This is a genomic window from Bacteroidota bacterium (genome assembly GCA_013360915.1).
Taxonomy (GTDB): domain Bacteria; phylum Bacteroidota; class JABWAT01; order JABWAT01; family JABWAT01; genus JABWAT01.
In genome coordinates this window covers 1-40,788 of sequence record JABWAT010000021.1, presented here as the reverse complement: position 1 = coordinate 40,788, position 40,788 = coordinate 1, and the positions used below count along the sequence as shown (strand labels likewise).

The 40,788-nt window shown below is 48.6% G+C and carries 35 protein-coding genes and 1 pseudogene; 18 read left to right on the top strand and 18 right to left on the bottom strand.

What is annotated here, in order from left to right; translation table 11 throughout:
- Positions 1 to 70: 70 nt before the first annotated feature.
- The 11 genes and pseudogenes from HUU10_14195 to HUU10_14145 form a co-directional block, all read right to left on the bottom strand.
- A pseudogene (locus tag HUU10_14195) lies at positions 71 to 850 on the bottom strand (hypothetical protein).
- A 104-nt stretch (positions 851 to 954) separates the two neighbouring features.
- Positions 955 to 1,314, bottom strand: coding sequence for a hypothetical protein (locus tag HUU10_14190; protein NUQ82757.1), 360 nt, complete (start codon positions 1,312 to 1,314; stop codon positions 955 to 957).
- Positions 1,315 to 1,344: 30 nt separating this feature from the next.
- Positions 1,345 to 2,310: a hypothetical protein gene (locus HUU10_14185; protein ID NUQ82756.1), complete on the bottom strand. Its 966-nt coding sequence runs from the start codon at positions 2,308 to 2,310 to the stop codon at positions 1,345 to 1,347.
- Positions 2,311 to 2,463: 153 nt separating this feature from the next.
- A complete protein-coding gene (locus HUU10_14180) occupies positions 2,464 to 2,679 on the bottom strand; it encodes a hypothetical protein (protein ID NUQ82755.1) in 216 nt (71 codons plus the stop codon).
- A 486-nt stretch (positions 2,680 to 3,165) separates the two neighbouring features.
- Positions 3,166 to 3,717 carry a hypothetical protein gene (locus HUU10_14175; protein NUQ82754.1) on the bottom strand — a complete coding sequence of 184 codons (552 nt, stop codon included), beginning with the start codon at positions 3,715 to 3,717 and terminating at the stop codon, positions 3,166 to 3,168.
- A 294-nt stretch (positions 3,718 to 4,011) separates the two neighbouring features.
- On the bottom strand, positions 4,012 to 4,863 hold the full coding sequence (locus HUU10_14170; GenBank protein NUQ82753.1) for a hypothetical protein: 852 nt from the start codon (positions 4,861 to 4,863) through the stop codon (positions 4,012 to 4,014).
- Between the two features lies 1 nt (position 4,864).
- Entirely contained in the window at positions 4,865 to 5,665 is an 801-nt protein-coding gene (locus HUU10_14165; GenBank protein ID NUQ82752.1) for a hypothetical protein, read from the bottom strand.
- A 475-nt stretch (positions 5,666 to 6,140) separates the two neighbouring features.
- Positions 6,141 to 7,460, bottom strand: coding sequence for a hypothetical protein (locus tag HUU10_14160; protein NUQ82751.1), 1,320 nt, complete (start codon positions 7,458 to 7,460; stop codon positions 6,141 to 6,143).
- Positions 7,376 to 7,735: a hypothetical protein gene (locus HUU10_14155; protein ID NUQ82750.1), complete on the bottom strand. Its 360-nt coding sequence runs from the start codon at positions 7,733 to 7,735 to the stop codon at positions 7,376 to 7,378. The genes HUU10_14160 and HUU10_14155 overlap by 85 nt, the downstream gene beginning before the upstream one ends.
- 156 nt (positions 7,736 to 7,891) lie before the next feature.
- Positions 7,892 to 8,149: a hypothetical protein gene (locus HUU10_14150; GenBank protein NUQ82749.1), complete on the bottom strand. Its 258-nt coding sequence runs from the start codon at positions 8,147 to 8,149 to the stop codon at positions 7,892 to 7,894.
- A 189-nt stretch (positions 8,150 to 8,338) separates the two neighbouring features.
- Positions 8,339 to 8,965: a hypothetical protein gene (locus HUU10_14145; protein ID NUQ82748.1), complete on the bottom strand. Its 627-nt coding sequence runs from the start codon at positions 8,963 to 8,965 to the stop codon at positions 8,339 to 8,341.
- 515 nt (positions 8,966 to 9,480) lie between these two features.
- On the opposite strand from HUU10_14145, the gene HUU10_14140 reads away from it, so the two are divergent.
- Positions 9,481 to 9,972, top strand: coding sequence for an IS5 family transposase (locus tag HUU10_14140; protein ID NUQ82747.1), 492 nt, complete (start codon positions 9,481 to 9,483; stop codon positions 9,970 to 9,972).
- A gap of 462 nt (positions 9,973 to 10,434) precedes the next feature.
- On the opposite strand, the gene HUU10_14135 is transcribed toward HUU10_14140, so the two are convergent.
- Positions 10,435 to 11,124, bottom strand: a complete 690-nt coding sequence (locus HUU10_14135) for a hypothetical protein (protein ID NUQ82746.1) — start codon at positions 11,122 to 11,124, stop codon at positions 10,435 to 10,437.
- A complete protein-coding gene (locus HUU10_14130) occupies positions 11,121 to 18,632 on the bottom strand; it encodes an RHS repeat-associated core domain-containing protein (GenBank protein NUQ82745.1) in 7,512 nt (2,503 codons plus the stop codon). Before HUU10_14130 ends, HUU10_14135 begins: the two co-directional genes overlap by 4 nt.
- A 624-nt stretch (positions 18,633 to 19,256) precedes the next feature.
- On the opposite strand from HUU10_14130, the gene HUU10_14125 reads away from it, so the two are divergent.
- From HUU10_14125 to HUU10_14055, 15 genes are all read left to right on the top strand, one after another.
- Positions 19,257 to 20,681 (top strand): L-serine ammonia-lyase, encoded by a 1,425-nt coding sequence (locus HUU10_14125; protein ID NUQ82744.1) that lies wholly within the window; start codon positions 19,257 to 19,259, stop codon positions 20,679 to 20,681.
- Between the two features lie 78 nt (positions 20,682 to 20,759).
- Positions 20,760 to 21,473, top strand: a complete 714-nt coding sequence (locus HUU10_14120) for an oxidoreductase (protein ID NUQ82743.1) — start codon at positions 20,760 to 20,762, stop codon at positions 21,471 to 21,473.
- Between the two features lie 4 nt (positions 21,474 to 21,477).
- A complete protein-coding gene (locus HUU10_14115; GenBank protein ID NUQ82742.1) occupies positions 21,478 to 22,455 on the top strand; it encodes a polyprenyl synthetase family protein in 978 nt (325 codons plus the stop codon).
- Positions 22,456 to 22,459: 4 nt separating this feature from the next.
- Positions 22,460 to 22,726, top strand: a complete 267-nt coding sequence (locus tag HUU10_14110) for an HPr family phosphocarrier protein (GenBank protein NUQ82741.1) — start codon at positions 22,460 to 22,462, stop codon at positions 22,724 to 22,726.
- Entirely contained in the window at positions 22,726 to 24,516 is a 1,791-nt protein-coding gene (gene ptsP / locus HUU10_14105; GenBank protein NUQ82740.1) for a phosphoenolpyruvate--protein phosphotransferase, read from the top strand. The genes HUU10_14110 and ptsP overlap by 1 nt, the downstream gene beginning before the upstream one ends.
- Positions 24,517 to 24,551: 35 nt before the next feature.
- Complete coding sequence (gene manA / locus HUU10_14100) at positions 24,552 to 25,751, top strand: mannose-6-phosphate isomerase, class I (protein NUQ82739.1); 1,200 nt, start codon at positions 24,552 to 24,554, stop codon at positions 25,749 to 25,751.
- Entirely contained in the window at positions 25,751 to 26,092 is a 342-nt protein-coding gene (locus HUU10_14095) for a hypothetical protein (protein NUQ82738.1), read from the top strand. The genes manA and HUU10_14095 overlap by 1 nt, the downstream gene beginning before the upstream one ends.
- A 17-nt stretch (positions 26,093 to 26,109) precedes the next feature.
- On the top strand, positions 26,110 to 28,974 hold the full coding sequence (locus HUU10_14090; protein ID NUQ82737.1) for a PD40 domain-containing protein: 2,865 nt from the start codon (positions 26,110 to 26,112) through the stop codon (positions 28,972 to 28,974).
- Positions 28,971 to 30,065 (top strand): PQQ-binding-like beta-propeller repeat protein, encoded by a 1,095-nt coding sequence (locus HUU10_14085; GenBank protein NUQ82736.1) that lies wholly within the window; start codon positions 28,971 to 28,973, stop codon positions 30,063 to 30,065. The genes HUU10_14090 and HUU10_14085 overlap by 4 nt, the downstream gene beginning before the upstream one ends.
- Positions 30,062 to 30,421: a hypothetical protein gene (locus HUU10_14080; GenBank protein ID NUQ82735.1), complete on the top strand. Its 360-nt coding sequence runs from the start codon at positions 30,062 to 30,064 to the stop codon at positions 30,419 to 30,421. Before HUU10_14085 ends, HUU10_14080 begins: the two co-directional genes overlap by 4 nt.
- 66 nt (positions 30,422 to 30,487) lie before the next feature.
- Positions 30,488 to 31,168 carry a Crp/Fnr family transcriptional regulator gene (locus HUU10_14075; protein ID NUQ82734.1) on the top strand — a complete coding sequence of 227 codons (681 nt, stop codon included), beginning with the start codon at positions 30,488 to 30,490 and terminating at the stop codon, positions 31,166 to 31,168.
- Positions 31,165 to 31,989 (top strand): PHP domain-containing protein, encoded by an 825-nt coding sequence (locus HUU10_14070; protein ID NUQ82733.1) that lies wholly within the window; start codon positions 31,165 to 31,167, stop codon positions 31,987 to 31,989. Before HUU10_14075 ends, HUU10_14070 begins: the two co-directional genes overlap by 4 nt.
- Entirely contained in the window at positions 31,989 to 32,468 is a 480-nt protein-coding gene (locus tag HUU10_14065) for a 6,7-dimethyl-8-ribityllumazine synthase (GenBank protein ID NUQ82732.1), read from the top strand. The genes HUU10_14070 and HUU10_14065 overlap by 1 nt, the downstream gene beginning before the upstream one ends.
- Positions 32,465 to 34,723, top strand: coding sequence for a hypothetical protein (locus HUU10_14060; protein NUQ82731.1), 2,259 nt, complete (start codon positions 32,465 to 32,467; stop codon positions 34,721 to 34,723). Before HUU10_14065 ends, HUU10_14060 begins: the two co-directional genes overlap by 4 nt.
- A gap of 3 nt (positions 34,724 to 34,726) precedes the next feature.
- The gene (locus HUU10_14055) at positions 34,727 to 35,605 is read left to right on the top strand and encodes an aldo/keto reductase (GenBank protein NUQ82730.1); all 879 of its coding nucleotides are present in this window, start codon (positions 34,727 to 34,729) and stop codon (positions 35,603 to 35,605) included.
- Here the strand turns inward: HUU10_14055 and HUU10_14050 are convergent, their stop codons facing one another.
- Both HUU10_14050 and HUU10_14045 read right to left on the bottom strand, forming a co-directional pair.
- On the bottom strand, positions 35,606 to 35,947 hold the full coding sequence (locus tag HUU10_14050) for a hydrogenase maturation nickel metallochaperone HypA (GenBank protein ID NUQ82729.1): 342 nt from the start codon (positions 35,945 to 35,947) through the stop codon (positions 35,606 to 35,608).
- A 21-nt stretch (positions 35,948 to 35,968) separates the two neighbouring features.
- Positions 35,969 to 36,766 carry a PhzF family phenazine biosynthesis protein gene (locus HUU10_14045; GenBank protein ID NUQ82728.1) on the bottom strand — a complete coding sequence of 266 codons (798 nt, stop codon included), beginning with the start codon at positions 36,764 to 36,766 and terminating at the stop codon, positions 35,969 to 35,971.
- Between the two features lie 105 nt (positions 36,767 to 36,871).
- Between HUU10_14045 and HUU10_14040 the strand changes: the two genes are divergently transcribed.
- Together HUU10_14040 and HUU10_14035 are read left to right on the top strand one after the other, a co-directional pair.
- A complete protein-coding gene (locus HUU10_14040; protein ID NUQ82727.1) occupies positions 36,872 to 37,774 on the top strand; it encodes an EamA family transporter in 903 nt (300 codons plus the stop codon).
- Positions 37,771 to 38,175 carry a hypothetical protein gene (locus HUU10_14035; protein NUQ82726.1) on the top strand — a complete coding sequence of 135 codons (405 nt, stop codon included), beginning with the start codon at positions 37,771 to 37,773 and terminating at the stop codon, positions 38,173 to 38,175. Before HUU10_14040 ends, HUU10_14035 begins: the two co-directional genes overlap by 4 nt.
- Here HUU10_14035 and HUU10_14030 read toward each other — a convergent pair whose 3' ends face one another.
- The 3 genes from HUU10_14030 to HUU10_14020 all read right to left on the bottom strand — a co-directional run bounded on the left by HUU10_14030 (position 38,176) and on the right by HUU10_14020 (position 40,704).
- The gene (locus tag HUU10_14030) at positions 38,176 to 39,492 is read right to left on the bottom strand and encodes a HAMP domain-containing histidine kinase (protein NUQ82725.1); all 1,317 of its coding nucleotides are present in this window, start codon (positions 39,490 to 39,492) and stop codon (positions 38,176 to 38,178) included.
- A complete protein-coding gene (locus tag HUU10_14025) occupies positions 39,489 to 40,178 on the bottom strand; it encodes a response regulator transcription factor (protein NUQ82724.1) in 690 nt (229 codons plus the stop codon). The genes HUU10_14030 and HUU10_14025 overlap by 4 nt, the downstream gene beginning before the upstream one ends.
- Positions 40,179 to 40,263: 85 nt before the next feature.
- Entirely contained in the window at positions 40,264 to 40,704 is a 441-nt protein-coding gene (locus HUU10_14020; GenBank protein NUQ82723.1) for a Spy/CpxP family protein refolding chaperone, read from the bottom strand.
- Between the last annotated feature and the right edge of the window lie 84 nt (positions 40,705 to 40,788).

Below are 40,788 nucleotides of genomic sequence, written 5' to 3'. Positions count from 1 at the left end.
GCAGCTTTTTTCCCGATCGGGAGGCTGCAGGCGCAAAACAGAAGGATCATTAATAGAAATAAAAACGATCTCATTTCTTCTTTCCCTCTAATGTTTTCAGATTGGAATAAACAGGATTTCCATTCTGATCTTTGATGAAAAATAAATTCATTTCATTAATTCCGTTTAGTTTGACCACACCAAAAACCGGATACGCCCTGCTATAAGCAAAACCTGTTTTGTAGGCTTCCATTTCATTTAAAACAGATTGCTTATAATCCGGGTATCCCGCATTCTGAAGCGTCTGAACACCATTTTCTGAGGCCCATTTCATTCCACCTGCGGCGAAACTTTGCCCGATATGCCGGATTTCGTGTAATTGGGTGTCAACTCCATTTCCCCCAATCTGAACAACGCCTTCCTCTAAGGTTACCGTAGCTGATCCACTTGCCGACACTTCATTTGTAAGCGTAAATACTTCTTCAGCCTGATCAATATCTTGAATATCCTGAAGTGATTGATTTAGTAGTTTTACCATTTGTTCGTTTTCCTTCAATTGCGCCTGGTCACTTTCCTTTTCTTTTTCTGAGGCGTTTGAATTGTCTCTGGAAAGAATCTCAGCTGTATTCTTTAGGATTTTCGATTTTCTGTCGTTCACTGCCTGTATGAGTGTGTTCCGCTGGGTAGTATCCTGCCAGACCATCCCCGTGGGGTCTACAATGGAAATCGGATTATTGGCAAAGGCCGTAAATGCAGAATGGCTTAACTGCTTGGGTATTTCATACATCGGATCCACCTGCAGAAACCGGGCGGTTTGAGGGTCATACGTCCGGGCTTCGAAGTAGTCGTAGCCTGTTTCCTGATCACGTTTCCGTCTAAAGCCGGATTTCGGATTACCTCAACTTTCTGCTGGTATTTAAACTTTCGCAAATTCTCGGTTGAGGTTGTCTCCGTCTGGTGCCGGATTTCGCAAGCTTAACACTCGCGGGAAACGGAACCGTAGGGGTAGTAGTCTGTTTTTCCGGTTACGAGCGGGGTGCCTCCGTTGTTTTTCACCGATACACGGTTGTTTCCCAAATGATCGGTGATGTAAAAATACTCGGCCATGAAAGTCGTTCCATTCATCTCCCACTGTCCTTCCGTGGTACCACCCGCACCGGGCAGCATGAGGTACTTCAGCGAGGAAACCGCCCCTGCGTACTCACCGAGAATGCTTCCATGCGATGTACGAAAGTAAAAGGTAGTGGATGCCGGGGTCTTTTTCCATGGCCGTGCACCCGACCAGAAGTAGCTTGACTTAGTCAGACAAGAGGGGGTTTTTGTACTGAAAAGCATTCCATGAATTTTGCAGAACCAACTTCCACCTCACCAGGGCACCCTCCTTTTTAATTTCAGGTAACAGCCTCTGAATGACAGAAAGCCCATGTTATCCCCGATCCATAGCGTGAACCCTTCTAAATCCGATTCAATCCACTGTACTGATTTCATGAGCTTCAGTTCCGGAACCAGTAATGGATTCAATCGGTTGACATAAACATAATGATCAACATCAGGAATCTTTTCTTCATCCAATCGTCTGATCCGGAAATGCAGGTCAAGCAGTTGCAGGGTGCTATCTGTGAAAGTTACTATCACATTCCCTGTCTCCAAATTCTGGAACAGTGCTGAATCGAGAGCATGGACAGGACTTTCAAAGACCCTTGTGACCAGGAAATTTCCAGTGAAAAGATTCCTCTCACAGGGGAAGATGTCATCTGTTCCGTGAAATCCGTTAAAGCGTCCCCATTTCTTCTTGTTACCTGAAATGGTCAGAACCGAATCTAATTCGAGTCCGGTTTCAGTGATTTCATAATACAGCGTCGGATTGTAATAGCAGGAATCTCCGGTTCCATACCCCTCTGCCACAGTCATGATTCCAGAGAATTCCATCTTCCCATCACCATCACAATCTGCAGGCAAACCGGATTGCATGGGAATCAGCATCTCCTGTTCCAATTTTCCGACAGAGATTGTCAGAACGAGTAAATTATTCATGTCCGGGGCATCGAAAACAGGAATGATCGCAAGATCCCTCGAGTTGGTTACCGGTATAACCCCAGGCCACGCCGGGCCATCAAAAAAATATTCCCTGTTCGTGGAATCGGCATAAACAACCTGATCATCGTAACGAACCTTGATGAATGAAAACGTTTTCAGGGAATCAATCAGATCGCCGTCCTGTATGAAAGACAGCTGTATGCGATCGTTTAACCAGATGATCTTTTCTCTTCGATTTTCACCGTTCAGAAAAATACCGGTCAGAACAAAAAGCAGGATGGAGGGAAGGTTCATTTTTCGACTATTTCAGAAACCATTCGGTTTGTTGTTAAATATTTACCTGTCGGGTCACAATTACCTTCCAGTTGGTTTCCACTTAACGGCCAGACAAATAGGTGCTACCTGCATTCTTTAAGCCCATCTTCAATTCCACACCCCTATCGTGTTTCATGGTGAGGAAGCAACAACCGCTGTGGCCTCCAACTCCGATTGAAAGTCGATAGTAATCACCCGGCCTGATAAGGTAATGATCAACAGGTTCTTCTCCCATCGGACGGAATCAAATTCATACACCTCCAGGAAATTTTCATCGATGATTTCATTGAGATCAAAATATCGGTCAAAGGCGACGACAACTTCCTCTTCCAGGTCTCTGACAAACACATCCACACTGAAAAATAGCCGGCCCTCCCTCCTCCCAATGACACATCTTAGTGTAGTAAATCCCGTATCGGATACAAATAACGGTCCGGATTCGTAACTCCTGGCAAAAGTAATATAACGGGAATGAATCTTTCCACAGTTAACTGGTTCACTCCGGATCTGAATAATAGTTTGAGGGCCATTGTAAAAACCCAATAACCACCAGACGATGAGCGATAAAAACAAGGAAATCACAATTGGCTCTTTAAAAATCAGTTCGTGTTCCAGTGATTTGTTTAATGGATTTGCTTTGATTGCCAGATGAGATTAGTTTCCAAATTTACCTTATCCGATCCTATCCCAATCTGTATTGCAGAATAATCTTAAAACCAACATCTGGTTGATCAAATCCCAGCCAATCGCATTACAAAACCGTTACATTGAATAAAGCAAGCCTCCTGAATTAATTAATAATCCACTTGCAATTTTAATATAAGTTTTAAGTCTTTACTCTGGAAGGGGCTCAATAATTACCGGGTATACCATAATGACTGAATCATTTGATGTGTCCTTAATGGTTAGCGAACCATGAAAAACATTTTCTGATATATGTCCCACTATTTTGATTTTATCGGACTGATAGTCCACCAAGGAATTGGAATACCTGGTGTTTCCACTTGTTCTCCTACTCTGCAGAAAGTCTATCTTCGAACTGTCAGCACTAAGATCAATCAACTTGCGCGTCTTTTTAACATTCCTTATCGGGACTACCAGTGTGTCGCCAAAATTCACATCCTCCAACAGGTCAGAATAAATAGAATCCGTATACTTATCATTATAGATATTCTTGAAGTCAAAGTAACTTGTGTAGTATTGGTAATTGGCGATTCTTACACTATCCCTTACCATCACAAAATAAAACAATTCTACAGATCCTTCCCCTGTGTATAATGAAAATCCATAAAATTTTGCATCCAACTTTTCATCTACTATCCTATTCCTATTCTCACATGAACTGAATACTAGAAATAAGGTAAGGAAGAACAGAGGCTTGTGCATTATTTTCATTCTCTCCATTTTTGCTCTCTTAAAAAAACACGAGGATCAATAGGATCAGAAGCGAAGAAAAACGTTGAATTTTTCTTGGAAAACGGATTTTATATCAGTGATCTGTTAAGCTGAACTCTTGCTATTACCATATGAAATCTGGGCTTGATCTTATCTCTCGTACCTATCTCAACCCAAATGCATTAATTAATAATTAAGACAACTTAAATAATTTTGTAAAAACAGTCGTCTACTACTGTAATATTTTTGGCCGTAACGCAGCTATACAAGGTTGTTTTCCGAGTGTTATAGTACGTCTATTATATAGCCTAAATTATTCTTACTGGATATTACTAGGCTATCAGATATGGCATCATACACTTGATTACCATAGAAGCCTCTTTCTGCCGAAGAATAAAGAAAATGATCACCACTTCTAAATATTCCAGTAATAAATCTTGGCTTCAAAGCAACATTCTCTAATTTCAAATTTGTTAAATCATAACTGCACCACTGACTTTTATTTTCAGCTCTATGGATATAATCTAATATATTATTAAATACAGAAACAGAAAAGTGTTCATTAACAGAAAATCCAAAATTTGTCTTGTTCGTAATTTTTATTGAATCAATTACATGTTCTGTCTTTTCCTCAAGGTTTATCGCTGACAAATATTCAATGTACTCTGTTTTATTTATTGCATTATTCCAATTAAAAATCAAATATCCTGAACCTATATATGTATTTACTATCTTTCTGTTCACATTCATAGCAGAAATCCAACCCCCACTCTCATCATTATTAACAACACAAATTCCATTGTTATTTCTGAAAACACGATATATCGTATCATTTGAAATATTTGCATAAATAATTTGAGGAGAAAATTGTGTATTATCAAAATTGTTCTCCAAAAATAACGTATCATTTGACTGAAAATAAATCACTGTCTGGTTGTCTATTAAAACCATCATATCCTTTAGTTTCGACAAATACTGACCCTCTTTAACATCCACCGTTTCAATGGTGTTTTTGTTTATAATATGATATTTCACTCCAGTCCAATCTTTTATTATTATAAGTAACGCATTGTCTTTTGTTAGGACAGTTCCATCAAAAAACAGAAATAAAAAAACCAGTATGAAGTGTCTAAGCATATTAATTCCTCCTGATTGATATCAACATTTCCAAAGTACTAAGCGAATTTTGATCTCTGTTTTTTGTTACTGAATTGTAAAAGGAGGCCCATTGCCGACCTGCAATTAAAATACATCCTTTTGAAATGGCAGATTTTCCTTCATTCAATTCACCACCATAGTTTTCAAATGGTGTGTTCGAATTTGATTTATGTATATAAACACCAAATAAAAAGCCATTTTGCTTTGGCTTATATGGATTGTAGCCCCAATAATCTTTTATACCTGCTCCTCCATTTAAAACAAATGAAGGACCATATGTGCTATGATTCTGAGGTTTACCTATATAATCACCATCTTCTATAACACCGTATTTTTCCATATTCGAAGACATAGTATAGCCATCAAAATTTGACTTCTCGCCATCTTCCTGTAGAACAGTTATTTCCGCTGGCCTTGCTCCATCTCCTGTTATTGATCCATTGGGAGTAAGTTTTTCTGATGTAAAACCATTTATTAATACAACAACTGAGTATCCGGAGATAATTGCCTTAATATCATTTCCATCTGCATCTACACCCACTTTATTTTCCATAGCCTTTTTTTCATCCTTGTGGAAGTGCCAATCAGCTTCTTCTTCTCCTTCTTTTTTATAATAAAACCAATCCGTACCTGTTGGATCAATTATCAGATTGGGATTATTATTCATACCAACAAAGGGATTCATTTCAAAATACTTTTCCCACAACGGGTCCACCTGCAAAAACCGACCAAGTTGACTATCATAGGTTCTTGCTTCAAAGTAGTCGTAGCCTGTTTCGATGTCACGTTTCCGTCTAAAGCCGGATTTTGGATTACCTCAACTTTCTGCTGGTATTTAACCTTTCGCAGATTTTCGGTTGAGGTTGTCCACTCGCGGGAAACGGAACCGTAAGGGTAGTAGTCTGTTTTCCCGGTTACGAGCGGAGTGCCTCCGTTGTTTTTCACCGATACACGGTTGTTCCCCAAATGATCAGTGATGTAATAATACTCGGCCATGAAAGTTGTTCCATTCATCTCCTACTGACCTTCTGTTCCGATTGTACTAGACAAGGAGAGGTATTTCAAAGAACTTAAAGAATTATTGTTCTCCCCTAAGATACAGCCATCGGAGGAACGAATGTTTGTTAGACATTTCTCAAGAACAGAACATGCTTTAAGAATTTGAGGTCTGAGAAGAATTCTCAGACCAGATCAATAAATCTAACAAACCACGACGAGACGGGGAGATGGGTCAAAACCAGCCAGTTAAAATCAAGCTAATTTCTCTCGATATAAGGTAGTCCGTAATATTCAGAATGTTTAATTAAATAGCCGTTTTGAAGTAGTTTGTAGATAATCGACCGCCCGAACTCCAGATGATTAAGACTATCAACTAACTTAATTTTTTCGTCATCCATAATATTCTCCTTAAAAAATGCTTTTTCTATCTCTAAAGCACTTTTCTGAAAAATCACTGAACTCATTTTGTTCGGATCATAAGATAAATCTTTGATTTTATTAAAAGTGCGTTGGCTAACTTCTACCGTATCACGAACCCAAATATTTCTGAATTCTTCCCGTGATATTATTGTTCCAGACTCAATAAATAATTCATAAAAATAATCATTGGTGCTAAGCACCAAAATCATATTATTTGAATTAAATTTGATTGTTTTAGTAACATATTTTGACATGAAATTATTCCAATAAAACACACTGTCTTTATCACTTGTAATCACTTGGGAAAAACAACCTTGTGTGCAAAAACAACAAAGTAGAAGTGTGATAATAAATTTTGCATTCATAATATTATTTCGAAAAGGTGGTAACTTCTGTTTACCGGGTCCTGGTCTTCTTGATTTTAAATACTTATCTGGAATCGAGACGCCGCCATATTCTGATCTTGGTTGCATACCATTTTTAACACGTACACCATTTTCAAAACCAACCGCATTTATTTCATCCATTAACAATGGCTTTTTATTATACATTATTCCTAAATTAGGATTATCAAAATTGGTGGTTCCTTTTTGGTTATCGTAAGCATGTGAAAGCTCATGACCCAATTTATCTACTCCGCCTGTTTCAGGATTGTAAAACATAGTTGAACCAGTAGGTATACCATTACGTTCATTTTCTAAATTATTTGAGGTTGTACTAAACGACTCTTCTCCACCATTTACTGAAAAAATATCATAAACCTGTGAACTTTCACCAGTACTGGATAATTCATTAATTACCTGTTTCGTAAAATCATCACCTTTCGCCAATATTGTATTTAACTGACCAACAACACCAGCAACAAATGAGTTTCCACCAGAATATTTCTGACCAGCCTGATACGTATAGGATTTATTAACCTTGATGTTGTTACCATTAGCGTCTTTCCTTACTTTGCCATTTTCATCTACGTCATCTTCTTCATAGTGGATAATTATCTCCTCACCATCCGGATCAATTAAATAAACAGGACTATTGCCCATTGCAGAAAATGGAGACATAGAATTGAACTTCACTGCCATCGGATCCACCTGTAAAAAGCGCCCAATCTGGCTGTCATAGGTCCGAGCCTCAAAGTAGTCGTAGCCTGTTTCCAGGTCACGTTTCCGTCTAAAGCCGGATTTCGGATTACCTCAACTTTCTGCTGGTATTTAAACTTTCGCAAATTCTCGGTTGAGGTTGTCCACTCGCGGGAAACGGAACCGTACGGGTAATAGTCGGTCTTGCCGGTTACGAGCGGGGTGCCTCCTTCGTTTTTCACCGATACACGGTTGTTCCCCAAATGATCGGTGATGTAAAAATACTCGGCCATGAAAGTCGTTCCATTCATCTCCCACTGACCTTCCGTGGTACCACCCGCACCTGGCAGCATGAGGTACTTCAGCGTGGAAACCGCCCCTGCGTACTCACCGAGAATGCTTCCATCCGATGCGCGAAGGTAAAAGGTAGTGGATGCCGGGGTCTTTTTCCAGAGCCGTGCACCCGACCAGGAGTAGCCGTACTTATTCAGACCGGAGAGGGTTCCTGTTCAGAAAAAATACTCCAGTAACTCAGCAGGACAAAAACGGTTATTGATGATTGAATACGTAAAACTGAAGCTGAATCCTTCCACTTCAAATTTCCGGACCCACAGTGAATCACCCGCAGGTTCCGGTTCTTCTGTCGAATACTTCCTGATAAATGAAAACAGGGAATCCAATCGTGAGCGATCGGTGATCCAGGTGGTATCCAGGATAACGGATTCTGTATCTCTCTGATTTCCGAATTCGGCGATAATATATCTCATGTTCAAACAAGCAGGATCCAGAGAATCCGGCAGATGATGAGATTGATTCGTTTCTTTGGTCTGGGATTCAAATGCATGGTCCTGCCTTCCTGACGCATCATTGCATGCAAGAAAAAGGAGGGACACAACAATAGTTCCAATAAACAGAAAGAGAAGGACCCGAATGGGTTTGTAAATCATTAATGATGCTCACTTGTTCCAAATGGAATCACATATTGAAGAGTACATTAGTGTGTCATCTAGCGATACATTCTCTGCGGGAATCTCACTAATAAATTGTGATATTTTATTCTCATTCTCATATTGTGAACAAATGGTTTCTGTTCCCAACAGAAAAAGCTTTCCCTCATCATTAACTTTTAGGAACATTTTATACTTAAAGTTATATTTCATTCCTTTAGAGTGAATCAATACTATTTCATTTTCGCCTTTTCCAACCAAATCCTGGAATGAATTCATGGTAGGATATACAGACGACACCAGGTTGCAGTACAAGGTCTTTATAACCAAACTATCGTCATTGAGGCTTTCTAAAACAACCAGCGTCCTTTTAAATTTCTCACTTTGATTTGTCCTCTCTTCCCATTGCACATCGATGACTAAAATTCTGTCCTTCCTGGTATCATTATTAAAATCGCACGAAATAGAATCAATGATAGTGATGGCTACTTTTTCTTCATCCAAAATGGCAAAAACAGGGCTATCCAAAACGATGACCCTTTTATGCAGAACAGAACCAATTGACCATAAATCAAAGGCAACTCCAATTTCTAGTGGAATAAGCGTTATTAATAAGAAGTGTGCCAGATATTTCATGTCACAATGATTCAAAGGTTCGAATGACGATTCCAGCAACCAAAATGATCATATTCAACCTTACAAACAAATCCTGAACGACCTCACTTGTCCATGTCCGCTGGCACTGGTATGAATGCATGAATCTGCCAATCGGGATCGTATTATTGATGATTCTCCCCCATTGGCGTCCCAACAATTGCTGTTATGACCATCAATGGATCCATTTTAACTACTCTCTGGCACCTTTAAAAACCTGACAGTAATTGAACAGCAAAATAGGACTTCCCATTTTTTGGAAAAAGCGGAAAATCCTGAGCTTCTTTGATGGGGAAAAACGTTCGGAGAAGGTTCAGCAAAAGAAGGATGTCTTGATTGATTTAAACGCCAGAATCTCTTGGGAGTCATTCCGCCCTATCATAGAAAATTACTTCCCCGTTACAGACCCGAAGAAAGGTGGTCGCCCTCCCTTTGACCGTGTGATGATGTTTAAGATTCTGATTCTTTAGACGCTATATAATCTCAGTGATGATCAAATGGAATTTCAGATACTCGATCGGATGAGCTTCGGCCGGTTTCTCGGAATAAACCTTGAAGATGATGTACCGGATGCGAAGACCATTTGGTTATTTCGGGATCAATTAACTCAACAAGGAGTACTTAATAAACTGTTTGATGAGTTTTACCGTCGGTTAGCCGATCACCAGTTGATACTGAACACTGGTCGAATTATCAATGCCAGTATTGTTGAAGCTCCCCGTCCCCGGACAAAGAAACCGGATGGTAACAGTGAGGAACCAGTCAACCCCAACAGTGAACGTCAGCAGGATACCGATGCAGATTGGACCAAAAAGCACGGGAAAAGCTATTTCGGGTATAAGAATCATATCAAAGTTGACCGGAAGAGCAAATTGATCATTGATTTCCAGACCACACCAGCCAGTGTTCATGACAGCCAGGTTATTGAAGAATTGATTGCTGAGGCTGACAAAGGACAAACCGTTTACGCAGAAGGTGGGTACCTTTAAAAACCCTTTGATTGTAGTCTTGGGAAAAACAGAGATATCATGAACACAAAGACGGGTTACAAGGGCCCCCTACTGACAGAGGAAGAGACGACTTGCTATAGCCGGCTAGCAAAAATCCAGTGCGGAGTCGAGCAGGACTTTTGAAACATACGAACAAAGCTGAAATTGGGCAGGCTCCGATACCGGTGGTTGGCCAGAGAAACAACGGCCTTCTCACCGAGGAATCTGGTTTACAATAGGTGGCGTGGTCTGTTTCTAACCAGCCAAACACCTGCGTTGGTCTTGTGATTGAAAAGGACTTCCCGTTGCTGCAAAACCGGACACGGGATTTCCAAAACAAGCCGGGAAACCCAATCTAATTTTCTAATTTTCAAAGAACAAGATAACTTTTCCCACAGATACTCAATAAATCAGAAACCAGTTAGCAATAAAATAGGTAATTTTAGGTTGCCGATACTATAATTAATCACATTTCCATTTAATGCCAAAGTCCTTTTTAAGTAGCAAGGAATCTGACGCATCCCGATCATCACCCATGATTTTATAGAATACAAGACTGTCATTTTCCAGTTGATATACCCAAGATACAGATGTACCAATTTTGTGTAACATATCCTTGTCATTAAACCAATAATTGCAGGAAATGGCAAGTGAATCTGTTCCTGTCATTGCTATTAAATCCGCACCATGCTTCTTCACGTTTTCATTAAACAACCCAAACAATATTCTATAAATTTCTTTTGTATATAAGCTTACAGTTTCTTTCACCATAATAAAATGGTACTTATTTTTGCCTATTGATATTTCCAACAAATCATTATGATAAATCATCGATGCTAAAACCAAATTATTAAATGTTAAGACCTTGGATTCATTCGGAAGTAAACTATCACTCCTTATCCTGTAAGTACTCGGATCTCTTAAACCATTATGTGGCCAAACAATATAATCATTTTGCGATTCACTGCTATCTACAACAATTATATATGTTGCTTCTCCAATACCATTGACACAATTACAAAGAAGTGTTGAATCTATACATTGCATAAGTTTGGTGTTTAAATAATACCGATACCTCACCTCATTGTTTTTTAAATCAAAAGTCTCAAAAAACAGGGGATATAACACTATCAATAGAATAAGAACTTTCAATTGTTCCTCCTAACTTCCGTTACTAAATAGTTCGAGTAGTTCGGTCTTGCATGAACGGAGTTATCATAGATTTCACCATTACTTGTATTTAATGTAAAATTGTTTTTTGCACTTTTTCCAGACGAACTACTTGCATTGTCTAAATAGTTAAATTGAACTATTCCATTCGAAACATTACTTGATCTGATGACCACAAAATGTCCAGTTAGAGCATTTGTATTACCCGGATTCGGAACGGTCCCATCATTTTTTGTTTCTTTTACACCTACCATTACCGGATTTCCCTTATTTAGTTGAGTTTGTATTAAAATAGAAGCACCAATTGGATCAGCTGTAAGATCACTGTTATTTCCCGCCTTCGTGTTTATAGTCAACGAATTATCAACTACAGCATTTATGGCTGTTGCAGGTCCACCTTGTGTGACTCCCTCGTTAGCCAACTGTTGAATGGCCGCTTCATTGCAATCATTGTTGTTGTTCTTGTATGTTTCAAGTGCTGCACCATTTGTAACATCCGAAACCGTTTTAAAATATTCAGAATAGGCTACACTCTCAACGGTCAATTCATTTGAAGCGGTCTCAGAGCCATTTGTCTTTGCATTTGCTTCTTCAATCAACTTCAATGCATCCTTCTTTGAGGTTGTAGAATTAATTACACGTATATCTGTATTATCTCCAACCTGCCCAAGTTTTGTACCATCTTGAGAATAATATATTTCCATTCCATCTGGATCAATTAATATAATTGGATTGTTTCCAACAAATCCATTGGTGCTCATGAATCTGTACTTTTCCCACAACGGGTCCACCTGCAAAAACCGACCAAGTTGACTATCATAGGTCCTTGCTTCAAAATAATCATACCCTGTCTCTAGGTCGCGTTCCTTTCCCTGGTAACGGAACTTGGCATTCTCAACGGATGATGCGTTCATTTCCCGGGCTACCGAACCGAAGGGATAGTAGTCGGTTGCACTCACCACTGTTTGTGAAGAGCCTTCTACCCGGAGGGTTAACCGGTTATTGCCCAAATGATCTTTCACAAAAAAGAAGGACTTCCAGTTTCCACTTTCTTTTCTGAACTGCCCGGCCGCTGAATTATCTGCCCCAAGAATGGTTATATAGGAAGTATTGCTGGTCGTGTTCAAAAACTCGCCAGCAATTTCACCTGTCGCCGTACGTATATAAACGGTGGTATCCGTACCAATTATTTTGAAAAGCCGTTGACCGGACCAGGAATAGGCATAACGTACAGAACTTTGATCAACCCGGGTAATGACTTCGGGAAGGTTCAGGAAGTTATACTGAATGGAGGCAATATCACGATTCAGGTCTTTGATGGTGTTTCCGTTGCCATCATAAGCAAATGCAAGACCATCTTCACTGAAACTGATATTGTTGAAGTAGACCTCGGTGTTCGGAGATGTCATGTTCACCAGGAGTAGTCTGGCATGAGTCGCCTCGTCTGGTGCAGCCAAAGCACCCGAGAAATATTTCCATGAAGATGCGTATTGAGCGCTTACCACCCATTTGACTGATATTCGTGACCCATTTGCGCGGAGCCACTCAATACCCGCATAAACCTTCGGATTCACATTTACCTCTCCGTTAAAATACGGCTTTCCCTTGTATTTTCCAGAAAGGAGATACTGTCTTTTGGGAGTTACCGGCTGAAGGGTTGAGCGGATACTCGAGTTAGTGTATTCCGTCGTTGGACGTAGTTTCAGCACAATATCACCGCTTTCAGATATGGTACTGACAGAGGATGCAGGATCTGCCCCACCGTAAAAACCAACTGCATCCCAGGTTTCTGAAACAGGTCTGTCTCCGGTTTTTACCCCAAACTCATCGAAGGTTTCCGTAACTGGTTTGGTTGTAACAAACATGGCTTCACCTGACCCAATAATCGAATTTCGCACCGTCTCGTAGTCATCTGTCTGATCCGTATCAATCCGGTCCAGAACATTCATCAGACGGCCATCCGCATATTGGTAAACCATATCATCTACTTGAAAAGGATGCCCTGTTTCCATATTCTGAGTGTTTTTTGACTGACTGAGTATATTCCCCATGATATCATACCGTAAATCCATATTAAAAAGACCGATTTCCTCACCTGCTGTATTCAAAGTACGCGAGGATAGTAAGCGTCCGATTTTATCATACTCAAACCCGGTGATTGTTACCGGATTGGCAGATTGAAAGGTGCTCTGGTAAGTTTTCATAAACGAGATATTGCCACTGAAGTGTAACGGGAAGGATTCCGATCCGGTGCTGCCTGGCTGAAAGTCTTCAGGAAGCTTATGGTAGTATAACTCTTCACTGAAATGAGACCCTGCTTCAATCTTATGTACCCACCCCCTGATATCCCGGAGGGTTACGGTAAGTTCTGTTCCCTGTGCTATTTCCTTCAGCAATCCACCCATGACATCGTATTCATACCGAAGGGTGGGGACTGATGGCTTTATCCCGTTTGTTGACTGCCACAGATGCTTTACATGCCCCAACGGGTAGTAATCGATCCAACGCGTCATCAGAATGGAGCTGTTCATTTTCAGCTGGTAAAACCGGAATTTTCCCATCAGGTCATGCTGCCCGTATGTTTCCTGTTGCTGATCTGTCCCAATAATGGTATTCACCTCTGTGCAATACCCTTCGGGTGAGTAATTGTAGTAGCGACGAATGGTTTTGTATTTCGAGCCTGAGACCGGCACATACTCCACGACATACCCCAACCGCCCTAGTCCATAGGCTGCTGGCTTGCCATGCAGGGTGGAGTTTAAGTCGTAGTACATTTTCTGAAAAGGTTTGACTCCATTTGGGGTAGCCGGAACACCCACCCAGGCGGACGGACTATCTGTAGCCGGGCTACTTATCCCGCTTAATTTCAGATTGGAAACCGTGGTTACCGGAAATTCTTTGTTATTTGCATTGGCAGATGAGAAGTTTGAACCAGCTGTCATTTCACCGACTTCTACCGGCCGATCCAGAAAATCATATTTGGTATACAGCATTTTACCGGCGGCTGACATGTTTGGATCGATGATAAATCTTACTCTTCCCCACTCATCATACTGATACTCAAAATCCGGATTATTGTTTACATCAGATTCGGGAAAGGACCCGTTTTTCAGTTTGGCGTTATGGTACGGACTTTCCTTCTTAACCACATTTCCCCAAAAATTGGTTACATATTTTGTTTGTTTTCCATCGGGGTGGGTAACAATCGATACATGGCCATATCGGTTATATTGGTAACTCACCTTTTGGATGGTTTTTAAATCTTCATAACGGAAAGCAAATGCCTGGATTCCATTGTTTCCAACCTGAATCAATTGATCAAAATCGGCATACATGTCAACATAGTACCTTCCGGGAATAAGAGGCAACACCAGACTGTCTGATACCCCAGTCAGAGGATGACTCGCCATTATTTCCTTTGTGAAAAAGTCCCGTATCCGAACGCTGAGATTTTTTCCGGGAAATTGCAATGACAGGTCAGCCAGGTTGGCTAAAAACAGTCCATATCCAGGTTTGATGTCGTAGTAAAGGGTACTGCTATTCAATTCAACCCATTCAGATGTATCCGGATATAAATCAGGATCATCTATTTTTCCGTTTATCTGGTTTATCGGATATAGTGGCACTCCATCCAGATGGAGAGAGAGGATCCGTTCACTCCAAATCCTTCCACCTGGTTGGGTTGTTGAAAGTTTTACCACCTGCCGGTCTTCATCCGCAGCAATGGAATACAATGTATTGTTTCTCTGGTATTTTGATTGTATGGCCCAGGCATTTCCCCCCATAAAATCAGCACCGGGTTTTCGGGTACGGACAGAAGATTTATTTTGACTCTCATGCAGGTATGTGTATGGTAGAAAACCCACTGTGAAGCTCGACATATCATCATAATCAGGGGCAAGACCTTCAATCACAGATTCAACCGGAAAGGGTGAAAGTCTGTTTGCCTTCATCACTCCTTTTTCGACTGGTTGTGAAAGGTTTTTCAGCGTTAACTGACTCACTCCCTTAGTAAAATCATATGAAAAGCCGGGTCCACCAGCGTTTTCCAGCGGGACCGTTTCTCCAACAACTCTCCAATCCTCATCATACAGTGGAATGGTAACCATCTGACGCGAGTTTGATCCGGTTGCTTTCTGTACCAGCATCAGTCCATCGTGAAATATTGTATTACAGATGAAGGAATCAGGAGATGAGTAGAAGAATTTGTAATTTTTGATAAAATTAAATTTTTGATCTGTGTTTTGTATTCCGGAAATGGTCGAATTGACCAGATTATATTCATTTTTTGCAATCAGATCTGTTCCTCGCCTGATTTCATTTAACCTTCCGCTTCGATCATAAGAAAAGGAAAAGGATTGGTAATCATTACTTGCCATGCTTAACAGGTTTTTGCTGTTGTACCGTGCACTGATCCGGCTTTTAATGGTTCCATCCAGATTGGAAATAATCTTCCCGGTTGCTTTATACCAGTTACTGAGGCCAGGATTTTCAGAAAACGGATCAGCTTCTGACCCATAGAAGGTTTGTTCGAGTAAAAAATCAGTCTCAACTGCAACAGGCCTTCCAAATGAATTGTAATCCTTGTATTTCAGTGTATTTTTCCAATTTGGTGACGGATTGTTTTCAGAAATCGTGCATGAAAAAAGCAGTCCACTCTCAGATTTGCCTTTATAAATGGCTGTCGGATAAAATCCAAAGGCAAAACTACCTGATGTAGTCACCTGATTTGATGTAATGACGATGTGTTTGGGTATTGTGACCATTGCAGTCCCATCATATCCGGCATATTGGTTTGGAAACAATCCGGAAATCTGGTTCCATGGAAATTCAAACTGATCACTCAAACCGCCCCTTGTTTTATAAATTCCGGCAAGGGATTGAAACGCTACAGACAATTGATTGGAGACATTGTATTGACTGTACAGATGGCGACCCATTACCGTATAACTGAATTTGAATTCTGATGAATCCTTGGCTTCATTCATTCCGACCCATTGCGCCTGTGCAATCGGAATGTCTCTGCCATCATAGAGTGTACAATCATAAGACTTCAGAACCGTTAGTCCCCCCCTTTTTTCATAAGTGATCGTCTTGTGCGGTTTTGGAAACTCGCCATAAACCTTTCCAAATGAGGACCAATCATCAGACAAGGTATTTGGAAACGAGTAAATGGTATTGATCTGGCTTATATCCCGGTAATTGGTTGTCTCAATTTCATTTGCATCGGCCGTTCTTGTGATGGTTTGCACTTTTTCATCGAAATACAAATCCTCCATATTCGTTGAAAACAGAACAAAACTCGCCCGGCTTTGGCCATCCGGACCGACAACCAGATAATGCTGCTGCGGAGCAAACTGGTTGTATGTACGGATCGTTTCAACCGGATTTATCTTGTTTGTTCTTGAAATGACCTTCTTAAACCACACCTGATTATCGGTTCCCATCATTTTTGCAGCCCGCTGCATCTTATATGGCTCAATAGGAAGCGTGGCAAGATCTCCATTTTCATTGATAAAGGAACATGACTGAAAACGTTGGAAATTGAGTTCGTTTGGAATTCCGCCAAACCAACCATCCGTAAACTCATAGGATGTCTTTACACTCTTCTGTTCATTTGCATTCTGAATGGTTATCGACTTAACAACCGACTTCCCAAAATAGGACACTACCGAATGAGCTGCTTTATAGTTACTAATGATGGTGTTCATCTGAACCTGAGAGAGGAGACCCATGTTCACCATCTGTGTCATGGCCTCATAATCCTTTTGTGGGTATTGTATATTTGCTTCTCTGCCAAACTCCCTTGCAAGATGAACCCTTAAAATTCCCTTGTTGAATACTGGATTTGTAAAGAAATAGGTGTCCAGAATCCTTGATCGAATGCTAAACAGCGAATCGATGAATATTTCCTTCGTCTCATAGTCTATTTTTTCCTTTTTACCGGTAGGGTACAATATTGAAGTAAGCTGACCTTTGACCGGATACAGGTTGCCTGCATAGCAGTGATCGGATTTTTTATAATAGCCATTGATATCCCAACTGCAATTTCGCCAATTATAGCGACCTGCTTGTCCATCAATGGTGTGGTAATATCTCGCTGAATTGAAAAAGAGATGTTTTCTGAGGTTAAACCTGAATCCGTCATCTGTAGGATAATACTCAAAATAATCAAAGCCATAATTCAGGTTCTTTACTTCATCCCTCATACTTATCAGGAAAGTTTTTCCGTTGCTATTCTCGACTCTAAGTATCACATGGTTTAGTGTATCTCCTCTTTGATTGTTAAGATTGATAAATTTAGAGATCGCTTGTATGCGTTTACGTGTTGTGATTTCATAGTCGAATTCAAGATCTTCCTCAGTGGTATTGATATCCTGACGGAGTATACTAGTCATGTACTTCGTGATATCCTCATCAGTATCTTCTGTCAGATTCACCTCAATCCTTTCGTTTATGGATTGTATGCCGACCAGATATTTGGAGTTTTTATAATCCTCCAGTCCATCGAAGTTATTGCAGTTGTGTCCTTCCTTTATCGTTGTGAGACTATTCTCGCAATTGATGTATTCGTACAGAATTGTTTCGGGACTCAGACTTATCTGATTGATAGGATCAATCCAATTGATATTCATTGGTGAGACAACAGCTGTTATCCTCCAGGAATTAAAGTACTCGCTCTTCAAACCATTTTTTCCACGGTAAATTTCCTTGGTGGTTTCTGAGAAAATGTATTGAGTCCCGCTGGCATCCCTGATTACAAACGCATAATAATCGAAGCTTTGATTATCTGGAAAGCAGGTGATTCCATTCACAAAAAATGGCGGACATTGTTTTACTCTTCCTTTTATGCCAGCAGATGAAAAATACCCCCTTATTTCATAAGATTTATCACCATGTGATTGGAAAAGATGATAGTTTTCCCCACCTGAAACTGTTCCTCCGGGGCCCGATGTGTTCAGTGAGAATTTGACGGAGGCTCCGTTGGGTAGTGACACGGTATATATATCCTTCAGTCCATCCCAGGATCGTTTTTGGCCCGTCTCCTTGAAATAACTCACAATATTGGAGGCCAGGTCAGGTCCATTTGACCCCATTGCCAGCATTTCCTCATAAATGGTTTTGATTTCTCCTGCCAATTCCTTACTCAGGATTGGCAATGAACCCACTACCTGCCTGTTTACACTACCTGGATTCCAACGCCACCCCAGACCAATCCAGCCAGCGGGATCTGCATACCGTATATCGCTGGAATAGGAAAAACTGACAGGAACGGAAATACCGGATGGTGATGAAATGGATAATAAATCAATTTTTGTGTTATAGTTTCCATGAACATCCACATCGCCCGCTGTGAATTCCGGAAGACTCCACGCCTCCGGCTGAAACTCATACTTCTCAAAACTGCCCGGTGCTCCTACCTGAGCCTGAAGCGTGGTGGTAGTTACCAGAATGAAGAACCAGATAATGGAAAACCACTGACGAAACATGGCGCCCCCTGAAAAGTTGGATGGTTGGCTTGTAATCCGGATCAGGAGGTGGGGTCAGCGACCATGCAGTCGGTCAAACTCACGTGGCGATGAAATCACCCGGGCCCCGGTTATCGGGACCCGGATGCTGCGTGTTGCCCTCGCTCAGGGGCGGTACCTCGGGAATTTGCCTGCCTCAGACTCGGGATCTGAATTAAGCGTCAGCTACCTTGGACTCGGGATCAAAAGTCGCTGCTGGAACAATGATAAAGACTATTTCATAATAAGTCAATCGGGTCTTAAAATATTTATTATCCTCATCCCTGTTACCCACCGTAGGTTACTGACATCGGGGAAAAGTGTCGTCACCTTAATTGTCTGCCGAATCGGACCCATTCACCTTACTATATCAGGGCAATACCATTCATTCATGGGTTTTTATGGTCCGGAAGGTTCACGGCTTACCTGCCTTTACTCATGGACTTTTTCGTTCTTTCTGCAGGAATCGTCTTCCCCTGTGCGATTCTGCCTCTGGATGTTACTTAAATTCCTGTTTATAATGGCCACGGTTGTCACAAGGTATCATCAACTGTTTACCCGTTCCGGCCTTGGTGAAGGTCCTTTCCTCCGTGTATTTTTACCCCCATGGAATCCATCAGCGCATTCGACATGATCAAGGTGGGAATAGGGCCTTCCTCCTCCCATACCATGGGGCCCTGGCTGGCAGCTAACCGTTTCATCGGGTTGTTACGGGATGGGGGAAATCTTCCCCGGGTTGAAACGCTTCGGATTCATCTGTTCGGCTCGCTGGCCAAAACCGGCCGCGGGCACGGAACCGATCTGGCCGTGCTCATGGGTCTGACGGGTCTGGATTTCACCACGGTCGATACCTCGACACTAATGGACCGGTTCGATCAGCAAAAGGCCAGCGATACACTGCTTCTGGCCGGTCTGTATCCCGTTCCATTCCGTTACAGCCACGACCTGCTGTTTCATGCCGATCCACCGGCCGGCGGACATGCAAACACCCTTCAGTTCACAGCCACCACCCGGGATGGGCACACCATTTCTGAAACGTATTACTCGGTGGGAGGCGGATTTGTGGTAACGGCTTCGGAGCGGAACGGCAGTCCTTCCTCCCGGATAAGAACTCCTCACCCCTGTCACACAGGGAAAGAGCTGGCCGACACCTGTCAACGACTTGGACTGCGGGTCTCTGATCTGACGATTATCAATGAACAGGCGTGGCGCAGCCGGTCAGGCATCGATAACCAGGCCCGTCTGCTCTGGAAGGAAATGACCGATTGCCTGTACCGTGGCTGTCATGCATCCGGACTTCTGCCCGGCGGATTGAATGTGAAACGCCGCGCCAGCGAAATCAACCAGCGCCTGCTGGAAGGACATCCCTACCGGAACAAGACAGAATGGATGGAACGGCTGCGCGATCAGCCCCGTGACTTTGCCACCATTAATAAATGGATCACCTGCTTTGCGTTGGCGGTTAATGAAGAAAATGCCTCCTTCGGCCGGGTGGTCACTGCACCAACCAACGGAGCCGCCGGCGTGATTCCGGCTGTTCTCATGTATGCCTGGTGTTTCCTGGATGGTGTCGATCAGGAAACCGTCATCCGGTTTATTCTCACGGCCGGCGAAATCGGCACCCTGTTTAAAAAGAACGCCACCATCTCGGCCGCCATGGGGGGCTGCCAGGCAGAAATCGGTGTGTCATCGGCCATGGCAGCTGCCGCGCTGACCGACTGCCGGGGCGGTTCGGCCGATCAGGTGATTCAGGCTGCGGAAATTGCCATGGAACATCATCTGGGTCTGACCTGCGATCCCATCGGCGGACTGGTTCAGATTCCCTGTATCGAACGGAACACCATGGGGGCGATCAAGGCGATCACCGCCTCCACACTGGCGCTGGAATCGGATCCGTCCGAAGCGAAAGTGTCGCTCGATGCGGTCATCCGGTCCATGTGGGAAACCGCGCGTGACATGAGTTCCCGCTACAAGGAAACCTCAGAAGGCGGGTTGGCTGCCCACGTGCCTGTATCGGTTCCCGAATGCTGAGATTCCGGTGGCGCCTTTGCCAGTTGGAATTACGCCTCTCCTTTCCGATTTTATTCCGATTAGCTGACTGGAGGTTCCATGGCCCGTGAATGGCGGACCGCTGTACTGACTCACGTTGAGGATTCCACCCCCGGAAATAAACGGTTTTTCTTTACCGTTAAGGAGGAGGGAACCTTTGAATTCAAAGCCGGGCAATTTGTCACCTTCGATCTTCCCATCGATGATAAAGTGCGGTTACGCAGTTACTCCATTGCTTCGGCACCGGCCGATGGAAATGAATTTGAGCTGATCGTCGTCCGGGTACCCGACGGAAAGGGAACCGGCTATCTCTTTTCGGATGTGAAGGGTTCGGAATTCAGATTCATTGGTCCGTACGGAAAATTTCTGCTTCCCGAAAATACCGACAGCGATCTGTGCTTTATCGGCACCGGAACCGGCGTCGCCCCTTTGCGCAGCATGATTCACCAGATCATGAAAGCCGGGTTGCCCTACCAATCCATCACCCTGGTGTTTGGTTGCCGGACTGAACAGGACATTCTCTATAATGATGAGTTTACAGCGCTGGCCCGCGAAAATCCGCGGTTCCGCTTCATTCCCACCCTGAGCCGGGCAGGAGACCACTGGCAGGGCGAACGGGGATATGTTCATGATGTCTATTTGAAAGCCTTTGCCGATGGCCGGCCAGCCCAGTTTTTTATCTGCGGACTGAATAAGATGGTCTCGCAATGCCGCGAAAATCTGGCCGGACTTGGTTACGAAAAACCGGTTATCCACTTTGAGAAATACGACTGATCCGATGAATGATCCTGCACCCCGCCTGAAAGAACTCCGCACGGCTGTTGACCGGTATCTTCTCGAACTGGATCTGCCTGCTGCACCCGCCACTCTGTATGATCCGATACGGTATGTGCTGCATGCACCCGGTAAACGGATCCGTCCGCTGCTGACCCTGCTGGCGGGACGACTGGCCGGTGCGCCCGCCACGAACCTCATGCCGCTGGCTGCCGCTATTGAAATTTTCCACAATTTCACCCTCGTTCACGATGACATCATGGATCACGCCGCCGAGCGGAGAGGGAATCCGACCGTACATACCAAATGGGATGAAAACGTGGCCATCCTGTCGGGTGACATGATGGTCGGTCTGGCTTACCGGCTGATCATGAACACCGAGACGGACCATCTGCGTGCCGTCATGCAGGTGTTTCAGGAAAGTGTCGATGCGGTTTGTGAAGGTCAGGCGCTGGATAAGGAATTCGAAAACCGGGAGACGGTGAGTCTGCCCGACTACATCGGGATGATCGAAAAGAAAACCGGCTGGCTGATTTCCTCGGCCCTACGGGTCGGGTGGGTGGCCATCCGCGGAAATGATGAGACGGCCACCGAGCTTCATAAACTGGCCATGGCCATGGGCCGTGGTTTTCAGATACAGGATGATTTTCTCGATCTGATGGCCGATCAGGCTTCCTTCGGAAAACGCATCGGCGGTGATATTGTCGAGGGAAAACGGACCTATCTGCTGCTTCTGGCGGCCGAACGGGCCACCGGGGCCGACGCAGATCTGATCCACAGGATCATGACACGGCAGGTGGGATTCGACTCCATCGATCTGGTTCGTCAGACGTTTAAACGATTGCGAGTCCTTGAGGACACCGAAAAGGCCATCAACAAGTGTTTTGCCGAAACAGCCGACCGGTTGAACCATCTGGGTCACCTGCCCGATGCAGCCCTGCTGAAATTCCAGGTCGAACAGGTACTGAACCGGACATTCTGACCGTATGATTCAAGTAGATGTGCAGATTAAAAACCGTGCCGGACTACATACCCGTCCGGCTGCCGCCATTGTCAAAATTGCTTCGCGGTATAAATGTGACTTTTTTATTGCCCGGGATGGAATGGAAATCAACGGAAAATCCATCATCGGGGTGATGACACTCGCCGCCGAGCAGGGATCGTGGTTACAGCTTCAGTTTGACGGACCCGATGAACAGGCGGCCGCCGATGACATGAAAGCCCTGTTCGAGAACGGATTCGGAGAGTTGTGATGATAGCCGACAAAATCCACCCGACGGTAAAAGACCAGGACATCAGCGGAGAGGTCCGGCTGAAGGGGGTGGGTGCGGCGCGCGGTTATGCCATCGGAAAAGCCTACCTGTACAAACGCGATGCCATCATCATCGATCAGCGGATCATAACCGAGACCGATGTGGCCGATGAACAGGACAAGTACCGGAAATCGGTTGAGCAGTCGAACCGGGAACTGGTGAAAATTTCAACCATCACCCACCAGAAGTTGGGTGAGGAGTTCTCGGCCATTTTCGATGCGCAGATTCTCATGCTGTTTGATCCGGAAATCACCCGGCTCATTCTCGATTTCATCAGCAACAGCCGGATGACCGCCGAATCGGCCACCGACAAAGCCTACTCCCAGCACATCGATCTGCTGAAGGCACTTTCAGCCGATCACCACATGACCCAGCGTATCACCGATCTGGAAGATGTGAAGGACCGGGTCATCCGCAATCTGCAGCGCGGAAAACTCCTCAGCCGGGTGGAAGAGTCGAGTATCATTGTCTCGGATAATCTCACCCCTGCCGACATGATTCTGTTTTCACGGCAGAACATACAGGGAATTGCCCTGAATTTTGGCGGATTGAATTCCCACGTGGCCCTGATTGCCCGGAGTCTGAACATTCCGCTGGTGATCGGACTTCATAAAGCCTCCTCGGCCATCCATCCCGGTGATGACCTGATTATTGACGGAACCGATGGATACCTGATCGCACGGCCATCGGCGGTGGTGATGGAAAAGTATCACCGGAAAATTGAAAAGTTTGCCCGGTTCATCCGTCTGTTCGATCAGAGCGCACAGGGTGACTCGGTGACCGCCGACGGCCGGCGCGTGACCGTCAACGCCAACATTGAATTCAGGGACGAGCTGAACGAGCTGGATACCTGTGGTGCCGAAGGTGTGGGTCTGTACCGGACTGAGCACCTGTTCCTGAGCCGCGGATATTTCCCAAGCGAGGAGCAGCAATATTCCTATTACAAATCACTGTTCGAACTGGTGGGTCATCATCCCATCACCATCCGGGCGTTCGATGTGGGTGGTGACAAGGTGCTCGAATCTTCCTTCCAGGAACAGAATCCCTTTCTGGGCTGGCGGGGAATCAGGATTCTGCTCGATCGTCCCGAAATCTTCCGGAACCAGATGCGGGCTATTCTGCGGGCTTCCTACGGCCATCGCGTGAAACTCATGTTTCCCATGATTCACAATCTCGGTCAGGTCCGGCTGATCAGAAGTCACATGAATGAGCTGATGACCGAACTGAAGCGGTTAAATGTTCCCTTCAATCCCATTCCGGTCGGAATCATGATTGAAATCCCGAGTGCTGCCATTCAGGCACCGGTTCTGGCCCGGGAAGTGGACTTTTTCAGTCTGGGCACCAACGATCTGACACAATACACACTGGCCGTTGACCGGGGAAACGACATCATTGCCGGGTTGTACCGGGAACTGGAACCAGCGGTGCTGTATCTGATCTATCAGACCATTCTGGCCGGCCGGCAGGCTGGTATTCCGGTCTCGATCTGCGGCGAGCTGGCTTCGAATCTGCTGGCGATTCCGCTGTTGGTCGGCATGGGAATCGATGAAATTTCAGTGATCATCCGGCGGGCACCCGAAGTGAGATATGTGATTCAGAACGTTCGTCAATCGGACTGCGAAACGCTGGTTGATGAAGTGCTTTCCCTGACGACCGTTTCTGACATCGAACAGCACCTCAGATCCTGGATGCAGGCACACCTTCCGGCTCTCGGTCAATATCTGTCATGATCCTCCGCTTACCCTGATTCAAATCCGGCAACCGAATGATTTATCCGCTTAAAAATACCATCATGCATTATGACTGGGGAACCCGGGACGGGAAGGCGTTTATTCCCCGTTTTCTCGGTCAGACGGCTGAACCCGGGAAACCCTACGCCGAACTCTGGATCGGTGCCCATCCGAAATCTCCTTCTCTGGCCCTGACCAGCTCCGGCTGGCAGCCACTGGATCGGATCATCGCATCGGACCCTGCCCGCATGCTGGGTGCTGCCTCGGTGCGTCGGTTCGGACCCGGCCTGCCTTTCCTGCTGAAGATTCTCTCGGCCGGGCAAGCTCTTTCCATTCAGACCCACCCGGGGAAAGCCGATGCTGAACGACTTCATGCCACCGACCCGGCTCATTATCCCGATGACAATCACAAACCAGAAATTGCCATTGCCCTCGACCGGCTGGAGGCCCTGGCCGGATTCCGTCCCGCACAGGAGATTGCGGAATGGATGACCCGGTTACCCGAGCTTCGTTCCTTCGCCGGTTCTGCCGTCATTGAGCAGCTCATCCGGCATCCCGGCAACGAAACGGTCTTTGAACTTTACAGTCTGCTGATGAAACAATCGGTGGATTTCGGGAAACTGGATCTGCTGATTCAGGCCCTGGTTAACCGGTTCCGGGCTTTACCCGATCCGGCCCCGGAACAGGTTCAGTTCCTGCGTCAGCATGCGTTGTATGGCACCGACATTGGTCTGCTTTCCTTTTTCTTTTTCAATCTGCTGGTGCTTCAGCCGGGAGAGGCCATTTTTACAGGTGCCGGAATCCCTCATGCCTATCTGGAAGGAACCATCATCGAATGCATGGCCAACTCGGATAATGTGGTCCGTGCCGGACTGACTCCCAAGTTTAAGGATGTGGATACCCTGCTTGATATTCTCATTACCGATTGCAACCCATTCCCGGTCATGAACGGAACACCGACCGGTCCGGACCGGGTGTACCGTCCGCCGGTTCCTGAATTCGAAATCATCCGGTGTCATGACTCGTCCGGCGCCACCAGAGTGGTTGAGTCTGAAAATCTGGCCCGTATTCTTTTGGTTCTGAGCGGAGAGCTCACTGCAGAGGCAGATGGTCAGTCGGTCACGCTGAAACAGGGAGAAAGCTGTTTCATTCCGGCCGCCACCGGAACTAACACGCTTCGGACCCGGTTAAAAACGGACTGGATTGTAACCCAGGCACAATTAACGGAGGAATGATGTCACTGAAACTTCATGGATGGATAGACTGGATTCTGATTGCAGCGGCCTTGCCCCTGCCCTGGATTCTCGGATTTCATGTGTATGAGGAAGCGACTGTGTACTTCCTGATTCTGGCGGTTGCCGGCTTGCTGCTGAATGCCCTGACGAACTATCCGGCTGGTCTCATCAGAAAAATTCCATTTTCGACCCACCGTCTGGTTGAATGGTCCACCCCGCCGGCCTTTATGATTTTTCCCTGGATCAGTTTTTCAGAGGCCGGTCTCATGCCCGCCTCGATCACCACGCTGGGTCTGATCATCTTTCTCAACGCCACGTTCGTCCGTCCGGACAGGAACTGAAGAGGAGCCCTCCACCGATGATCCGGCTGGTGGTGCTTTTACTCTTCATGGGTTTCCTCGCAGGAGAAACCACCGCTCAACTGTATTTCGGACGGAACAAGGTTCAATATGCCGGGTTTGACTGGCAGGTTCTGAAAACCACCCATTTCGACATCTACTATGATGGGAAAATGGAAGAACTGGCCACCGTCGGGGCCGCCTATGCCGAAGAGGTCTATACCGATCTGCTGATGCGTTTCGGGGAACCTCCCGGTGACCGCATTCCGCTGATTTTCTACTCTTCCCCGGTTCATTTCGAGCAGACCAATACCACCGATGGTTTGATTCCGCCTGGAGTGGGCGGCTTTTTTGAATTCATGAAAGGACGGGTGGTGCTTCCGGCCGATGGAAATCTCTTCCGGTTCCGGCATGTCATCCGTCATGAACTGGTACACGTCTTCACCTTTAACCGGTTCAATCAGCTGAACCGTGCTCACCGGATACCGGACAGCCGGTTTTATCCCCTCTGGTTCACCGAGGGAATTGCTGAGTATTGGAGCGGCGATCCGCCCGATGCCCAGAGCCGGATGGTCATCCGCGATGCCGTGATCAACGGGACCATTCTGGTTCCCTCGCGGTTTTACCTGGTTCAGGGAACGTACTACATGTATAAACTCGGGGAACATTTTCTCCATTTTCTGGCCGACACCTACGGTGAGCGTGTCCTGAACCGGCTCATTTCGAACGCCTGGAAAACCATTGATTTCGGGCAAAACCTTCAACTCGCCACCGGAAGAACCCCCGGCGAACTTGATCAGGAATGGTTGTACTGGCTCCGGACCCGTTACTGGCCAACCGGGGCTGCAGATCCGCCCGCCATAACAGGAAGTCTGCCGGTTCAGACCCGCGGATTCCACATGCATCCCCGTTTGTGGACCGATCAGTCCGGGACCACCTGGTGTTATTTTATCGGCAACCGGACCGGTTACACCAGCTTATACCGATCTCCCGTTCCCGATCTTCAAACCGGCGATTTGCCCGACGAACCCACCCTGGTGCTTCAGGGTGAACGGACACCCGACGTGGAATGGATCAAACCGTTCGACAATGGATTTGATATCGGACCCGGTGGAAGGATTGCGCTGGCCGTCCGGAGCGGGGAGTCGGATGTGCTGCACCTTTTTCACGCAGACAAGCCGGATGAACGGGAGACACTGGCCTTTAAAACCCTGGTTAAAATTACCGGACTGAGCTGGTCCCCAGATGGCACCCGGCTGGTCTTTTCTGCACTGGACGAAACCGGACGTCAGGATCTCTGGACCCTGGCACCCGCCACCCGATCCCTGACCCGGCTCACACACGATTACTTTGATGAACGGATGCCGGTTTTCTCTCCGGACGGTTCCTGGATTCTTTTTTCAACCGACCGGACTCCGGCAGGAGAGCGGGGAGCCATGGCCGTTGCCGCCATGCCTTCCGGCGGTGGTACGGTTCAGTCCGTTACCGATCCCGGTCTTTATACCGATCTGGTGGCAGGGTTCAGTCCCTCCGGCGACTTTCTGTTCACCAGTGACCGGTATGGATCCGCAGCCGCCTTCCGCCTGCCCTGGTCCGATCTGGAACCGATTCTGACCGGGAAAACCCCTTCTGTCACCGCCCGGAAAGTCACTGCGATCAGCGGATACCTCTACCATCCGGTGCCTTATGACGAAACCCTCCTTGCGGCCGTTTATGAAAAAGGTGGGTTCAGCATCCGTCAGGTTCCCCTGGTTCCCGGTACCGATCAGGTAACCATCCGGCGGGAAAAAGCAGACACCTGGAAACCAACTCCCCTTCAGGTGGATCGGTCAGGTCCGGTGGCGGCCTATGAAAAGACCTACAGTCTAGAAGTGGCACAGGGAGCAATTTATACAGAGCCCCTGCTTGGAACCATGGGAGGAGTGGCCCTTGCCTTCGGTGACATGCTGGGAGATGACCGGTTTTATCTGATGATGTACAACAACGCGGAAACACTGAGTGAACTGCTCGAAAACATCAACATATCGGTGGCGCGGGTTACCCGTGACCGCCGGTTAAATGTGGCTTACGGGGGTTTTCATTTTCAGGGTCGGCGGTATGATCTGGAGGACCCCGATGTGTTTTTCCGGGAGCGGCTCATCGGAGGGTTTTATTCCTTTTCCTGGCCCCTTTCCCGTTTCGACCGGGTGGAAAGCTCGGTGACCCTTGCCTGGTCGCGGAAGGAAAGCATCGGCTACCCGACGCTGTTCGGAGGCGGACTCTATCTTGAATCCGGGCAGACCCAACGCGAAGCCTGGCTCATATCCAATTCCATCGGCTATGTCTATGACAATTCATTATGGGCCTACACCGGTCCCCTTGATGGCTACCGGTACGGACTGTCGCTGGGTTACACCACCGATTTCAGGTACAACCGGGTGAATTATTACTCCATTCTGGCCGATCACCGTTATTACCTCAGGCTGAGCGACCGGAGCAACTGGTCCAGCCGGTTACAGTTCCGCATGAATGACGGACAGGAGGCCCGGCGGTATTTCATGATCGGATCGTGGGATATCCGCGGTTACCCGAATTACAGCATCCGCGGCCGGAAACTCTGGCAGACCAATCAGGAACTCCGGTTTCCGCTGCTCGATAATCTGGGCCTTCGCTTACCCATGGCCGACATCAATCTTCCGTGGTTCCGCGGGGCCTTGTTTGCCGATGCGGGCAATGCCTGGGACGACACGTATCCCGGCACCATCGGCAGTTTCGGTGGGGGAATCCGCCTGGGGCTTGGCGGAGCGCTTACCCTCCGGTACGATACCGGGAAAACCTGGTCAGGCGATCCCGCCAACCTTTCCGGTTCGTGGTTTCATCAGTTTTTCTTCGGATGGGATTTTTGAAAACGACTCTGCTTTTTCTCGGTCTGATGCTGACCGGCTGCTCGACCCTGCAGGTAAACTGGACCAACGGGTACGAACCGGTTCCGTTCAACGGAGCGGATCGGACCGGAATGGACTCTGACACCATTCCCGACCCGATCGGATCCACCACCGGTTATCTGGCCGGTTCACCCTGGATGATTCCCGGCGGATGGCTGATTCCCACCACCCGGGGACGACTGGTTGTTCTTGATACCAGCGACCTGTCCTTTGGCAGTGAGTTAAGATTACCCGGATCGATGGACCATCCCGGGTTGATGGATGGCCCGGTCTGGTGGGGTGCCGGCGCCAAAAACGGTACCGGGTGGGTAGCCTCGGTCGATCTCAGAACCGGCCGCATCACGGGAAAAGCGGAGTTGCCCGTGCCGGTCTCGCCAGCCTGTCAGGATACAAAAATGATCGTGCTGTTCAGTGACGATCAGCGGTTAACGGCCATTGACAAACAAACCTTGAAAACCTTGTGGAGAACCTGGATTTCCCCTCCCGACCGGTGGGTCTGGGCCGGACTTCCCGACAGCACCGCTCTGACAGCAATTACCCGGCTCGGAAAGGTTTGCCGGATCAACCGTGAAACCGGCCGGTCGGTTCTGACCACTCAGCTGCCGGATACCATTGAACAGGTTTTGTGGCAGTCGGGTGATACCCTTGTCTATTCTGGTCCCGGGAACCGGATCGGAATTGTCGTCGGGTCAGCAAAGCCGGTGAAATCGCCCGGTCACGCCGCCCTGCCCTCCGGCCGTCTCATCCGTTCGGGTTCTTATCTGACGGGTATTAATCCATCGGGTGCCATTATCCGGCTGAATCTCCATACCTGGGAACTGACGCGGATCGCCGGCACCGACCCTTCGGTGGAGCCCGTTACGGTTACAACCACCGGTCTGATCCTTTCCGGAACCGGACCGTTTCTGATCGTTACCGATGACCAGAAACCGGGTTCACGCCACAAGGTTCAGTTACCCGGACGCCCGGTGTCGCCGGTTATTCCTGCCGGCCGGTACCGGGTGGTACAACTGTCCAGCCAGGAATGGATTGTGTTAAAGGAAGCACCATGATCACGCTGTTTCTTACCCTGTTTCTGCAGGGATTGCCCGATTCCACCGGTTTTCAGCCTCAGTCTGCCGATTCGCTGGTTGTGGAGCGAACGGCCACCGACCCCCGTTTCACACCAGAAACCCGGACCTTCTGGGTGGCGGCCGGATCGGCCGTTCTTTCGGGGCTGACTGCCGTTCTTCTGAAAGAAGTGGCCAACGACCACTATGCGACTTACCGGCAAACCCTGTCGGACCGTTCACTGGACCGAACCCGACGGTATGATCAGCTGTCTGCCGGTGCTCTGGTGGCCCTGCAACTCTCACTGATCTGGATGGTCGTCTCTGCATCGGAAAATGGTAAATCACCTGCCGATTAAACCGGAATCCATTGAAATATATATGTTCAGTCCGTATATTCTTATACACTTAAAAACGGGCAACCCATGTTAACCATCGATCAGCTGCGGAATTTTTCGATTTTCTCCGATCTGAAGGACGAGGACCTGCGTGGAATTCTACCAATGGTCACGGTCAAGCAGTACAAAAAGGAAAGTATTCTGCTGATAGAGGAAGAGGAAGCCACGAATGTCTTTTTTATCGTCAATGGAAAGGTAAAGATCTCCCGGCTGAGCGAAGATGGCCGCGAGGTGATTCTGTCCATTCTTGGCGATTATGATTTCTTTGGAGAGATGGCCGTCATTGACGGATTCGCCCGATCTGCCAACGCCGTCTGCATCAATGATTCCGAACTGGCCGTGATGGATGGCCGTGATTTCATGGATGTCTTGTATAAATATTCCGATGTTCCCATCGCCCTTCTGCGCGAACTGGCCGTCCGTCTGCGGAAATCGGATAGTCAGATTAAATCGCTCTCACTGGGCGATGCCACCGGCCGTGTGGGAAATACACTGCTCCGGCTGGCCGATGATATCGGCATCATGCATCAGGGACGGGTCGAATTACAGAATGTCCCCCTTCAGCAGGATCTGGCCAACATGGCAGGAACCTCGCGCGAAACCATTTCCCGTGTGCTTCACATGTTCACCGAAGAAGGACATATCAGCCGGGATGGCAACAAGATTGTCATTCTGGACTACAACCGGTTCCGTGAGCTTTTCGGATGATCCGTGGAAGTTTTCACAACCATACCATCCATTCCGACGGCCGGTTAACCCCGGAACAGCTTCTTTTAAAATATAAGCAGAAAAAATTCACGCATCTCTCCGTCACCGACCATGACAATGCCGGTGCGTATGGTGAGTTAAAAGTTCTTGCTCCCGAACTGGGAATCAACCTCATCACGGGACTGGAGTTTTCCACACAGTTCCGGTCCTTTCCCGAATGCCACATCATCGGTCTGAATATCGACACCGCCAGTCCGGACCTGCGTGCCTATGAGCATGAAATCCTGTCGGGCCGGAAAACCCGCGCCGAATCCATCGTGAAGAAAATGCATGAACTCGGCGTACATCCCGATCTTGACACCCTGGGTGAACTGTACACCAACCCCAGTATCGGAAGACCTCACATTGCCGCCATCCTTATCAAACACGGCCTGGTCCGCACGGTTCAGGATGGTTTCCGGCAGTATCTGAGTCCCGGAAAACCTCTTTACATCCGAAAGCACCAATGGTCTTCCGAGCGGGTGATTGCCCTGATTCACTCGCTGGGCGGAAAGGCCATTCTGGCGCACCCGACCGACCATTTTTCCCCCGATGACGTCAATGAACTGGTGGAAACCGGATTGGATGGAATCGAGGTGATCCATCCCATGAACAAACTGAAATACGCCAAAATCTGGCGCGATTATGCCCAGAAGAATCGTCTGATTATTTCGGGTGGCGCCGATTTTCATGGCATTGAAAAATCGGAAGACCGGGCCATCGGACGGTACTATCTGGAAGGTCAGGATTTGAGAAATCTCCTAAATGCTCTGGAAAACTGATGTCTACTTTCAAACTGCAGCCGGTCCCCTTATCGGTCAAGGGTAAAAAATTTGCAATCGTCGCTTCACGGTTTAACAACGACCTTTGTGAAGAGTTAATTGCCGGGGCCACGGAAACCCTGGCCGCCCATGGGGTCACACCCGATTCGGTCACCATCCACCGATGTCCCGGGGCCTTTGAAATTCCCATGCTGGCCTTTAAAGTGATTGATGAAACGGAGGTCGATGCGGTGATCTGTCTCGGAGCCGTGGTGAAGGGCGACACCCCTCATTTCGATTTTGTGGCTGGTTCCTGTGCGTCCGGAATCATGCAGGTGGCTATCGAAACCGGTATCCCGGTCATTTTTGGGGTACTGACCACCAACAATGACGAACAGGCCTGGGAACGGGCCGACCGCAAACGCATGAACAAAGGGGGAGAGTCGGCATTGACAGCCATGGAAATGGCCGATTCCTTCAGTAAACTGGAACGTAAATGAATCGCTTTCTTCTGTTGGCCCTTTCGGGGCTTTTTCCTGCCCTGCCTCTCTTCGCACAATTTGGTACCTGGTCAAATACCTTTTCTCCCTATGCTGCCACCTCAGGGGTCATGGCCGGTCCGGACCTGATTCTGGGAACCGAAGCCGGATTGGTGATTTTAAAAAACGGGGATCCCGGACAGATTTCGTTCCTGAGCGGAACAGAAGGTCTCAACAGCACCGGCATCACTGCTCTCGCCTGGGATTCGCTTCGTCAGGAAGTGATTGCCGGATTCCAGAATGGCGATCTGCTGTTCTTTTCCCCGCAATCCGGCGCAAAACGCGTGGTCTCAGACATCAGAATGTCCACCGTGTATGAAAAGAAGCAGATCACGCGGCTGGTCATCGACGGAGACATGCTCTACATCGGTACCGGATTTGGATTCGTCACCTACCGGCTCACCACCCGGCTCTTCATCATTGATGTGTCCCGGATCCGTCTGATCAGCTCTTTTGAAGGCCGTGATTTTCTGCGTCGCAACGGACTGCTGTGGGTAGCCACCTCGCAGGGATTGTTCTTTACCCCCGAAACCAACCCGAACCTTAAAAACCCCGACTCATGGACCGCGGTTTCTCAGCTGAATAACCAGGATGTGGTCCGGTTGATGAGTTGGGATACCCTGCTGGTTGCCCTTTCACCGCAGGGAACCGGTATCATCAGATCGGGTGTGCATTCCATTCCGTCGTGGGCAACCGATACCCGGCTGGCAGGGAAAACCGGTCGTGATGCAGCCCGTTTACCAGACGGATCTCTGGTCATTCTCAATTCGGCCGGACTGACCCGTCTTCTGCCCGATCGGTCCATCGTAACCCATCACGCCTTTTCGAACGGTGAATTCCTGATCTCTCAGCGGGATTCCCTTTACCTGTTCAGAGCCAGCACCGGGCTCTTTTCCGTAACCGGTTCCGGACTTACCCCGCTTTATCTGAACGGGATCGGATTCAACTCCTTTCATGATCTGGTTGATGATGGAGGGTGGTTTGGCGGGTCTGCAGGAAAATTTGGAACCAGTATCACGCTCAATGATGGATCGGGATTCTTTACCGTCGATCAGGCGACTTTTCCCGCCATCAGGGGAAATGCCGGGTACCTCGGCATGGAAACCGATGGCAACCGGGTCCTCATCGGAACCTGGGGAAGCGGAGTCATCAGTGTGTGGTCACGTGATTCGGTCGGGGTGTACGGCAGTCAGAATTCCGGATTGTCTGGTATTGCGGGCGACCCCAATTACGTGGTGGTGCTCGATATCAACCGTGATGCAGCCGGAAATCTCTGGATGTTGAACGCATTTACCGCCGATCAGTATCCCCTGAAAGTCAAACCGGCTGGTCAGGACTGGTCTGCCGTCACCTCTCTCCGGTATCCGGGAAATCCGGCCTATGACTTTTCGAAACACTGGGTCGATCCTTCCGGACTCCATTGGTTCGAAGTCTGGGATGCTCAGAGTCAACCCTCGGTCGGACTGTACGTTCTGGATCCGAAGGGGACACCGGCGAAAACCTCGGATGATCAATGGAAATTGCTTACCACCCGGTCAGGGTCCGGGTCACTTCCATCCACCATCATCAATGACATTGCTTTCGATGGCAACGGATCGGCCTGGATTGCCACTCCCGGCGGTCTCTCTGTGTTGTACGGGGCAAACTACCTCACCAGCCAGAGCGGTCCCATCGATTCTCAGCCGGTTTATGCAGTTCAGGGTCAGTCCGTCCGGGCTGTGGCCATCGATGCTTCCGGCCGGAAATGGCTGAGCCTGGTTGGTGGTCTGACCGTCCTGTCACCCGATGGCGATCAGGTCGAGGCCATGTATCATACCGGCAACAGTCCGCTGCTGAGCAACAGCATTTCCCGTTTGTTTTATCGCGGATCCACCGGGGAAATGATCTGTTTAACCGACCGCGGCCTCTCGGTGCTGTCAACGGGCGTTCTTCAGCCTGAAGACAAACCGACCGGACCCACCATTTATCCGAATCCGTTTATCCGCGGAAAACATTCCTCGGTCTGGATCAGCGGAGCCAGCGCCAACTCCGATGTGATGATCCTTGGTCTCGATGGCACCGTTTTCAGACGGATCCCTTCAGCCGGCTCGGGAACCATCCGTTGGGACGGGTTGGATGATCAGGGCAGGCCTCTCGGATCGGGTTTTTACCTGGTCGCCATCCGTGACACGGGAAAAGGAACCAGCGCCATTGGTAAAATGGCCATTATCGAGTAAAACATGATATACAATTTGTTCGGATCAGCAGGCTTTACCGTTTCGGTTCTCGGCTTTGGTGCAGGTGAAATCGGCGATGGCTCACTCAGTGAAGACCATGTCGGTTCCATCGTGAACCAGGCCGCCGATGCAGGAATTACTCTTTTCGATACCGCCCGCGGCTATGGAGAGTCCGAACGGCGGATCGGGCGGCACCTGAGCTGGCGCCGCAAGGATCTCATCCTTTCCACCAAGGTCGGATATGGAATCCATGGTCTGGCCGACTGGTCGTACGACATCATTCTGGCCGGCATTCATGAGGCCATGGCGCTTATGCGAACCGATTACATCGACATTGTTCATCTGCATTCCTGCCCCATTGAGGTGCTGCAGCGCGGCGAGGTGCTTCATGCCCTCGATCAGGCCCGTCAGCAGGGAAAAATCAGAGTGGCCGCTTACTCGGGAGAAAACGAGGCTCTGCGGTTTGCAGCTGAATCCGCGGTTCTGGGCGGATTGCAATCCTCGGTGAATGTGTTCGATCAGCGGGTGATTGATGAGGTGATTCCCGGTGCCGTAAAAAACGGAAAGGGCTATATCGCGAAACGACCGCTCGGAAACATTCCGTGGAAATACACCGACCAACCGGTTGGTGCCTACGCAGAAACCTACTGGCTGCGGATGAAGGCCATGGGGCTGGATTTTGGCTCACAGTGGACCGAAACCGCTTTGCGGTTCACGGCTTTCCACACGGGAATTTCTTCCTGCATCGCCGGAACCACCAATCCGGTCAATCTGATGGCCAACCTGGCTGCCATCGAAAAAGGTCCGCTTCCCAATGAAGTGGTTTCTCAAATCCGGCAGGCATTCAAAACCCACGACCAGAACTGGACCGGCGAGGTCTGATCAGTCATCCAGCAGAATATCGGTCACCCGTAAATCGTCTGCCTGACCAGCCTGCACCTCCTGACTGCCGCAGGCCGTGCATTCATAAACGATTCTGACCCGGGAAACCGCCCCGCACCGCACACAGGTTACCTGAACCGGCTCCATCCGGATAACCAACCGGCTGTTGATCAGTCCATATTCCCCGCGGATGGCCTCGAAGCAAAACTCCAGCGAGGGAACCAGAATATTTCCGTGTTCATTCACCGTCAGTCTGATTTCCCTCACCCCCGCAGCCGAACCGGCCGGAATGTGGTCCAGAACCAGTTGGGCGATATCCTGAGCCAGCGACAATTCATGCATGGTTGATCCGGTTTACTCTGATTAAACGGCTTTTGGTTCGATGTCCCGCTGACCGGCAGTAACCGCCGACCCGATCAGATCGACCCGGTCACCGTGAATGCGGACTTTCACCACCCCGCCACGCCCGGATACCTGCAAACCCGTCACCGGATTTTTCGCCAGAAGCGTCATCCAGTACGGACCCAGCGTGCAATGGGCACTGCCGGTAACCGGATCTTCATCCACACCGGCCGCCGGAGCAAAAAACCGGCTGACAAAATCGTAATCGGCCGAACCGGATGGAGCGGTCAGAATCAATCCTCTCACTCCCGACTGCCGGATGGCTTCCAGATCGGGAACAAACCGGCGCACTTCCTCTTCCGTTCTCACCACCACCATCAGATCAAACACACTGCGGCCGGTGAAAACGGGCTTTATCCCGAGACCTGAGATCAGCTCATCGAACAGAGACGTGAACACGGGCGGCTTAGCAGGAAAATCCATCAGAATCACCGGCCCTTCCGGACGGGTGACCAGCAATCCGCTCAATGTCATAAATTCAATCGGTTCCTGCCGCGAGGCGTTCCCCGACTCCCACAACAAGTGAGCCGAGGCAAGGGTCGCATGACCGCACAAGGCCACTTCGGTAGTCGGCGTGAACCATCTTAAGTGAAACCGGTTCGGTCCTTCCGGAATGAGAAAAGCCGTCTCTGACAGACCCATCTGATGGGCGACCGATTGCAGATCCCGGTCGGGAAGTCCTGGCGGAATCAGACTCACTCCGGCCGGATTTCCCAGAAAGCCCGGAGCGGTAAACGCATGAATTTCATGTACCAGCATGATGGTTCCTCCCAATGCCGAAAAGATAGCAGACGGTCCCGGTAAAAGGAAATGAAACCCGATCGTTTACAGTGGTGGCCGGTAACCGTACCTTTATGCCTTTTCATGAAAACAGACCGTCTTCTCATTCCTTTGGGCTTTGTTGCCATCTGTCTGATCTGGGGATCCACCTGGCTGGCCATCAAGTGGGGCTATGATGCCTTTCCTCCCCTGTTGGGAAGCGCCATCCGGTTCCTGCTTGCCTCGGTGATCTTTGCTGGCATTCTGCTCGTCAGAAAGACTCCCTTTCCCACTTCCCGCTCCGAATGGAAGGCCGTCTGGTCGCTGGGCGTTCTCGGATTTGGTCTGGCCTACGGTGTGGTTTACCTTGGGCAGCAGTACATTCCCAGCGCACTGGCCAGCATCCTGTTCACCACCTATCCATTCTGGGTCGCCATCGGCAATGCGCTCATTCTGAAGGAAACCCGGATGACGCCTTCGAAGGTTCTTGCGCTCATTCTGGGGTTCGCGGGCATTGTTCTGATTTTCGGCCGGAAACTCACCGGTTTCGACTGGACCTATCTGGGCGGCATGTCGCTCATTCTGCTCAGCTCGCTGATTCAGGCCGTTAACCTCATCACGATCAGGCAGTGGGCCACCCGGATCTCTCCCATCATGCTGAATTTTCTCTCCATGGCCATCGGCGGCGGATTGCTTCTTATCTGGAGTCTGCTGACCGAATCCTGGACCACTGTGCATTTTTCTGCATCCGGACTGATCTCCACCCTGTATCTGACGGTGGTGGGAAGTGTGCTCGTCTTTACCATTTACTGGTGGCTGCTGTCTCGGGTTCAGGCGGTCACGTTGTCCCTGTCGGCCTTCATCACACCAGTCGTGGCCGTGTTTGTGGGATACTTTCTCGGCGGAGAAACGCTCGATCTGTATGTCTATGCCGGCGGTGCCATTGCCATTTCCGGCATTCTTGTCTACAATCTGACCGACCGGACCCACTCCGGGAACGCCTCATGAGTACGCTTTTTTTTGTGATATGGGAATTGCCTCAGAACCTGGCCGGCCTCATCCTGTGGCTGGTCACACGCCCGAAACAGGAATCGGTAGTCCGGTCGGGCAACCGGCTGCTGCTTAAGGTAACCGGATTTTCCGTCTCGCTGGGATCGTTTATTTTCTGGCAGGATGACCGCTACATGGGCATTCCCAACCGGGTCACCAACCGGCAGCATGAATGGGGACACTCGGTTCAGTCACGCTGGCTGGGCCCGTTCTATCTGCTCATCGTCGGTATTCCTTCTTCCGTGCGGAATCTCTACGGCCGGTGGGTTTATAACCGCACCGGTCAGTACTGGACGGGCTATTACGACGGATTCCCCGAAAGACAGGCCAATGAACTCGGGAGCCGGTTCACCGGCTGATCACGCCACCGGCAACCAGACCGAAAACGTGGTGCTTCCCGGTTCCGATTCCACCCGGATCGTGCCACCATGAGCGGTCACAATGGTCTGGCACAATGACAACCCCAACCCGAATCCGCCCGTGGATCGGGTGCGGCTTTTATCGGCCCGGTAGAAAGGTTCAAACACATAGGGCAGGTCCTCCGGCCGGATTCCTTCCCCATCATCGGTAATGGTGACCATCCAGCCATCTGCTTGTCCGGTCAGACGGATCACCACATCACTCCTGCCATATTTCAGACCGTTTTCCACCAGGTTCCGGAATACCTGTCTCAACCGCTCCTCATCCGCCTGAAGTACCGGATCCCGGTCTGATTCCACCTGCTCAAAGCGAACCCGCGGACCCGCCTCCAGAGCCAGGGCCGACAGCAGATGATCCATCCTCAGCGACTGTTTTCTCAATCCGCCATGCGGACTGCGGAGCCGTTCGGTTTCCAGAATCTCAGTAATCATCCCTTCCAGTTCCCGGATGTCGGCAGATACCGAAGACACCAGGGCTGACCGGTCAGGAAGTTCAAGCGCCACCTTCATCCGGGTCAGCGGCGAGCGCAGTTCATGACTGACATCGAGCAATAACTGATCGCGGGCCTTCAGCCGTTCCTTTACGGCGGTCGTCAGATCGGTCAGAGTCTGGCTGATCACGCCAAATTCGTCGGAACGTGACCGGAAGCTCACATCCAGATTGCCCGCACTGATTTTCCTGATTCCATCCACCAGAACGGAGACCGGTCTTAAAATCCGCCGGATGGCGATGAAAATACCAGCCAGAACCGCCAACAAGGCCAGCAGCAGCAGGAACAACCGCACCCAATCGGGTTTGAACAGTTTCTGATCGACGGGGGCAAACCAGTACTGATACGCGCCAAGCTGATAGCCAATCAGGAATTCACGATTCCACTCGCCGTAACGGAGTGCCCCGGACTGACGCTGCCAGTCGGGTTCATCGGCCAGGGCCTCCACCGGGAAGGCACCAGACTGAAACGAGCCAGCAGCGTCTGTCGACACCACCAGAATTTCCATCTTCAGATCACGGCTCAACTGTCTGATTTTCAGGCTGTCGGGTGGCGACCCAATGTCACGCACCACATAACCCACGTAGGCGAGTGCATGACTTTTCCAGGGAGGTTCAGTGGATTCCACCCACAAGGCCCGGAAGAACCCCACCAGAATGAACAGGACCAGCGCAGCCGCCACCAGCAAAATCAGCGTGAGTTTCATGAAAACCGATCGCTGAATGCGGTTCAGCGGTGAGTGAAAGGGGCGATGAGCCGTTCTCATGCGGATCGGGCCGGCAGAAACTGATACCCTGTTCCCCAGACCGTCCGGATCCAGGTGGGCGATTTCGGATCGTCCTCCAGCTTGGTTCTCAGCCGACTGACGAGAATATCCATGGTGCGGTTGGTGGCATCCCATTCAAATCCGCGGAGGTTCTCGAGCAGATCGTCCCGGCTGAACACTTTTCCGGGTTGCTTCATCAGCAGAATGAGCAGGTCCAGTTCGGCGGTGGTCAGATCGAGAAGCTGGTCATTCAACCGGGCTTCACGGCGCCCGACATCGACGGTGAGCGAGCCGGACTGAAGCAGGTCGGACCCATTGGCGGCGGGGGTTTGTCTGCGTAGCACCGTTTGAATGCGGGCCACCAGTTCACGGGGTTCAAATGGTTTGGGAAGGTAATCATCGGCCCCGATTTCGAGTCCTACAATCCGGTCGGTCACATCCCCGCGGGCCGTCAGCATGATGACCGGAACCGCAGAGGTTTTCCGGATGGTTTTGCACACCTCGAATCCATCCATGCCCGGCAGCATCACATCCAGAATGACCAGATCCGGCTGGATCCGGACCAGTTGTTTCAATCCGTCTGCCGGATCGGTGGCCGACTCAACCGAGAAGCCGAATCCGGTGAGGTAACCGGTCAGCAACTGGTTCAGTTTGGCATCGTCATCAATGATCAGAATGGTTTTCATCGTGGTGGCAAGATACTTCCAAAACCGTTTGCAAAAAACGACAGACCGGTCACCGGGCGATCCGGAAACCAGTCTGTCATCTGGCTTAGTCGGTCAGCCGGCGGTTGATTTTTTCCATGGATTTTTTCAGGTCTGCACGCTGCTCTGGTGTGAGAATGGCATACAAATCGGCAAATCCCTGACTGATGGCCGGAATGGCCTTGCTCATCTCATCGCGGCGGGCATTCAGGTTGTCGGTCAGACGGGTGGCATCCACTTTATCGGCCTGAACCTGGCTGTACAATTCGGACCAGGCATCCATGCGCGCCTTTTTCAGATCGGGCACCTGTGACTGCACGTTCAGGACAATGGCCTTCACTTTCACTTCCTGATCCTTCGTCAGATCGAGCTCATCCGAGATTTTATCGGTGATCCAGTCGGCACGTTCTTCCGGGGTGGATGGACGGTGATGACAGCCAACGGCCATCATGCTACCTAAAACGACGGGAATAACCGGAATGAACCAGCGTGTTTTTCTTCCAAACATGATTGTATCTCCTTTGTTATGTGAATCATGAGAGCGTTGTGCTCTTCACATACAAAGGTCCGGACTTTGGTACAACCGGTCTTT

Coding starts and splice junctions, on each gene's coding strand:
- HUU10_14025 (NUQ82724.1), bottom strand. CDS start 40,178: ATGAAAACCATTCTGATCATTGATGACGATGCCAAACTGAACCAGTTG.
- HUU10_14150 (NUQ82749.1), bottom strand. CDS start 8,149: ATGAGATATATTATCGCCGAATTCGGAAATCAGAGAGATACAGAATCC.
- HUU10_14020 (NUQ82723.1), bottom strand. CDS start 40,704: ATGTTTGGAAGAAAAACACGCTGGTTCATTCCGGTTATTCCCGTCGTT.
- manA (NUQ82739.1), top strand. CDS start 24,552: ATGATTTATCCGCTTAAAAATACCATCATGCATTATGACTGGGGAACC.
- HUU10_14065 (NUQ82732.1), top strand. CDS start 31,989: ATGTCTACTTTCAAACTGCAGCCGGTCCCCTTATCGGTCAAGGGTAAA.
- HUU10_14050 (NUQ82729.1), bottom strand. CDS start 35,947: ATGCATGAATTGTCGCTGGCTCAGGATATCGCCCAACTGGTTCTGGAC.
- HUU10_14110 (NUQ82741.1), top strand. CDS start 22,460: ATGATTCAAGTAGATGTGCAGATTAAAAACCGTGCCGGACTACATACC.
- HUU10_14075 (NUQ82734.1), top strand. CDS start 30,488: ATGTTAACCATCGATCAGCTGCGGAATTTTTCGATTTTCTCCGATCTG.
- HUU10_14060 (NUQ82731.1), top strand. CDS start 32,465: ATGAATCGCTTTCTTCTGTTGGCCCTTTCGGGGCTTTTTCCTGCCCTG.
- HUU10_14080 (NUQ82735.1), top strand. CDS start 30,062: ATGATCACGCTGTTTCTTACCCTGTTTCTGCAGGGATTGCCCGATTCC.
- ptsP (NUQ82740.1), top strand. CDS start 22,726: ATGATAGCCGACAAAATCCACCCGACGGTAAAAGACCAGGACATCAGC.
- HUU10_14130 (NUQ82745.1), bottom strand. CDS start 18,632: ATGTTTCGTCAGTGGTTTTCCATTATCTGGTTCTTCATTCTGGTAACT.
- HUU10_14190 (NUQ82757.1), bottom strand. CDS start 1,314: ATGCTTTTCAGTACAAAAACCCCCTCTTGTCTGACTAAGTCAAGCTAC.
- HUU10_14155 (NUQ82750.1), bottom strand. CDS start 7,735: ATGCTGCCAGGTGCGGGTGGTACCACGGAAGGTCAGTGGGAGATGAAT.
- HUU10_14175 (NUQ82754.1), bottom strand. CDS start 3,717: ATGCACAAGCCTCTGTTCTTCCTTACCTTATTTCTAGTATTCAGTTCA.
- HUU10_14070 (NUQ82733.1), top strand. CDS start 31,165: ATGATCCGTGGAAGTTTTCACAACCATACCATCCATTCCGACGGCCGG.
- HUU10_14045 (NUQ82728.1), bottom strand. CDS start 36,766: ATGCTGGTACATGAAATTCATGCGTTTACCGCTCCGGGCTTTCTGGGA.
- HUU10_14055 (NUQ82730.1), top strand. CDS start 34,727: ATGATATACAATTTGTTCGGATCAGCAGGCTTTACCGTTTCGGTTCTC.
- HUU10_14030 (NUQ82725.1), bottom strand. CDS start 39,492: ATGAGAACGGCTCATCGCCCCTTTCACTCACCGCTGAACCGCATTCAG.
- HUU10_14145 (NUQ82748.1), bottom strand. CDS start 8,965: ATGAAATATCTGGCACACTTCTTATTAATAACGCTTATTCCACTAGAA.
- HUU10_14170 (NUQ82753.1), bottom strand. CDS start 4,863: ATGCTTAGACACTTCATACTGGTTTTTTTATTTCTGTTTTTTGATGGA.
- HUU10_14125 (NUQ82744.1), top strand. CDS start 19,257: ATGGAATCCATCAGCGCATTCGACATGATCAAGGTGGGAATAGGGCCT.
- HUU10_14185 (NUQ82756.1), bottom strand. CDS start 2,310: ATGAACCTTCCCTCCATCCTGCTTTTTGTTCTGACCGGTATTTTTCTG.
- HUU10_14120 (NUQ82743.1), top strand. CDS start 20,760: ATGGCCCGTGAATGGCGGACCGCTGTACTGACTCACGTTGAGGATTCC.
- HUU10_14140 (NUQ82747.1), top strand. CDS start 9,481: ATGGAATTTCAGATACTCGATCGGATGAGCTTCGGCCGGTTTCTCGGA.
- HUU10_14095 (NUQ82738.1), top strand. CDS start 25,751: ATGTCACTGAAACTTCATGGATGGATAGACTGGATTCTGATTGCAGCG.
- HUU10_14115 (NUQ82742.1), top strand. CDS start 21,478: ATGAATGATCCTGCACCCCGCCTGAAAGAACTCCGCACGGCTGTTGAC.
- HUU10_14090 (NUQ82737.1), top strand. CDS start 26,110: ATGATCCGGCTGGTGGTGCTTTTACTCTTCATGGGTTTCCTCGCAGGA.
- HUU10_14040 (NUQ82727.1), top strand. CDS start 36,872: ATGAAAACAGACCGTCTTCTCATTCCTTTGGGCTTTGTTGCCATCTGT.
- HUU10_14035 (NUQ82726.1), top strand. CDS start 37,771: ATGAGTACGCTTTTTTTTGTGATATGGGAATTGCCTCAGAACCTGGCC.